The following is a 57,671-nucleotide window of genomic DNA, read 5'->3' as shown; positions in this document are numbered from 1 at the left end:
GAAGTCGCGCGTCTGGGCCTTCTTGGGAGATGGTGAAGTCGACGAGCCTGAATCGCTGGGCGCGATCACACTGGCCGCCCGCGAGAAGCTGGACAATGTGACCTGGGTCATCAACTGCAACCTGCAACGGCTCGACGGTCCCGTGCGTGGTAACGGAAAGATCATCCAAGAGCTGGAAGGTGTTTTCCGCGGTGCGGGATGGAACGTCATCAAGGTTGTCTGGGGCAGCGATTGGCAGCCCCTCTTCGACGCAGATGACACGGGTTTGCTGGTCAAAACTTTGGGCGAGGTCGTTGACGGCCAGTTCCAGAAGTACAGCGTCGAAACCGGTGAATTCATTCGCAACGACTTCTTCGGACGCGATCCCGAACTGCTGAAGCTCGTGGAAGACATGACCGACGATCAGCTCCGCAATTTGCGCCGGGGTGGCCACGATCCAATCAAGGTCTATGCAGCCTACAAAGCAGCGACCGACCACAAGGGGGCTCCGACCGTTGTCCTGGCGCACACGGTCAAGGGCTTTGGGATGGGCGAAGCGGGTGAAGGCAAGAACACCGCTCACCAGACGAAAGATATGGGCGAGCAGGCTCTGATCCAATTCCGCGATCGATTCAATCTACCGCTGACCGACGAGCAGGCGAAAGCGGCGATCTTCTATCGTCCGCCGGCTGACAGTCCAGAAATGAAGTACCTGCATGATCACCGGAAGAAACTCGGCGGATACTTGCCGGTCCGTGTTCCAACCACCGAAAAGTTGACGGTTCCTTCGGCAGCGCATTTGATCGAAGAAGCCGCCACATCTTCCAAGGCACGGTCAACAACAACGGTGCTGTCGGAAACGATCAAGGCATTGATTCGTGACAAGAACCTCGGGACACGAGTTGTTCCGATCATTCCTGACGAAGCACAAACGTTCGGCATGGAAGCGCTGTTCTCTCAATTCGGGATCTACTCGAGCAAGGGCCAGCTTTATACGCCGGTCGATGCAGGAACCGCGAAGGCATACAAGGAATCTCAAACCGGTCAGATCCTGATGGAAGGGATCAACGAAGCGGGGGCGATGTCCTCGTTCGTGGCGGCGGGGACGGCCTACGCCAACGTCGGTCTTTCGATGATTCCATTCTACATCTATTACTCGATGTTCGGTTTCCAACGCGTTGGCGATTTGATCTGGCTGGCAGGCGATTCCCGTTGCAAAGGCTTCCTGTGCGGCGGTACCTCCGGCCGAACAACGCTGAACGGCGAAGGACTGCAGCACGAAGACGGCCATAGTCAGTTGATGGCGGGGACTGTTCCAAACCTGATCGCCTACGATCCGGCGTTTGGCTACGAACTGTGTGTCATCGTCCAGGATGGCTTGCGACGGATGTTTGTCGAAGGGGAAGACGTCTTCTACTACCTTTCGATCTACAACGAAAACTACGTCATGCCGTCAATGCCTGCCGGTGCCGAAGAGGGGATCATTAAGGGGATCCATCCTCTTGATCCATCGGTTTCAGCCAGCACGCGAGCCAAGCGGCCCCAATTGCTTGGCAGCGGGCCAATTCTGCAGTGTGTCATCCAGGCCCAGAAGCTGCTTGCCGAAAAGTTCGGTGTGACGGCCGATGTTTGGAGCGTCACCAGCTACAACGAACTGAAGCGTGAAGCCCAATCGGTCGCTCGTTGGAATCGTCTGCATCCCGACAAGAAGCCGAAAACCAGCTACATCGAACAGGTCCTGGGCGGTCAGAAGGCCCCGATCATTTCGTCGAGTGACAACGTGCAACTGGTGGCCGAGCAGATTCGTCCTTATCTTTCCTGCCAATATGTGGTCTGCGGAACCGATGGATTCGGTCGCAGCGAATCTCGCGAGGCACTCCGTCGTCACTTCGAAATCGATGCTGAGTCGGTCGCCTATACCACGCTGGTCGCACTGAGCAAAGACGGCCAGTTCGACGCCAAAAAGTTGCCTCAAGCATTGAAAGACCTGGGTCTCGATCCCGAAAAGATTGACCCTGCTTTCGCATGATCTTGGATGGCTCTTGGAAACCACTTTGAAAAACAGCTTGAGAAAGACTGACGAATGACGATTGAATTCAAGGCGGATAACTTAGGCGACGGAGTCAAAAGCGGGGACGTGGCAGCCATTCTGGTCGCGGTCGGTGATACGATCGAGCCAGGACAAATTGTCATGGAGATCGAAACCGATAAGGCTGTGTTGCCTCTGCCGTGCCCGCACGGCGGAAAGATCACGCAAATTCTGGTGAAAAAGGGCCAGACGATCACTCCAGGTCAAGCCGTGCTGGCCATTGATGCCGCAGGAACCGCCGCCCCTGCGAAACCAGCGGCTGCGGCAACAACGACACCAGCCGCGCCCGCCGCAGCGACCGGAAGCCGCAATGGCGGTGGCGACAAGGCCACGATCACAAAAGCCGTATCTGCGGTTGCCACCGCGGGGCGCGACACGCCATTGCCTGCTGGTCCGGCGACGCGACGTCTGGCGCGAACTCTCGGTTTGAGTCTCGCAAGCATCCTCGGTACGGGTTCCGGCGGACGCATTACATTGGAAGACGTCACCAAAGCTGCGACCAACGGTGGCGGCGGCGGTGGACGTGGAGTCGTTGAACCACCACTTCCCGATTTCTCGCAATTTGGTCCGACGGATCGGCAGCCGTATACAAAACTGCAAAAGACCGTGGCAACCAACCTAAGCCTTGCGTGGCAGGTGATTCCACACGTCACGCAGCACGATCTGGCCGATATCACGGATACCGAAGCGGCACGTAAACACTTTGTGGATACCGCTCCCAAGGGCTCGCCGAAAGTGACCATGACGGCACTGGCCCTGAAGGCCGTCGTCGCGTGTTTGAAAGAGTTCCCGCACTTCAACGCCAGCTACGATTCGGCGAAGGCAGAACTGGTCCTCAAGCGGTACTTCCACATCGGGGTGGCCGTCGATACGCCGACGGGTCTCGTCGTGCCTGTCATTCGCAATGTTGACCAGAAGACCGTGCTGCAACTGGCCGCAGAACTGACGGAGCTGGCCGGGAAAGCACGCGATCGCAAACTGCAGCTCAGCGAAATGCAGGGCGGCACGTTTACGATCACGAATTTGGGTGGCCTGGGCGGTACGGCGTTCACGCCGATCGTCAACTATCCCGAAGTGGCGATTCTGGGAATGTCTCGTTCGCAAAAGCAGCTGCAACTGCAAAACGGTGAAGTTGTCGAACGCCTGATGCTGCCGCTGTCGCTGTCCTATGACCACCGCGTCATCAATGGTGCCGATGCTGCACGATTCGTCGTCAAACTGACGACCCTGCTGAGTAATTCGTTTCGGCTGGTTATCGAAAGCTAGGGGCACAGCCACTTTGCCCTGACAGGGTTTGAAGCATCACTCGTTCCGCGAGATGAAATGAACACGGCACGGTTCGGCGCTATGTCGAATGCGTGCCGTGTTCATTTGCGGGAGCCGCATCGCAATTGCATGCTCTCAAACAGACTCTGATAATAGTTTGCAATTTGCATTCGCAGCGAACCCATGTGAGTTGCACATTCGGGGAATTGTGATGAACAGAGTCCTTCAATTCCTCAAGTATGTCTGGGCGTTTCCCGGCACTCTTGTCGGCTTGTTGCTCATTCCATTGGCCGTGTCCAGCGGTGGCGGAATGCAAGTTGTTGACGGTGTCATCGAAGGCTACGGGGGCTGGCTGACGCGGCTCTTGCAGCAGGGGTTCTGGGCCAAGGGACCGATTGCGGCAATTACCTTTGGTCATGTCGTTCTGGGCTGTGATCGCCACACCTTGTCGCGGACGAGACGTCACGAACGCGTACACGTCCGGCAGTACGAACGCTGGGGGCCACTCTTCATTCCCGCGTACCTGCTGTCCAGCCTTTGGATTGGTTTTCGCGGCGGAAACATTTATCTCGACAATCCATTTGAAGTCGAAGCCTACGGCATTGATGACGGATGGGGCACAACGGATGTCGGCGAGGACTCGCGTGACGCGTAATTCCGCGTCCAGAGTCGCTGTCGTCAACGCGGCCGACTACAATTGGATTGACGAGCTCGCAAACGCACAGACGTTGTCATGATTCAGCCATCGGTCTCGGGTTTCACGAAACACACCATGCCTCAACTCGGACTGTTCATCCCTTGCTACGTTGATCAACTGTACCCTCAAGTTGCGATGGCAACTTTACAAGTGCTTGAGCACTATGGTTGTGACGTTGAGTTCCCTGCGGCTCAAACCTGCTGCGGTCAGCCCATGGCAAATACCGGCTGCGTGGATGACGCCCGCCCCTTGGCACAAAAGTTTGTCTCCATTTTTCAAAAGTACGAATATGTCGTCTGCCCATCGGGAAGCTGCACGGCGATGGTGCGGCAGCACTATGAAGAGCTGCTACACGACGACCCTGCCTATTTGAGTGTCAGGCCGCGAACGTTCGAACTGTGCGAGTTTCTGACCGACGTCTTGAAAATCAAAACCATTGAAGGTCGCTTTCCTCATCGCGTCGGGCTCCATAACAGTTGCCACGGTCTGCGCGAACTCCGTTTGGGATCTAGCAGCGAAATGATGGTCGACAGGTTCAACAAGGCAGGGCAACTTCTGGGCGGATTGGCTGGAATTGAGCTGGTTCCGCTGAAGCGGGTCGATGAATGTTGCGGATTCGGTGGCACGTTTGCCGTCGCTGAGGAAGCCGTTTCGTGCATGATGGGGCTCGACCGCATTCACGATCATGAGCAGGCCGGCGCAGAAGTCTTGACGGCTGGCGACATGTCTTGTCTCATGCATCTCTCGGGTTTGATCCATCGTCAAAAATCGCAGCTTCGTGTCATGCATATTGCTGAAATCTTTGCAGAGGGACTCGGTTCCCCCGTTTCGACGTCATAGCGCCGCCCGATCGACCGTTCGCGCAGATCCTTTCGCACCATTTCAGAGTTCGCTTCAGCAGATCGAGTTCCGTACTCGAGACCTGTCATATCCCGAATTTGACCAATTCCGTATAGTCCGGACGTTCATCCACATTTGAAGGAGCGAAGAACCGATGAAGGACGGGTTTCTGGGATATCATGCATCATTGATGCTCGACGCTGTTGTCGTCGCATTAGTGCTGGTCGTGCCGGTCCTGATTTTCAGCCTTTATTCGGTCAAAGTTCGCCGGCGCTACACCCTGCACCGCAATTTACAGTTGGGCCTGGCCATCACCTTGCTGGTCGCTGTGCTCGCCTTCGAAATTGATATGCACTTCGTCCAGGGGGGATGGATGCAAGTTGTCAAGAAGGGCCCGCCGATTTCGACCGAGCAACTGGCACTGATTCGGCAGGTTCTGCGAATCCATCTCTGCTTTGCCGGTAGCACTCCGTTCTTGTGGGCCACAACAATCATCCTGGCGCTGCGACGCATGCCCAATCCACCAACGCCATGTCTGCACAGCAGACTGCACAAGACACTGGGGTGGCTCTCAACGATCGATCTCGTGCTCACATCAGTTACCGGATTGATCTTCTACTACGTTGCCTTCATCAATCGATAAAGGCCCAATGGCCGAGTTCGCTATCGCCCGAGGCTTGAAGTGAGTGGCGACAATGGTACAGGCAGGTTGAGTTCCGCCAATCGCTTCTCTGCGCTGGCGGAACCACACTTGGCTGCCGACTGCCAGAACACCTTTGCAACGCCAGGCTTCCCCGCCTTTTCGGCGTTCCTGGCGAGTTGCTCGAACTTGGCCGCCTTCTCCGCCTGCAATGCCGCAGGCGTCTGGATTGCCTGCGGTCCACGGGATTTCTGGATTTCTGCGACAATCGCATTGCGACTTGAATTGTCATTCACAGCTGAACGAGAACGTAGCAACGCTTCGTCCATTGCCCGCATGTCATGAATCAACACAGTCGTCGTCATTGACGACGACTGGAATGCGGTGCCGCTTGAGGCTCCCGATCGTAGCGGGCCTCCTTGCGTCCGCCCCATTTGCCCTGATGCGGTACCTCCAAGGACCATGCTGCCGCGATCTGGGACGGAGACGCTTGTGCTGACCGCAGTCTGTCCGACGACCGGCTGCTGCACAACGACCTGCGCGAACGCGGGCTGCCCTACGCCCACAATCAGTGCGACAAGAATTGCAGATCGCATTGCGGTGCCTCCTTCGACATTTGACCTGTGAAATTTTACAGTGGATGGGCTTGTTTCGACAATCGATGATTGACCATGAGGAACCACCAATGCCAGCCTTCAAATACTGTCTGAACTCCAGCACCATCCGCCCCACGCCATTGCTAGAAAAGATTCGAGTCGCAGGTCAGGCAGGATATTCTGCCATCGAACTGTGGCACGATGATATCGAACCGTACCTTGCCGCTGGCGGAAAATTGTCTGACATTCGCAAAGCGCTCGACGACCAGCGTCTGGAACTGCCAACGACGATTTACTTGCGTGGTTGGTGCGATACGACCGGGGACGAGCACTCCAAAGGTTTAGACGAGTGTAAACGGCGGCTTGAGCATGCGGCCGCACTTGGAGCGAGCTACACGATTGCTTGCCCTGCCTTAGGAAAAGTGGACGTCGCACTGGCCGCTCGCAACTACGCAGAACTTCTGGACATTGGTTTGTCGATTGGAGTGAAGCCGGCGTTTGAGTATCTCGGATTCGTCGAGCAGATTAATTCGATTGATGCGGCACTTGAGATTATTACGCTGTCGAAGCACCCACTGGCTACGGTCATCGTCGACCCATTTCACAACTTCCGCGGCGGAGGCTCGTTCTCGTCACTAAGTCTGCTCCGCGGCGAGCAGATCGCCATCAGCCACTTCAACGACACTCCCGCATCACCACCGCGACTGGAACAGCACGACCATAGCCGCGTGCTGCCGGGGCAAGGCCATCTCGACCTCAAGCAGTGGGTCAGACTGCTGAAGGAAATCGGTTACGACCGCTGGCTATCGCTTGAGCTGTTCAATGAAGCCTTGTGGGCGCGAGATCCGCTTGAAGTCGCCAAGATCGGTCTCGATTCGATGAAGGCCATCGCAGAATCATGACGCGTCCGTCGACTTCGCCGGCGCCTCTCTCAGTCGCGGCGGCGCGACAATGAATGACGCCAGTACGAGCAGACCAAACAAGGTGTAGGCCAGTGTGAATGTCCAGCGGGGCGCATCATAGAACAAATACTCGTGAACCAGATTCGCGACAAACGCTCCTTGATACGTCTCTTGCTGGGCCAGTTCACGCAACTGAGTCTCCCAAATCGTGAGCGGGCAAGGAATATCCGCCCACGCTTCAGCCACGACAATCAGGATCATCGACAAGTGCCCGACGCGAAGCCAGACATTGCGCACCCACTTGTGATGTAACGCAATTCCGATCCAGATCGCAGGCAACCCCAGCACCACCGTCAGCGCGTACGCCATGTGCACGATGACAAGCCCGTCAGCGGCGATGCGATAGAAGAGCGGCATCAATATCGGTATCCGCAACTTGAAGTAGCCGCCCCCCCCCCTATGCATTACTCGTACGCGATTGCGTCAAATGCGAGGGAGGTTGCGATGATGTTGGCGCAAAGAGAAAAGTGACACAATCGGCGATCAGTTGATTCTCGCAATAGGCACCCTCACGACGAAGTGCCTTCCAGAGGTGCTCACCACGATTGATCGCCAGTTGAAGCTTGGCAGGAACTCGATCGAAGTTAAGCGGCCGTGCTGGTGTCCGTTGAACTTCGGCATGCAACGCGGCGGGAAGATCGGCGATACAGCTTACCGTCGTGAATTCGACCAACCCGACAAGCAGCGGATTCATACGTCCGGCAATCATCGAGCGTACATCGTCCTGATACGCAACGAGCGGTTTACCGAGCGTCCACGCGATTGCCGCTTCTGAAACGGCACCTTCATCTGGAACTCGCCCATTCAGGTTCCAGACCATGGCATCGCAGGCCACCGCCAACTGGTAGATATCGAGCGCAAAGATGGCCTCGTGCAAGAACTGGCCTGCAATCGCGGGATCCCACCCGCGTTCCATCAAGACTTCGCGGACCAGTCGAAACTCCATTCCGTCTCGATGCGGCAGGTACACCGAATGTCCTTGTTCGACGAGGCGATCGGCGATCGAGGTCATCTCGTCTCGCTCGGACTGGTTGAACAAGGGGCCGGCACAATAAACACAGAGAGATTCCATTCGAGACGATATCCTTTGATAATACGAGCCGCCGACGGTCAGCCTTGGCGGATTGACGCGGGCAGTATAATCCGATTGACGATTGATCGAAATCGAACTGGGCTGCTTACTGGCGATGGCAGCAACGCATTCCGCTGGAAAGATGAATGACGGCCGCGCGTGCTCACCTGTTCGTGACGCGGCGATTTTCAATTCGATATACAAGTTTGGCACTGAAACGACGGCACAATCATGAACCACCTCCCTCCGCAAGAACTGTTAGACGCGACGCACGCATTCCCAGGACGATTCTCGTTCAAGGCAATTGGACGAACAAATGACGACTTTGCCTTGCGCGTCGTCGCAACAGTCCGTGCCACACTTGAACAGGAATTCGATGCCCCTTACGCCTTGCGCGAAACCGCGGGGGGACGCCACATTGCCGTTACAATCGAACCTTGGGTGGAGTCTTCGCGCCAAGTCATTGATGTCTTTGCCGCAATTCGTGGTATTGAGGGCCTCGTCATGTTGATGTGAGCTGGAATGAATCTCCGGCATTGCGGCGTAGTTAGACTTTGCCGCATGTCGCGATTGATGCTGATTCGCAACAATTCTTCGGCAAACATGTTGACGTCTCGCCACCGTGACCTATGTTTGCCATACCCTCGATTTGAACTGTCTCCCAGCGTGCCGTGGATGGTGCAGGTTGCACAATCCACACCCCCCTGCCTCATCGATTCGCCCCCGCCGATTGATGGTCGACTCTGCGCACAGAGTTGTCACGTCAACGTTGCGAGATCCGGATCGTGGCGGCCCATTAATATTTACTGGCTGGTTCGAGACTCAATTCGTAAAGCACAGGCTATGACCCAAGGATCTCTCCTCGTCGTTGATGACGATCGCCCATTGTTGGAATCGATGGCGGACTATCTTCGCAGTCTCGGTCATCGAACCGAAACCGCGTCAACCTGTCAGGAAGCCATCGATCGGATGAAAGAGTTTCCTTTCGATGCCGTCGTCTGCGACGTCAACTTGCCCGACGAGGATGGATTCCATCTGCTCGAATGGGCTCGTGGGGCAGTGCCAGATACCGAAGTCATTCTGCTCACAGGGTTCGGGACGATCGAAAGCGCCGTTGATGCCATCCGACTGGGAGCATTCGACTACCTGACGAAGCCGATCATCGAAGACGAACTGAACTTCTCCATCCGACGAGCACTCGGACAGAAGCAAATCGTCACAGAAAACAAACAGTTGAAAAAGGCTTTGAATCAGCGATTCGGCATGGGGAACATCGTCGGACACGATTACCGCATGTTGAAGATGTTTGACTTGATCGAAAGCGTTGCCGACACGCGAACCACAGTTCTGGTTCTGGGTGAGTCGGGTACCGGAAAAACGATGACTGCTCGTGCCATCCACCAAATGAGCAATCGACGAGACAAACCATTCGTCGAGGTCGCATGCGGGGCTCTGCCGGATTCACTGCTCGAAAGTGAACTGTTCGGACATGTCGCCGGGGCCTTCACCGGTGCGAATCACGACAAGATGGGCAAGTTCCTGCAGGCCAATGGCGGGACGATTTTCCTGGACGAAATCGGCACCGCGTCACCCAGCCTGCAGGTGAAACTGTTGCGAGTTCTGCAGGATCGCGAGTTCGAGCCCGTCGGTGGCACGAAAACGCACAAGGTCGATATCCGGATGATTCTCGCGACGAATCTGGATTTGGAAGAAGCAGTACGCAAAGGAGAGTTCCGACAGGATCTTTACTACCGCATCAACGTTGTCACCATGATGCAGCCCCCTTTGCGAGAACGAATCAGTGACATTCCGCTGCTGGCCGAGCACTATCTGCAAGAATTCCTGAAGCAAACGACAAAGCCTGTGACCGGCTTCAGTCGTGAAGCGGTCGAACTGCTGCAGCGTTACAAATGGCCTGGTAACGTCCGCGAACTGGTGAACGTTGTCGAACGTGCGGTGGTGCTGACCAAGAACACCATCATTCAGCCAGATGATCTGCCAGAGGCGCTTCGCCGAGACGATCATTTCGCAGATCTGGGAGGCCGCTACGGTGTTGCCGGAAACAACCTTAAATCCGCTCTGGCGACCCCTGAACGTGAGATGATCCTGGAAACACTCGAATCGCACGGATGGAATCGTCAAGACACCGCGGATGCGTTGGGCATCAATCGTACGACGCTTTATAAGAAAATGAAGAAGTACGGAATCAGCTTTGAGAAGCAATTGCTGACCTGACCGCCGCGAACACGAAACGGGTTTGCGTATCGTGTTCCGCCTCGCGGACATGATCGCCGCGGAGTAAATCAGAGCATTCGCGTCACGACGAATGTCCTCGAGAGGACTGACACATCCTGTATCCTGGCAAAGCCTGCTTTCCAAAAGGAATGCAGGCTTTGCCGCTTTGTTGAGCCACTCTTTCCATTCGACCTTCCAGGCTGTATGAACATCGATAGTATCGCGAATCGCCCATTGATGAAAATGTCATTGACGGGTTTCTCGCGATTCCAGAGGTGGATTCGACGCGGCCCTGCCTCGCAAAGTCAGCGGATCGGACGCACCATTTTACGGAACGAATCAGGTTTCAAAGTCACTGGCGGATGTATATGACTGCCCAGCCGATCGCCGCGCAAACGCTGCTATTGAATCAAGTCGAGATCGTTGACACGTTCGCCGAGGCGTTTCCCATCAAGGCTGCACGCCTGATGATCACCGCCGCAACTGACCGCTGGGCACAGATCGCCGCCACTGAACTTTGTGGAAACGCGACGAGCGTTATCGCATGCGATGTTGAGGCGGCCATTGAGCGAACTGTGGCACCGAGTGACACCCCAGACGGTCGCCCTGGTGTCGCGGTGCTGGTCTTTGGTTTTTCGCTGGATGGACTTGCCAAAGCACTGCAAAGCCGCGTGGGACAATGTGTGCTGACCTGCCCTACAACCGCCTGCTACAACGGAATTGACGATTGTCCCAAAGAGAAGCGAATTCGCATCGGGGGGGCAATCCGCTATTTCGGTGATGGCTTCCAGCAATCAAAGAAATTCGACCAGCGACGGTTCTGGCGAATCCCCGTCATGGATGGAGAATTTCTCTGCGAGGATTGGTTCGGGACTGTTACCGGTGTCGCAGGGGGAAATCTCCTGATTTGTGGCGTCGACGCCACATCAACTCTGCTCGCGACCGAATCCGCGGTCGCAGCAATCCGCACGGGAACTGGAATTGCGCTCCCCTTCCCCGGAGGGATCGTGCGGTCGGGAAGCAAAGTCGGCTCCAAGTATGCAAAACTTCGAGCGAGCACCAACGACGCGTACTGTCCGACATTACGAACTTTGACGACGACGGAACTTCCCGACGACTGTCAGGCCGTCTACGAGATTGTGATTGACGGTATCGATTTTCAATCCGTGCAATCCGCCATGCGACGCGGTCTGCATGCGGCTGCCATGATGCCGAACGTGCTTCGAATTACGGCCGGAAATTACGGTGGCAAACTCGGCAAACATCACTTCCATCTGCGCGACCTGATTGAACCTCATTCGTGAACGTCGTGATGCCAGCACAGTCATGAATCGTCGTTTGTGAGATTGAAGCTGCAGTGCGCGATACGATCGCGATCAAGTCATTGCGACCTTTGTTTTGGCAGCCCAGCGGGCGCTGGGAGATTCGACCAGGACATACAGCAGATGCCCCGCAACCAGACTTGCAAAGAACGCTGCGGCCATAACCATCATCGCTTGCACTGATGTGGGATCGTTGCCATACCAATTCCACCCGGTCGCCATCAATAAATGACAAACCGGAAAGTGAATCAGGTACAGGCTGTACGAAATTTTTCCGATGTGTTGCAGCCAGGGCCAGTTCAGCCAGACGCCGAGTTTATCACGACGCCCCGCAACGAAGATCGACAGTGCGGTTGCCAGTGCGACCGTGTTCTCGTATCGCCATTCGGCATCGAAATACAATTCCACCAACGCCACGCCGACTGTGGCCGCGAAAACGGGACGGGGCAATGTCTTTTCGAGACTCCACCAAGTGGTCATTCCCAAGAAGAACATCCAAAGGAAATGCGTCACCCAAACGTCGGTGCTCTCCATTGATCGCCAATGGAATAGTGAAATCAATGCCACCGGCGCAAACACCAGCATTAACCCGGCGGCAGATGGACGCGGGTCATTTGTCGATGATCGTGGCATGATGCGTTGAGCGAATCCCAACCCCAGCACGGCGACAAAATAGAACTGCATTTCAATGCACAGCGTCCACATCCCCGCCCCCAACGGATCATGCCCGAACACGTCCTGTAAGAATGTCATGTGCGCGGAAACACGTGAGACCGTGACCTCGCCCTCGAATGGAGAGGAGAGGCCCAACGCATTGCGACAGATGGCATCAACCAGGATGACACTGGCAATCGCAACCCAGTACGTCGGCACCAATCGGATCAGTCTGCGGCCGATGAACGAGAAAACCTCGGCTGGCGTCACCCACGTTCGACGCAGGGTATAGGCAATCACGAAACCACTGATGACGAGCAGAACCTGAACACCACCACGCACGCGCAAAAATGTGGCATCAATCACCCAGTGGGCAGACTCAAGTGCAGGCTGCGGATCGGGCTCGTACCACCAGATATGGAACACGACGATTGCGAGCGCCGCGAAGCCCCGTAGCCCGTCAACGAATGCGAATCGAGCGACAGGTCGCACCGAGCCGTTCGATGAGTTCGTCCGCGCAGAATCCGACGCGACGTTGCCAGTCGTGTTAGTCGATTTCGATTCGAGTTGCAGCCCAAGTTCCATAGTCGCCAGGACGCCGCCAGACCCATCCGATTTGTTGCGAACCAGTAATATAAGGGCAAACTTGTGGAACGTGACAAGGAAAAAAAGCGAAAGCCCGGATTTTTGTCCGGGCTTTCGAAGTCAAGCGTTAAATCATGATCCGTCACGGCTTGTGACGAGAAGCATGATCAAGGCTTCAGGGTAAATGAAACCGATTTGGCACCCTTCTTATCTGGCACCAGGTAGCTGGCATTCGGCAGCAAGTACTTCGCGATCACCTCAAACGGAGGCAACTTTGACGCGTCGAGACCGCCGATTTGTTCGGGGTCGGCATTCTTCAGCATGTCATAGTACAGCTTTAGTTGGACATCAGCACGCTGGAACGACAGCATCGAAACCTTCGATGGGAACAGTTTCGCATGGCGTTTGTATTCCGTCGAGTCGACAAGAGCGGCGGCCCGGCCCGATTGGCCACGCATCATGCTTTCCAGCGTCGCTGTGTCGTTCGTAACCACAAGCTGCCCTTCGGTGACTGCGAACGAAACCGTTTGATCCGAACCAGGTTGAGCGACTTCGTACACGGTTTCGCCGTTGAACTCGCGTGTTTCGATTGGTGCGCCACTGGCTTTCGTAGCGGCCGAAAGCGTCTTCTTCATCTTCGCGGCGTCTTTCAAACCGAGCGCCAGCAGAATTTGTGGGATCGGAGCACCATCGTCAGACGGCTTTGGTGTGCCTTGCAGGAAGTGAATCTTGCCGTCGAGATGATCAATGATGTCTTTTTTGGGATGAATCATCGGCCCTTGATCGGCAAGAGTATCCAAAAACCGTGCGGTTGCTCCGCGCCCTTGGAATGTGTCCACCAGGGTTTCAATCGAAGAGTAAGCCCCAAGCACGTTCCAGTTCATCAATGCGTACGAGCCCGCGGTCGCCGGAACCCATTTTGGGGGGGCCAACTGTGTGGCTGGGAAATTGAAGATTCCCATCAAGCCTTTGGGGCTGTCGACATAGACAAAGAAGCTTCCGATTCCTTCGTATTCGCCTTCGTCAAATGTCATCGTCCCACCATAACCCTTGAGGCCATCGATCCCCAGCATGGGCAGGAAGCCGGCGACAATTCCAATTTGCTGAATGGACGACTGAGCCATCGCAATTCCGGTTTGAATCAAACCGTATGGACTAATGAAAACCTTGACCTGAGGTTCGCCGCTCTCGGGCTTACATTGCCCCAGGATGTACTTGAACTGCTCATTCTCGGCGAGCGTATCGTCGCTGTTTCCTTCCCAGCGTTCGAGCACGGCTTTCACTGCTTCCAGTTCGTTGCTGAAGACCAGATACGATTCGTCGAGGAAGTAGACCAGGCTCTTAATCGGGAAATCATCGTCGTCGTTTTTCAGGGTGTAGACGTGGACTTTGACTCCTTCGATCTCTTCGACCGAATGTTCGGCCTCTGATTTTTCGAGCGCTTCTTCCATCTTCTTGAGAAGCTTGTCGACAGTCTCTTGGTTGTCGCCGTATTCGAGCATCAGCACGAGCGCGAGTTGCCGTTCTGGCTTTTCGAGCACCGCCGCGGTGAACTCACCCTGAGGCAACGCAATCAATTCGTTGATCGTCACGCCGATCTCGTCTTCCATCGACTTCGAAATTTCATTGCACTTCTTGGTCAAGTCGTCCAGAAATGGTTTCAGTTGTGGTTCTTGGAATAACTGCCCCCCCGAAGTCTTGGCCCATTTCTGGTTCAATTCGGGAATGTCAGCGATCGAGAAGAATGCCAGCGTCTCTTTTGGCAGCAACTTCTCGGCAGCGGCATGATCATCGGCCCAGTTGGTTCGCGCGCCGGCAAATAGTTGAATGGCGCAAACGAACAACACGAAAGAACGAAGTCTCGATCGCTTCATGAATGAGTCCAATCCCTTTCAAAACCTTTTAAAGGAGGCGAAGTCACAGTTTTCACCACCCGGTGCACGTCTCGTTTCTGCTTCCGTCGCTGAGACTGTTACAAGCCGCATCTTCTCAATTTCATACAGTTCCAACAACGGCTCAAAACCATTTTTGTGATCAGAATTCACGGGGAATGATCGAAATTGAGCAAACTCGCACGGCAAGTGATCGTTTGAATCGTCGAGTTTCGGGAATTGAAGAGTCGTACACACGTCCCACGAACAAACGTCGCCAATCCAGAAAAAGGCCGTGCATCAATCTTGAAACCAGACTCTGGATTTACCTTTTGTTCCAACCGCGCGTTTCAAACATCTCTGGTTCCCCATGCGAATTCGATTCAGAGTGGCTTCTCTTCGGGTGGGGGGCCTTTCAACTTCCGGCGCGGTGGATCCAGATAGCGAAAGCCTGTATTAGGGCTATTCTGATCGAATGCGAATGCTTCATGATTGTCGAGAAAGAGTTTCACATAAGGAGATGGAATTGCGAATCCGAGACCCTCGGCAAACAACAGCTTCATGTTTGTGACACCGATCACTTCACCTCGAGCATTAAACAGTGGGCCGCCACTGTTGCCTGGGTTAATCTCGGCTGTCGTTTGGATGTAGACCTGTCCACGGAAATTCCGATTCTTCGTGCCGATGATTCCTTGCGACACGGACCGTTCCAATCCCAAAGGATTACCTATGGCAAAGACTTCTTCACCTTCCTGCAGATCTTCCTCAGCGGCAAGAAAGACCGGCTTAAACGCCAGATCCTTTTGAGCAGGGATTTGCAGAAGCGCGAGATCAAAAAAGGGATTGAGCGCTACAATTCTTACGTCCTCAATCCGACGTCGATGGAACGCGCCATCGTCTCCGCGATGGAAGATCGTCGTGGCGATCCGCGTTTCCTTCTCAATCACGTGATAGTTCGTGACACAGTATCCATTTTCGTTGACGATGAATCCGGAACCGAGTCCCCCTGGAGTTTGCACCAGTACCACGCCTTCCCCAAACTTCTCGGTCAGGTCTTTGATGCTTCTTCTAGGAAGCTGCGCGGTGCGATAAAGTTGATGCTTCTGCACTTGAGTCGGTGCACCGCCCGCATCCTTCGCGGCAGAACGCGTCTTGATCTGGCCCAAGGGGACTTTCACGACGTCAATCCCAATATCGACATACAGGATGTCGGCCTGCTGTTTCAGCACGTCCCCTTCCAGCTTATGCCCCGTCTTCAGCTCAATCAGATCTGCATCGGCCCGTATCGCCGGCCAAACGCAGGTCGCAACGAAGAGTGTGAGGACCATCCGACTTCCACAGCATCTCATAGCAATCTTTCAAATGGAAAACAGGCATTCCAGGTTTGCAGCTCAGGTTGTGACGTCAGCCAGCGCCATCGTGCGCTTCGCCCCCTTGGCACAGATCATCCATTCCCATACGCGGAATGGCAATCGGTACAGGATTTGTTCACTTTATCGATCGCGCGTTGAAAACCTTCGTACGACTCCATCGCGCTCGCCGACGAAGCCTCGGTGGCCCCTTCAATCAACGCTTTGGCGTAATTTTGATAGTCCTCGTTCTCGGTGTACTCATATCCGGGAGTGGCAATCACCGTCGCAAACGCCGCCAGGATTGCGGCTTCATGCCGGATCGGGTCTGAGAGCGATTTGAACTTCATTTCGCTATTCACATCCTGTTTCAGCCAGTCTTTGGCTCGCTCAATCCGTTTCATCAGACTCTTTCGCGACGCAACTTCTTGAAACGGACGCGTCGCGACCACGTCACCTGCATCCGCCGGGACCGAGCCGTCAAGGACAGTCGTCAGCCGCTGAAATGCCGACTTGGTTTGGTCGAATCGATCGCGCCCCAACCCGGTCGCGGCATCGCTGATCTGAGCGCCAAAATCGCGAACGTACTGAGCATTGGACTTCCAACCCAACCCTTCTTCGTGCTGTTGTACGATCACAGCCAACGCCGCAATACAGCCGCCATGCACGGCGATCGTTTTGAAATTCTGATTGTATTGGCCTGCGTTTGACAATGATTTCGTGAGATCATTGCGTATCGTCTTGATTTCGGCTTGCAGATCTTCTGCGGTGATTCGCTTTGACCAATCCATCACGGCTTCGCCACGATTCGATCCCTCACGCGTCGGTTTCGCAACGTTTGACTTCGTGGGCAACGGGACAGTCGGGCCCGGTGCTGTGGCCGCAGGCACAACGGGAGTTGCTTGTGTACTGACGACTTTCAGTGGATCGTCGAAGAATACGTCGTACGGTATCTTGTTGACGTATTTTCTCGCCTTGCCGGTGGCCTTCGATGCCGGACGAGGTCCATCGCTGGCGTCCGTTTGCGCAACCACCAACGAGGGCTTCGTCACAAAAATTGCACTGACAAGGCATGCCCATCGGGTGAGTGACTGCCAATCACAGCTGCGAGTTTTCTGATTGGAGCCGGACGGTTGCCACGAGGCGTTGCGGAAATGCCACATGCTGGTGTCTTCGTTGAAAGCCATGTCCACTCGTTCCCGAGAGTCCAAATCACATGGAATGATCGCAGCCAATTCATCTTGGCGCATTATGCTTCTCATGGAGAGCCCCTGCAATTGCACGAGGAAACTCGCTCGGCTGATGTATTCGATGATTAGCCTCATTCATTCTGTGATCCGTCATGGAACTGTCCACCGAGGTTGAATCAATGGACCGGCATTCCGTTAGACGATCCGAACCCAATTCAGGACTTGCTCAATCGCCGTTGTCTGCAGTTCGTTGATGGAATTTTGATTCCCGAATTCCATCAACGAACTGCAGACAACAGCGATGTTTTCAACAACGCAATGTGAGGATGGGGCGAATGGGCGATATCGTCGTTTGTGCTCTTCGGCAGTAAGTGCGAGCGAAGTAATGATTTGCGTTGTTATTCTGGTGAATTCACGAGGTTTGCGAATTCGTGAATGATTCGTGAGTTTGAGATGTCGGCCTCTTGCATCGTTAATCTCAACCCATTATTCCTATTCCCTAAGTCCCGTCAGGATTCTGATGGGGCAAACACTCGTTCCGTGGATCCCGGCGTCGCGTGTTGGGGACTTGAGATAAGTTTGCGGAAGAGAAAGCGAACGCAATGAGGCAATTGGTCTGGAACAAGGAGTCTGTGATGAAGAGTGCATTTTTCAGTGGTCTGGCAGTCCTGTTGACGGCAAGTTTTGTCGTCGCGGGTGAAAGTCGCATCGCGCGAACAGCCGTGCCAGCGGTGACCCCCATTTTGTTGGGGCAGGCAAGCGATATCCCGCTACCATCAGCCATTTCCCCTGTGCCGGATCCAGCCTTCTCGGGCACGACCGCTTTCCCCGTTTCGTCACAGCCGCTGGAATTGTTTCAAGACGTCCGGTACCGCTCCACACGAAACATTGCTCCTTGCGCGGTTCCCACGGTTGTCCAGGTTCCTGATCCCTGTAACCGTGATCGCTGCTGCAAAACCTGCGTGAATGTCCAGATCTGTGTTCCGCCGTGCGAACCTTGCGATATCAAGGTGACCCGCGACGGCAACCGCGTCCGCTACGACTACGGCAAGTACAATGTCGTTATCCGCACAGTTGGCAACCATGTCGTCGTTCACTACGGTGACTGAAGTCGTTCACAACCGCCGTGCCAACCCATGTCAGATTTAGGGCGTCCTATCCTGAACGTCGACTTGGTCACAAGCGGTTGTCAATGACAACGCGAAAATCGATTCGAACGAGTATGCCACGTTGCTTACAACGTGGCATACTTTCTTTTGTTAGCCTGTTTTGCGATCAGCATCCGAATTGTGTACGGTGTCGTTCCAAAGCAGCCCAGAGCGGCTTGAACGCCCCTCTGGGGACTTCTCCCTGCAAGATTTTCGCCGATTTCCATGCTCTTGAACCCTGCATTTTCCAGAGTTGACGCTCGAAACCTCAACACTTTCGGGCGTTCTGTCGTAAATGGCCGAGTGGCAAGCTCTTCTCCTCAATTGAGTCGCGATATGAACTGCTTTCGTTCAGTGATCTTGTTGACGCTGATTTCGGTCATCGGCTGCGAAGGCCGGCGAGTGGTCTCGCCGGGTGCATCAACGGCCACAAAATCCGCGGCCGGCGAAAAGAAAGTGGGGGCGACACCATCTGCTGCCACATCGGAAGAGGTTTTGACGAGCGCGATCCACCAACTTCGCCCCGAGAACTTCGGAATCAGTTCCAATCCCGAAAAGCCGGTCAGCTTGTTGAATTCCTGGCGATTCAAAGTCGCCGAAGAAAAGCCAGGCACCGACGATCCCGTCCCTCCCAAGGCCCCTACGGGTTGGATCGATGACGCAGATCAGACTCGACTTTCACAATCCAAATTCGATTTTGCCGACGCCCTGTATGTGCGAGACGCCCTCTTTTTTGACGTTATCGCAGGCTACTTGTCTGATCGCGGACGGGATGAATTACGACGAGTCAGTATCGTTGTGGACTTCGTCTGCCGCAATGTCTCGCTTTGGCGAAACGACGAAATCGAGATTCCGCTGAACCCCTTCGTTTCGATGCAGTTCGGACGTGGGTCCGCCGAAGACCGCGCCTGGATTTGTGCCGAAATCCTCACCCAGTTGCGTCTCGACGCCTTGATCCTGAGGCAGAAGGCCGACACGAAAGAAACAACCAACAAATGGCTATTGGGCGTCGTCATTGAGCAAAATGTTTATCTGTTTGATTTGTACCTGGGGCTACCTGTCGGTATCGCCGATCAGAATCCGACGTCACCACTGGTTCCGCTGAATCAATTAATAGCGCAACCGGAGCTGCTCGAGCGATTGGCTGTCAACGAACCGTACCGACTGACCGCCGATGATCTACGCGACGCCACAGTGCATGTCATCTCAAGCCCCAACTCATGGTGCGCGAGAATGAATCGTTTGGAAGAGGCGCTGCCCACAACCGATGCCTGTGTCCTCTATAGCCCTTTGATCGATCGCGAAGGAAATGGCGGAAAACTCAGTCGAATCGCAACCGCGGGAAACTGGCCCGTCGACAGTTTGAAGCTATGGCAATTCCCTCACAGGCAGACGGAGGCTTCGCGTAAGCCGGACGAATCCACCTCACAGGAATTTCAAAAGCTTTCTCTTCCCTTCACGGTGCCGATTCCATTCAAAGTCGACCAGGAGGGAAAGGTCACGACCGAGGCGCCCGAACGAAAACTGCAACGATTTCGGTCCGAGCACCTGCTGGGCAAATTCACCGAAGCAACACAAAGGTATTTGAGCATTCGGCATCTGGAAGTCGAAAAGAATCCGCCGGATCTTGAGCGACTGAACCGAATGGCTTCGGAAGATGCCTTCTACTGGACGTGCCTCTGCAAGTACGAACTCGCGGACTACCCCGGCGCCATCGATCTCCTCAGTTCCTACATCAAGAAGTATGACCGCAAAGGGAAATGGTTCTTTCCGGCTCGGGCTCTGTTGGGACAAAGCTACGCGGAGCTGGGGCAATTTTCAGAGGCCGTTTCAGCCGTCGAGCGGACATCACCCGACGATCCTTATCGGATCGGCAACATCATCCGCTCAAAGCGTTGGACTGCCGCACAAAGCAAGTAGCAGTTCTCGACAGGAATCATTGCGGGAGCTTGGTAACGAGGATCGTTTTCAAGCTCCCGCTTGGTAACGAGGATCGTTTTCAATTTTCTGTCGAGGAGGCAATGGGACGTGCGGGAATGCAATCAATGACAAACGACTTCGTCTGTTGTTTACAGCGAGCCCTTTGACGAGGGAATTCCTGTCTGCCGCGGATCGATCGTCGTCGCCTGTCGGAGCGCACGGGCTGTCGCCTTGAACAATCCTTCGGCAATGTGATGGCTGTTCGTGCCGTGGTGCAGGACCAGATGCAAGTTCATCTGCGCATTGGCCGCGACCGCCTGCCAGAATTCTTCCACTAGTTCGGTGTCGAATAGCCCGATCTTTTCCGTCGGAAACTCGACCTTGTAGATGAACTTCACTCGGCCGCTCAGATCGAGTGCGGATGTCACAAGCGTCTCTTCCATCGGAAGCGTCATCGATCCATATCGAGTCAGCCCCTTCTTGTCACCGACCGCCTGAGCCAGCGTCTTGCCCAGGCAGATTCCCACGTCTTCGGTTGTATGATGGGAATCAATGTGCAAGTCACCTTTTGCTGTCACTTCCAAATCGAACAGGCCATGCTTCGCAAACAGAGTCAACATGTGATCGAGAAATCCGACCCCCGTGTCAATTTTGGCGACTCCAGTTCCGTCCAGATTCAATGCGAGTTGAATTTCGGTCTCGGCGGTTCGTCGATCAATCTTTGCCACGCGCGACATGCTGATTTCCTTGTAACGCTCTTTTTGACCTGACCGAGAAGTCGATCACAGGACCGCATCGCTGCGATGGGCGCGGATCACACAATCTCTTGCAATGCAGACAACAACGTGTCGATTTCGGAATCGGTTCCAACGGTGATTCGCAGACCGTCCAGGCGCTGGTTTGGTGCCCACGGAACATCTGGGAACGACATGTATCGCACCAGGATTTTTCGGAGGCGGAGCGCATCGTACTGAAACTTGTGTTCGCCGGTCGGATGCGTCGCCCAGACAAAATTCGCCTGACTCGGCACAACCAAGAAACCAAGTTTTTGCAGTGACGCGGACAATCGTTCACGCGTCGCGCGGATCTTTGCCGTGTTCTCTTTCATCCAGTCCTGATCCTGGATCGCGGCTGTGGCCGCGGCAAGTGACAGCGCGTCGCAATTGTAGCTGTCCTTCATCTTTCGCAAACCCGCGATGATCGTCGGATGTGCAACGGCAAAGCCAAAACGAATGCCAGCCAGGCTGTAGCTCTTGCTGAACGATCGGGTGATGACGATCTGTCGCCCGATCGTGCTGTTGAGCAGTTCTCCACGATGCGGCACATCAGTGAAATCACCATAAGCTTCATCAAGAACCATCACACCCTTGGCGGGTGTCAGTGAAACCAGATCATCCCAGGTCCAACGATTACCCGATGGTGAATTTGGATTCGGAATAAAGACGAGCTTTGAACGTTCAACGACCGGAATTGCCTGATTGAAATCAAATGACCAATCTGGATTGAGCAGAATCCGCTCGTGGCGGGCCCCCTGCAGATCGGCCAGGGTCTCATATAGGATGTAGCTCGGATACGGAAACGCGATTTGGTCGGTCGAATTCGCAAAAGACCGTGTGAGAATCGTCAGGACTTCGTCGCTGCCGTTGCCTGGTAAGATCCAGTCGGGATCCAAATCAAACAGCGTCGCGGCGGCCTGACGAAAGCTTGTCCCAAGAGGGTCGGGGTACTTGTTCAGCGCCCCACTCGCGGCCGCGGTGATCGCGTCCACGACCCGGGGCGACGGCGGGTACGGATTCTCGTTGGTATTCAGCTTGGTCCAGCCGGTGTCGCGAGGCTGCTCGCCCGGCACATAGCCAGCAATACGATCGAGTTCAGGTCGAAAGAAGCTCATAGTGTCACGAAATTAGGGACTGACGGACATTCTGAAAAACACAAACCTGTGATGCTACTTGCATGGCACGGACCTGGCTGCACACGGCCGCCGGCCTGACTGTGACTTTCACCCTTGGGCAACAAACAGTGTTCAGGTGAACTATTCTCTCGGCGAATGCTCGGCGGAATAGTTCGGCGATTCTTCGACGATCGAGATATCGTGCGGATGACTTTCGCGGACGGAAGCAGGCGTCACCTGAATGAACCTTGCCTCTGTTCGCAGTTGTCCGATGGTTCTGACTCCGCAGTATCCCATGCCCGCCCGCAAACCACCGATCAGTTGATAGAGCACACTGGGCAATGAACCTCGGTATGCAACTCGCCCTTCGACCCCTTCCGGGACCAGTTTCGACGATGCGGGACCGCGGTTTTCGTCGCTGTTCGACTGGCGATACCGTTCACTGCTGCCCTTCACCATCGCCCCCAACGATCCCATCCCACGATAGCGTTTGAATCGTCGCCCCTGGTACAGGATTGTTTCGCCTGGGCTTTCGTCGAGCCCCGCAAGCAATCCTCCCAGCATGACGACATGAGCCCCCGCGGCAAGGGCCTTGGTGATATCGCCGCTGTAGCGAATTCCGCCATCGGCGATGATCGAGACATCAGTTCCTTCCACCGCTTTCGACGCGTTGGAAATGGCGGTCAGTTGCGGAACTCCAATGCCGGCGATGATTCGAGTCGTGCAGATCGACCCAGGGCCAATTCCGACCTTCACAGCATTAACACCTGCTCGTACCAGATCGCGTGCCCCCTCGGTCGTCGCAACGTTGCCCGCAATCACGTCGATGTTCCAACGTCGTTTCAACTCTTTGACCGTTTCGACGACGTTCCGCGAATGACCGTGAGCGCTATCGACACACAGGACGTCGACACCTTTTTCGATCAACCGTTCCGCACGCTCGAAGTCGCCAACGCCGATCGCTGCTCCGACTCGCAAGCGACCGCGCGAGTCTTTTGCCGCACGCGGATAGCGCAGATTCTTGTCGATATCCTTGATCGTAATCAAACCCTTCAGTTGCTGATTTTCATCAATCAACAACAGCTTTTCGACTTTGTTTTCCAATAGAATCCGTTGTGCGTCGGCCAGAGTCGTATCTTCTTTTGCCGTGACAAGGTTTTCCTTGGTCATCACCTCGGAAATGGGGGTGGCCTTGTCGCCAGAGGGCATGAATCGCAAATCGCGCCGAGTGAGAATTCCGAGCAGACGCCCATTTCGGGTGACGGGAACACCACCGATGTTTCGACGTTCCATCAGGTCCCAGGCTTCTTCGGCCGTTGCCTCAGGTGGAAGCGTCACTGGATCGACGATGACACCATGTTCCGCCCGCTTGACCCGTTCAACTTCCATCGCCTGATGCTCGGCTGACATGTTCTTGTGAACGATGCCAATCCCACCTTCCTGGGCCATTGCCACCGCCATCTCGCTTTCGGTGACGGTGTCCATCGGGCTGCTGACGATCGGAACATTGATCCGAATGTTGCTGGTCAACTGCGTCGTGACGTCGGCCTCATTCGGCATGACTTCGCTGTAGTGCGGCTCCAACAACACGTCATCAAAGGTGATTCCCTTATACGAAATGCGTTCGTCCATCATGACTCCTTTGAAATCGTCCCAACTCGAAATCTGCTTGTCCGCTCTATTTTCAACGTTTCGTCGCCCAAATCAGACTGGACCTTGTGCAAAGGCCCGCGTCCATTCGGCTCGATTCGTGAATTCAACCCCAAATCGCCACGGATTTCTCACGGTGCGGTCTCGTCTGGACCTGTGGAAAGTGTCTCCCCGGACAGGCAACGCTGCAACCGATTTGACAATTCGACAAGTTGTTTGACTTCTAACTCTTCGGCGCGAGTTTCCTCGTGCAAAGTCATCGCGGCAAAAATCGCGTCCACTTGTGATTTCGACAAGCGGGGCTTGAACAGGTTCGCCACGACTCCTCGCAAACGCTTTCGCCGTTGCGTAAAAATGTCGCGAATAAACGATTGGAACTCGTGTCGATTCACAATCTGAGAACTGGCCTCGAAATTCGGATCGATCTGCACGATGGCCGAATCGACTCCAGGTTTCGGCCAAAATACCGTAGGACCCAACTTTCGAATGGTTTTGATGCGGCAGTGGGCCTGCAAAAAGACCGATAGGGCGCTGTAATCCCCACTTCGCGGCTTCGCAACCATCCGTTCGGCCAGTTCCCACTGAATCGTGACCACCATCCGCTCCCAAGGCAGATCACTGGCGATCAGATTCGCAATCAACGGGGTGCTGATATGGTAGGGAAGGTTCGCGACCAGCTTCAGTTTTCGCCGTGGATCCACCGCGAGCTCGCGTCGAACCGCGTCCATGACCACTGGGGCAATCTGACTCTTGCTCTTCAGGGCGTCTGTATTCAGTAGCGTCACATTGTCACGGCCCGCGATTGCGAGACTTGCCAATGCGTACATATTGGGGTCATATTCGACTGACACAACCGCCGCAGCCGCAGATAGATACGTCGTCAGGCCACCCGTCCCTGCTCCGACTTCCAGCACGACATCGTCGGGCCCCAACTGGGCTTCCTGAACGATGAGTTCGAGCAGGTTGAGGTCGATCAGAAAGTTCTGCCCCAGATCACCGCGCGGGTGCAATCCCTGTTGTTGAAACAACGAGATGAGATGCGTGCGTGTCTGCCGTTGCGGTGCGTTCATGAAAATCCGTCGAGGTAATCCGACAGAATAATCAATTGACCGTCGTCCGACAAGAATAGCCCGACATTGAACACCAGCAATCTGCGTTTCAGATCATGACCGGCCGTTTGATGCACTGCCATCGTCCAGATGGATGTTTCGGAACCCGGAATTGCGAGATTCCAACGAGTTCATTGCCGGGCCAACCCCAGTTTGGAGCTCCATCCGCGGCCTGACTCAGTTTTCGGCCGATTGGCGAAGTTGTCTACCGATTTGCTTGCCCGCCAGCGACTCGAAATACATTTCAATCGCTTTACGGTATTGCTCAGGAGGCAGATTGGCTCGCCCTTGCCGCACGTGTTCCTCAAGCTTCGAACCCAGGGTGTCCCACTTCCGCTCGGCTTTGCCGGCCATTCCACCTTTGTCCTCCGCGTTCTTCGCCTTCATCATTTTCTTCAATGAGTCTTCAAACTGCTTGCGCAGTTTTTCTGCATCTTGACTGCTCTGCCTTGCCTGAGCCATCTGAGCGTTAGGCTGGCGGGAGCGACGTCCTGAACCGCCCTGTCCGCCACTGCCGGGACCTTGCCCAGGCTTGAACCAATCCTTCTCAATGATCAGGTTGGAAGGGCGAGGGGGAATTCCCAACGATTCCGCCGCGCGTGCTTCGTCGTCGAGCATCGCCAGCAGGGATTCCAACGATTCCGGTTCGACATCATCCGGCATTTCTGGTCTATCGTTGAATGGTATTGAGTCAAGATGCTTGATAATCCCGTCCATCAGATCGTCGAGTTGCTTCTCGGCGCTGGCAAAATGAGTCAGCGCGAGCGACTGATGATGGACGGCTTTCTGAAGTTCGTTGTCATCCAGTTTCTCCTGCGAGATTTCAAGCTCCGCCACCAGGTCGTCATTCATCGTATGCAAGAACGTACTCGCGGCCTCGCCCAGTTTGACACTGATTCCCTGACACTGGGCATTCAGGCTGGTGAGTTTGCCGGCCAGAATCACGGTATCGACAGTGATTCGATGCTGATCAATCTCCGCAGCCAGATGATGGTCGCCTCCTTCCATCGCTTTTTCTTTCACAACCCAACCCGACGTTTGCGTGATCAGCTTCTCGGTATCTTGCAAGCGATTCGCGACATGGACATGTAATTTGGGGTCATCCGTTTCATCGACCAGATCAGGCAGGCTCTCTTTCCACTTGAGCAATTGCTCGTACAGATTCTCGCCGACGTCTATTGCTTGCGCGACATCTTTGGTGCGGGCTCGTTTTGCCAGTTCGGCCGCCGTCGCAACCAGTTTCAGGCCATTGGCCTTGAACGTCGCCAGTGATCCTTTGTTGACATCCATTGATCGCGGCGTCCAGACCACGTAGCTCTCGAACATCTGGGACGTGTCCTCAGCGATTTGCGCTGCCGACTCTGCCCGCCTCAACATCCGGTTTTTCAGTGTCAACTTTCCCTTTGGATCATTCGCAGCGGGCAGACCGTCCTTCACGTCATTCGTGAGCGTCTGCTGGCGGCCGTTCAGCAGAGTCAGTTGATCACGCAACGTTGTGGCTTCCAGTCGAGTGCGCGCCATGTATCGTTCCAGCAGGCGGGGGTCCTGGGACAAGACCTTCGCGAGTTCAGCCTGGATTTCCAGCTTCTTCTTGAGCAGGGCCTGCAGTTTCGCAAGGAACTCTTCGGTGAGATCGAATTCCATGAATTCGCGATCCTTCGGATTCAGATTCGGTTTTTGCGAGTTCAGCAGTGCGAACGTTCCTTCGAGGAAGATCTGATTCATCTTCTTGATATGGGTCATTGTTTCCGCCAATTTCTGATTCAGTTTGACGGCCTCGTATTCCCAAGTCAGCTTTTCGATCAGTTCAATCGCGCGTTGAATATGTACGACAGACGAAGTCAGATCGTCGGGTTTACTGGACGAATCGAACAAAGTCACATCGCTCAGCTTTTCACGTGCCGGGTGAATGTGCAAATGAACGATGTCTTGCAGTTGCAGCCCAATAAAGGCATACGGAGTACCGTCTGTCTTTTTGGTCAGGTCCTTGACCTGCTGCTCGGACACATCCAAGAAACCATCGCCTTGCCGAACCAAATTGCTGTCAGCGGGCTGCCACTGCTTTGCGGTCTTGGCCTGATCCGCGAGCGGTTGGAGAGTGTGCCGTGCGTCGGTCAACGTTTTTTTCAATGCTTTCAGCACCGGATCGATTTCCAGTTGAAGCTTGTCGAGAACCTGAGACGCGAACGAGCCGGCCCACTCGTCAATGGTGATTCGGCGTCGTGAACAACTCGTGCATTGTCCGCCGGCCGTATCGAGTTCATGCTTGGCCATCTCGAACTCAGGTCGAGGTTTTCCCCCGACCTCCCCCTTCGGTTGATTGTCGCGGCTCTGCTTCGCGTTGGATTTCGGAATCCAAGTGTTGCCGCCGCCCGCTTGTTCCCTGGGTGGCTCGCTATCCGTTGTTTCTTGTTTTCCCTGTGGCTCGTCAGCGCGTGGTGTGTCGTCTGTGGGGCGGCTCGGTGGCTGGTCCGGCTTCGATTGTTCGGCCGCCCGTTTCGACTCTTGATTCACGGGCGGTGCTTTCGCGCCGATCAACGCCATTGAGAGATCCGCCTTCGGAGCAGGCCGCCCCTCTGGCGCGTCACCGGTGGCAGGCTGAGGCCGCGTGTCTTGTTGAGTGAGTTCGGATTGCGGTGTACCTCCGGGTTGATGAGTTGTCGCCGTATCCTTGGTGTCATACACGCGGATCGCGTAGGTCAACTGCTCGCCATGCTTCAGGTGAAATTCGGCTAGGTCAAGCTCGGCCTGGGCATGAACCGACCTTTCACCGACCTGCTCGCCAAGTGAAATCGGTATTGTTTTCCGGACTTCGATTCCTTCGTTCGAGGATTCGAAGATTACAAGTTCCGCCCGCGCGATTCCCAGATCATCCTTGGCATCGAACGCAATCGTGATCGAATCATCAGGACGCACCGCTACCTCATTCGAGGGAGTGGCAACGTCGACCGTCGGCGCTTGATCGCGGAAAACAATGATTTCGCACCGCGGAGGCTGACTGTTTGCCAAGCCTTCAACGCTGGTCATGTTCGGCCGGAACGCGAACGATTCAGTCAGTTCAATTTCACCGTGGTATTTCTTCGCTTCAGATTCCACCAGCATCTGTTCAATGCCGTTTTCTCGTTGGAGGACGAACGACATTAGTGGAATGCTCGACTCAAACTGTAACAGCAGGCGGCTGCCCTGCAGAGCCTTGACCGATTTGGGCAAGCCATCCTGATGGAAATCAAGCAACTTGGAATATGCGGGTGGGATGATCCGGAAATCGACCAGTTTTAACGCGGGACGATCGGCCATTCTGACTTCATGCCAGGCCGATTGCCCATCACCCGAACGGAAACGATAGGCAAACGATTGCTGAAGATCTTTGCGGGGATAAACAAAACGTGTCCGATCGGCATTCAACGGTTCCAACGACACGATTTCGTCGCCTGCCCCTGCCTGGCGAATCGTGACCTCGGCTTTGGATTGCGCACGCCCAGCCACAACGGCTTCGAGCTTCACATTTGAACCGCGAGGTTGAATGATGTCTCCCGATTCCGCGTGAACCTGGGTCAGGCTGATATCAGACTGGGGACAGAAAAGTCGCTGAACCAGGACGGTCGCCTGCCCGGGATCGATTAAAAGCACGGCAGCCCAGACGGCGGTCACAGCCCCCAACACGCCAAAGGCCAACGTCAGACCTTGGCCCCTCTGAATCTGTGTTGGCTCCACGACGGATTCAAGTTGCGCCGCTTCTTCTGCAACTTTGCGGATAAATGTTTCCGAGCCGCGAATCGAAGGAGCGGCGTGAGTCGTCGAGAATTCCGTAACGGACGTCCATCGCTCCTCCAACTGAGGAACCTGTTCGTCGATCTGGCGTGCCGCGTCCAAATTCGACATACGGCGAGTTGCCGCGATGCCAAGGCAACTAAGCGCGAGCACTCCCATCATGGCGAATGTCGCGAGCGTCAGCACGGTTCGCTGCGCGGGCTCGAACAGGACGGCCGCCCAATCGACACCGATGGCGATCAGCATTACCGCGAGTGCCGCAGCCAGCGCGACAACGGCGCCCCCAATCAGACGCATTCCCCGCGTGCGATTAACGACGTCGGAAATCTTGCCCGATACCACCATAGGAACCAGATGATCGGCGGCCGCATGATCTGAAGAAGGCGATGCCATCTCGGGGATCCTTTGCTGAAATGTTGCCAAACCAGCCTTCCGTACGTACCAAGTACACCAGCTTTGCCGAGCATCACGCAAGGCCAATTCGTTTCCGAATGAACCATTCCAAGCTCAAACAACCAAGGAGAGCCCACAGACACCACCAACGATCCCAGATCGGCGTCTTTTGCGACGAGATCTGAATTCGTGGTTCCAACGAAATCGCGTGTATCACTTCCGTCAGCGCCGTTGGCTCAAGCACCAGCCCCCCCGATTGCTCGGCCAGGTGTTGCAACAGGGGACGATCGGCCCGCGGATCACTCAATTCGCGATCTAGCCCCGGTTCGAATTCAATCTGGATCTGGACCGGATCGACATAGCGTTCCGCATCGAGCAGTCGCTGGATATCGCCCCCGCGAGCACGAAGGGTGAATTTGTCCGATTCGTTTGTCGTGAAGGTACCTAGATAGCGACCGGGCACCTTAGGGTCGGCGGTCAGTTCCACGTTCGCGGCGACATTCCCCGCCTGAATGACGTCAAGCTGTGGCGCCGCGTTCGTCACCGGTTGTCCTTCGAGATCCATTAGCGCGACACTCAGTTGAGCGACGTCGCCTTCGAAGTAGTTTGACTTGTCGGCCAGAAGCTTGACCGTTTTCGAACCAGTCATGGCGGATCGTGAAACGATCCAGCGCACAAGTTGCCCCCAGAACCGATGGTGAAACTTATCTCCACTCCGATTTCTCAGCTGGTACGTCGTGGGGGACGACAGGTAAGCCACGCGCCCTGCTCCGACTGTCTGCCAGCAAAGCAAAGCAGGCGATTCCGCGGTGGTCGCCACGGCCCGGTTGCTGACAGCACTGAGCAAAACCTGCGAATTCGGCTTTGCTTTGTGGTACGACGAAAGGAAGTAAATCGGCAGCGAGCTACTCGATTCTCGCCAGATTTGCTCGGTGGATGACAGATCATCCACAAGACGCATCGCATCCATCGATTTACCTTCTGCAGTCATTTCGACGCGATAGCCAAGCCGATCGGGCGAGAATGCTGAATCTGACTCCACGGGCAGCAATTGCTCGAGTGGCTCGCCGGTAAAAGCATCGGGCATGTCATTCTGTCCTGCGACGATGATCAGGCTTCCGCCGCGTTGAATGATCGAGTCACGAAGCGATTCCTGGCTTTGCCGAGTGAGCTGTCGGGCTGAGACATCTCCCAAAATGACAACGCGGTACTCGCTCCATTCCTGGACGGTCAGCGGAAATTGCCGACTTTTCTTTCTGCGACCCGTCGCGAAGACATGAGGGATGAAATGCAACTGGTCGAGCTCAACCTTGTCCTGCCGATTGAACAAGTTGACCAAGTACTGGTATTCCCATCGCGCCTGGCCATCGGCCAGCAGAATTCTTAGGACCGCATCGGTGACGTCAACAGCGACCGATCGAGAGTTATTTGCAAATGAGTGCTCCCCTTCCAGTCTCTCGACGACGAGCGTGAATTCGCGGCGTTCAACTTTGTGTGTGGGAACTTCAAAGGCAAACCGCTGGTCATCTTGCTGTGAGCGGAACTGGACTCGCCGCGTCTCGATCACTTTCTTTGCTTCGATCAGATGCACATCACAACTTTCGCCCGCACAATGATGTGCCGTGACAATCCCCTCGATCAGGATCTTGTCGGTCTGAATGACGGACGTGGGGGCGTGAAGATGATGCAGAATCAAATCTCGCTTCATCTCTCCATGTCCAATCGGTACCAGAAACAGTGGCAGTCGCACTTGCGCCGCAAGATCGCGCGGGTCATCGGGGGTTTGAACCGAGTGACGCCCATCGGTCAAAATGACTGCGGCGGCAAGGTCTTCTTTTCCAGCGTCATCCCGAATCTGCTTCAGAAGTCCTGACAAATCCGTTTCTCGAATTTCGTCTCCGTCCGGTTGGATCGATCCCAGTTCATTCAGCGACGATTGCCAGTTATCAAGTGACAGTGGAGTCACTCGTTCTGAGAACTGGGCGAGCTGAATTCGAAATCGGTCTTTGCTGTGCTTCAGCCATTCCGTCAGCCCCTGGCGAATGGCTGGCGAGATCCGCTGTAGGCGGGTTGGGCGATCTGTGGCCGGATTCGGGATAGCCGTATCAACGTTCGCTCGTACCAACGCCTCGGCAAACACACGACTACGAGCCACAAACTGATCTTGCGTTTCGGCAAGTCGCACCAGCTTTTGCTCGCGATCACCGCGATCGATTCCGGTCAGCCAGCTGGTTTCATTCATGACCGCGAGCGACTCGTGCTTGTGTGTCTGAATCAATTCTTGATAAAGCGGCTCCAGCGCCGAGGGTATCGACCGTTTCAGCGAATCCGATTCGAGCCATTCACTGCACTTGCCAGAAAGCTGCAGCCATTTTGCGATGAGTTCCTGACGCTCGTCAGTCGTGGCCTGCTGGTTCATTGAATCGGCCAATCGCTTCGTCTGTTGCCGTAGTGCCGAGGCAAACAAGACCACTCGGTCGGCGGCTGTTACCGCGTGAATCGGGTCATCGGCCGCAAGATCCCAACGCCGATCCGACTCGGGATCGGCTTGATCCTGAATCTGCATGCTAGAACTGGTATCGATATAGACTGCGAGCGTTCTCGGGTGTGTCTCGGTACGAGTCAGAACCGCCGTTGGGCCAAGAATCATCCAAAGCAGCACCGCTGCCACAGTGACGCGCAAGCAAAGAAACAACATCCAAAATCGGGACTGGGCGATTCGCCCTTCCCGTACGAGCTGCCAAATCATCCAGATTAATATTAACACCGCCGCCGTGGATAGAAATCCCATGCTCCACGGGGTGTCCCACTCGAAATGCTGACTGGTTTGCAACTGAGACGCGGGCATGATTCAGTTGTTTCCTCGCACGCTGACAACTCTCCCGACCAGGCGACTGGCAAGCAACCGATCGTGCCCCGTATCACCTCCAAACCGATTTCGCGCAATGAACCGGACAAGCCAGAGTTCTGCAAGAATCGCCAGTACGACAAGACCTAGAATGCTCGGTGACAAGGGATTGCCACGATCCTCGACCGCAGTCCCCGTCGGCATGGCCAACGGGTGGTCGGGGTCAAGTCGGAATGCCGACATCTTTCTCCATTTGGTGGAGAGCGATTCCGGCCACTGATCGAGATTGGATTCGCCGGAAACGCGTGCGACCTGATACGGCTGCACGGCATCTTCCTTTCCTTCGCTGGCCACGACCACGTCGTACGCTCCGGGTAGTTCCGTGTCACGACTGATGGCGATTGCCTGATCTCCTCGGGTTGCGACTGTCATGATTACGGGATTCTGATTTGGGCGATTCAATCGCACTTCTCGGACATGTTCATTCGTCGGCAACGAAACCTGTAGTGGATCGCCAGGTAATAGGTTGCGAGAAATGGCCGTCGGTTGGACCAGATACCACAGCCATTCATGGACCATGGGGACGTAGGCCTGCGTGAGTGGCAAATTGGACCATCGAACCCCCATGGATAGCGCCTGCACAATGACACGGCCTCGCCCCAAAAAGCCCTCGATTGCCAGGGGCTGACCGGTTCCAGATCGCAGCAAGACAGGAACATTCATCCTCGCTGGATCGGCGTCGAAGGGGAACCGCTGGAACACTTTGACACGATCGATGTCGAGCCGCTGGGTGTCGCTGAGCAGTACGGTGGCAGGGTGGTCTCGATCGGGAGGGTGAATCGTCAGATACTCTTCCCGACGGACGAGGTCACCGACGGGGCTTTCAATCGACCAGGGAGACAGTCCCCCGCCCGACCGGTAAAACGTTCGGTTGAAGTCGTGCGGCGGAGTTCGATCCCCCAACGCCAGCCAAAGCCCCCCTCCGGCACGAACAAACTCCGTCAACTTAGCGAGCGCCGCTTCATCGATATTCGTGGTGTTTGCGAAGATGACGGCACGGAAATCGGCAAGTGATTGCCCAGCGAGCTCCTCAGGAGAAATTGTTCTCGCACGAAATACGCTCGCACTCTTCGTGGTGTTGTCGCCGTCGGGGTCTTGCCCCAATGCCGCCAGGAGATATCCCTTGTCAGACGTCAATGGATCGTCACTGGTCGAATCGTCAACCAGCAACAATGGAACCTGATCGATCGTTTCGATGATCACGATTTGTTCGTTGTCGGCCTTGAGGTCATCGCGTACGTCGATTCGACATTTCAAACGACGAATCCCCGAATGTCCGGCGGACGGCTTCAGCGTGACCTGAGCTGACTGACCAGCATTCAGAGACTCGATGCTCGATCGTCCCACGGCGACATCATCCAGGCTCCAATCGACCGTGAGTTGTTGAACGGGTGTGTGGCCATGATTTCGAATCATCGCCTCGACAAGGAACGTTTCGCCCGCCCCCACAAGCTGTCGAGGTGTTGTCAGGCTATCTACGGCCAGATTGTGCGACGCGGCGGCCACACCAATGACATTGTGCATTTCCACAGCCATGGGAATCCGTGATTCCTCGACCAGTTGTTCGATCTGAGCCCATTCACCCTGGTCCTGCGGCCTCCAGCCATGTGTCTGTCCATCCGTGACAACTAGAATCAAACGGGCTTTCGCTCGTGGGGGTGGCGACACTCGGAAAGCGGTTCCAAGGCAGGCCAGCCAATCTGCCGCCCCTTGAGTCGCTCCGATCGCCCGCAGTTGATCGAGCAAATAGGACTTCTGCTCGGCCGTTGCCGAAGATGGCTCGCTTGTCAACCACCTGCCGCGACCGATGGTGACCATCCCTCGAATGGTGTCACCTGCCGCCACATGCCCCATCAAGTCCTTGGTTTTTTCCAGCAGCTTGTCGAATGAACTGCGCCCACTCTCGTCTTCTCGCTGCATGGAAAGGGAGACATCCCAGACGAAAATGACGTCTCGTCCCAATCCATTTCCGATGCCTGCACCAAGCCAAAGCGGGCGGGACAAAGCCAGCACGATTCCCAGGACAGCCAACGTTCTGAGCAGCATCAGAATAAGATCGTCCAGCCTCCAGATCTTACGTCGACGAATACTGCTGTCCATCAGGAATTGCATCGCCCCCCACCTCACCACCTCCTGGCGGCGGCGGCTCAGCAGGTGGATCGCAACTGGCACAGCCAGCAACGGCAATCCCCACAGGAACGCGGCATTCAAAAACGACATCCAGTTCGACTCCGTTTCACATGTTTTTACTGAGATGCATGTGGACGTGGTGCATCCCAGCCCGACTATTGTTTATTGCGGGCGGTTCGACGGCCAAGGTAGTAGCGCAGCGAGGTACCGAGGTCCTGATCCGTTGATAGCAACACGTAATCTGCCCCCATGCCCGTGCACTCGCCCCGAACTTTGTCGAGAAATGCATTCAGATTTCGCAGGTAGATTTCTCGCACCGATGGAGGGTCCAGATCGAGTTTTGTTCCAACGGCTTCAAGGCATTCGAATCGAGACCAACGATTGAATCGAAACGACAGTTCTTCGGGTGCCATAACATGAAACAGCAAGACTTCATGGCCGCGCAGCCTCGCCTGTTTCAAGGCGTCCGAGATTGCATCCCAGTCCCCTAATCCATCGGTGAACAGAATGAAGAAGCCTCGCCGCTTTAGTCGTCGCATCAAATCGAACAAGTTCGGACCAAGTCGCGTCTGGCCCAACGCCTTTGTTTGTTCGAGAGTGTGCAGGATCGACTGCAAATAAAGCGGATAGCCTTTTGGAGGAAGGTAGGATTCAACCTTGTTTCCGACAATCGCCAGCCCCACGGCGTCACGCTGTCGCAGCATCAGTCGAGACAAGCAGGCACAAGCGGCACGGGCATAATCGAGCTTGGAGACTGTGGAAAGTCCAAACTCCATCGAACCGCTGCAATCAACGACCATCATCCCCTGTAGATTCGTGGTTTCCTCGAATTGCCGGATGTAATACCGATCGCGGCGAGCATAGACCTTCCAGTCAATCATTCGAATTTCGTCGCCAGCCGAATACGCTCGATGATTGGCGAACTCGTAGCTGCCGCTCAGTAGGGTTGAACGATGCTTGCCCGATAGAATGCCGTCAACGACCCGCGTGGATAGCAACTCGAGATTGCCGATCTGACTGAGCACCTCGGACTTCAGGAACGATGTCTGTTCAGTTACCGCAGCCATCGAATTTCAAAACTCCTCGTTTCGGCGTGAGGGATGTCGGAATGCGCGTGAATCATCGCGCGATTGCCTTGGGGCGATGGTTCACGGCCACACCGCCCCGCAGTTTGGCTAGCAGCTTGGTAACGATTTGATCTGTCGAGACCCCCGCCGCCTCAGCATTGAACGTGCGAATGATGCGATGCCGAAGGACTGGGATGGCAACGGCGGCAACATCGTCGGTTGTCGCATGATGCCGCTTATGCAGGATCGCTCGCGCCTTGGCGGCCAGCAGCAGGAAGATTCCGGCACGCGGACCAGCGCCCCATTGAATCATCTCAGCCAGAGCATCGGGCAGCAGCTTCTCTTCCGGACGGGTCATCCGTACCAGCTTGACGGCAAACTCGTAAACATGATCGGCTACGGGAACTCTGCGAACAAGCTTTTGCATCAAGTGGACGTCATCCGCCGTCAGAACGGTTTCCGTTTCAAATCGATATTCCGTCGTGGCACGTTTGCAGATCTCGATCTCATCTTGCTGACCGGGGTATCCGACATGAATCATGAATAGAAATCGATCAAGCTGCGCTTCGGGCAGGGTGTATGTTCCCTCTTGCTCGATTGGATTTTGCGTCGCCATGACGAAGAATGGATCAGGCAAAGCGAAGGTTTCACCACCGATGGTCAACTGACGCTCCTGCATGGCTTCCAAGAGAGCGCTCTGGGTCTTCGGTGGTGTTCGATTGATTTCATCCGCCAGGATCACATTGCCAAACAGTGGCCCCGGGACAAAGCGAAAAACACGTTTACCTGTCGTGCGATCTTCTTCGAGCACGTCGGTGCCGGTGATGTCGGACGGCATTAAATCGGGCGTGAACTGAATTCGGCGGAAGGTCAGGTGCATCAACTGGGCCGTGGACGAGACGAGCAGCGTCTTTGCCAATCCTGGCATTCCCTGAAGAATACAGTGTCCTTTGCAAAGAATGGCGATCATGACCTGTTCGATCACTTCGTCCATGCCAACGAGAACTCCTGCGAGTTGCGTCAGCATTGCCTGATATTTCTTGTGTAGTGTTTCGACGGCTTGCAATTCGGCCGCATCGCCATGAGGAGTGTTTTCGATTCCATCCGATGTCGACATGTCGTTGTCTCCCAAGTGAGCGTCTTAACCGAAACGATTAGGCCATTGAGAACGCTTAACGCTGAAAAATTGGCAAAAGCTGATAGGGCGGAGTCAGGGCCAGAATCGTCATCGCCGTCATGTATTCCGGGCCGCAAGCAACGTCGGCCCCTTGTTTGAGCAACCACGACCCGTCGGCGCGCTGCGCTCTTAGCAGTGTGTCGACCAGGCGAGGATAGAATTCGGACCAGTACTCGCCCCCCATCTGAAACATGGCCTGACTGCAGTAGAAGGCCGAGTAACACGGATGCTCTTCACCTGGGATGGGGCGATCATACTGATCAAAGGGGCGTTTCAAGATGTAGCGGGCCGCGCTTTCCGCGAGTTCCGAATGATGGTCACCCGATAAGGCCAGAGATAGCGTACCGGCCCCAGCCATCGCCCGCGTGTGATTGTGCTGCGGGTCGTCGGTATGAATCTCGTAACGAAACGTTTTGACCTGCGGGTCGTAGACGCGTTTCATATACCCCAACGCGTCATCGATCAGACTGACGTCAATCGTAAAGCCGGAATTCTTTGCCGATCGAAGAAACATCACATTCCACGATGTGATCGACAGGTCACCATCGCTGCTTCGATGTCGCTTCAGATAGCGCCACGATCCTTCGTCGTCAGCATGGGCCTTCGGCTGAGAATAGCGGTGACTCGTGAACACAATCGCTTTCTCGATCGCCTGACGAAGTCTTTGCTCATCGTCCGATCTCGACATTCCATAGATTTCACCAAACACCAGCGAACAAATCCCATGGCTGTAGGGGGCGTAATACGGCTGACGAGACCTGGCAATCAACCCGTCGGGATGCTGGCTATTCAACATATAGTCCACCGAACGAGTCAAATTGATCCCGTACGGTCCCTGTCCAGGCAAATGCCCACGTGACAAGAATGCCAACACGCACAAACCAGAAATTCCAGGCTCATTGTTCGGGTTCGTATTAAACGCCCCATCGCCATTCTGGCGGCGGCTCAAGAATGCCAATCCGCGGTCGATCGCTTGTTCGACCTCTTGCCATTGCGCTTCAGTCAGAACCTCGCGAGAAACCGTTCGTGGGCCAGCGGCATTGACCTTTTTTCGCTCTTGCCCCAGTGCTGGTGCTGTTCCCTGCGTCAGCATCATGGAGACGCCGACAAGAATCAATGGAAAAGCCCGATGCGTGCGAAGGCATCGGCTGAGTGAACAACGAGCGGCCCTCAGAGTCATTGTATTTCTGGTCCCAACGAGCGGCAGAAGTTCCTGAAATGTCTAACTACAGACTAAACGTCTCGACTGGAAATAGCAATGTTCTTCGAATGAGAAGTAGGCCACACTTAAGCTTTTGAAGTTGCGCATTTCGGACCTTGCAAACCAAGCCTCGTCGATTTGAAGTTGGCAATTGGCCTGTTGGCTCGGATCGCTCGTTGAGGCGTCGCGAGTTCCGATGGTCCGAACGGTTCGCCCTTCGTCCCTCCTGAAACCGTTCGGCGGGCAGCAAGCCAAGTGAACAGGGATCAGCCTGATTCGACGAGGCGGTTTTTTGATCGAGCTGGCATCATGCAGATAGCCCACGAGGTCGACTTCGATCTCATGGGCTATCTGGTGTGGGCGTGATTGCCTGATTCACGCGAACAATTTGTGAAATTCCGGGGATGAGCTCCGATCACATGCAAGAAAACTATGACTCCATCAATCCAGCGGTGCCTTTCACCCTTGTTCTCACAAGTTGAAAAGAATCAGTCGTCCGTGGTGGTTCAAGCCTTAAATGCCGGGCTGATGGTTAGAATGAATCAGTCTCTAGCACGCAACCGTCAGCCTTAGCTCCAAGTTTGGCATAGGTCCACATGTCGATGCTTTCAGAGACGAATGCGACGCGTCCATCGCCAAAAAGGATATGGCAGCCTCCCTTGTGGGCGGATTTGAAGCCATAACTCGTATTCGCGCTGCACGAAACGTTGCAGTTTGTCTCTGATCCCGGGACGGTCACTTGATCGCAACTGTCCCAATTAATCGGAATGCCGGTCGTCCCGCTTCCGCATCCGTTGGAGGTGAAGTACCAGCCACTCCGCGCGGCATTGTTGCAGGTTGGCCGTGTTTCTCCAGCGAAAATCGTATTGGAAAGTCCATCAGAGAACTCGGCAAAACTGCTGCACCCGCCAATCGGAGCCCCTGTCAAATTGTTCCACGTCAGATTTCCGAACGCACCTGGACTCCGATTGCTTCCGGTATTGGTTCTTAGAGCCTGTGATCCACCGGGCGGAGTCGCCTCGGTGTAAATCGTTAATGCCGCGGCCAACGTTGACGCGGCCGTACCCGTCATGTCGCAACCGCAGGAACTCGCCCAGTTCCCATGATTTGACGCCATGGAATAGGGGCCAAGAGATGTCATGTAGTTCAGTCGCCCGTACCCATTCCAGATAAACTTTTCGTAAGAATCGCTGGGGCACTGATAGGTTTTGATTTTGACGTTGGCGATCGGCTGTGAATTGTCCAGAGTAAATTGCAGTGGCGACTCAATATTGGCCGCGTTGAAATCAATGGCATTATAGATCACTGCCAAATCAATATAAGGCAGCAAAAAGACCGTCACAGGTCCCTTGCGAAAGACTGGCCCTGGGCATTCGCTGCACCCCGACGCGTTCGGATAGACGCAGGCGGCGCATGGCGGAGAACCCGTGATCGATGCGGGCGGCAAAACGTTCATCACATCGTGATAGTTGTGGATTGCCAGCCCAATTTGTTTGAGATTATTTCGGCATTGAATGCGGCGGGCCGCTTCTCGGACTTGCTGTACGGCAGGCAACAGAATCGCAATCAAGAGTGCGATAATTGCGATGACTGTCAACAGCTCAATGAGCGTAAAGCCACTTGGCCTCCGACGATTGAAGTATTTGTTTTCCAGCATGATTCATGCCCCTTCGACGAATGAGAAAACCACTCGACATGCGAACGCGCTCCAATGAAAAGAGATGATTCACAAAAGTGCTAAACTTGCAGACAAGCGGCTCCCATCTCACGAATGAACCGCCCGCCATCAGAAAATTCGCCAGAACGACATGGTGTGACGAACCGTCAAGCTCAATTGCATCAGAAGTGCCGCGACAACCGACACGGTCATTGCCACTTCGAATGGCGTGCCAGATGGCGGGATTCGTAGAAACCGTCAGTTTTCTCGTGATGACAGGACAACAACCTCCTTTTCATCCACCGCCTTTGGGGGCGGCCCGACGAGTGGGTGTGGCATTCAAAGACGAACGACATCAAGCCCACTTCCGGTACAGGAACGCTTGATGTCAAATGTCGAAGATTTGAGTGTCGAGTTTCTAGCCGCCTGTTGAGATGACGGGATTGGCTTCGCTTAGATTCAAAGACGGTATGGCATCATAGAGCCCAAGGTGTCTGTTTCTCTTATTTCGACTGGCTGATCAGACGTGATTTGCGAGGTGAGCAATCGCACTATATAGAAGAATCGGCAGATGTTGTTCCCGGCCTCGATCCTCAAGCGGGTTTCTCAATCTGAATCCTCGAACTGGGCGCACAACTTCCGAGCTGGCTTGATCTCGATCATCGTGGTGTTCGGCTTTTCACCAAACACGGACCGTCAATGGAGGAATGCAGAGTCTGAGCAGAATTTCCGCCTCAAACAGCGTCAATTGCGTGGCCGCTGACGCCACCTCAACCACTTCGATCACGTGCTCGCGTGGGAACAAATTTGATGTACAGAGTGCCGCGAAATGCTGCCTCCGCGACTTCAGTCAATAACGATCTCACCAGACAGCGTCCCGTAGAAAACCACAGCAAGCCATCGTATCGACACATGGTTTTTGGGATCAGCCTGTGTCAGAGCCCCCTACCGAGCCATCTGCCCGTCAGACGACCGTGATATGCCCGTCGCATGATCTCGATGTTTCGCGTAGTGCAGACATCGAATGTCGGCACTACACCATTCGCAAGAGATGCTCTCGTCAATTCATCCGCCGCAAGACCCCACAGCGATCGAGTACATTTCGTCGGGAGATCTGTCACCAATTATATAAATAGTGCACCGCTTAGTGGTATGAGACGACATCTGTCGCAAGCTCGCCAGTTTCAATTTGACAAGCGATATGGGACGCAACACGGAAAGGGCGGCGACTCTGCTGCGCGATACCTTGAGATCAATGCAATGGTTCTGTCATTTCTCCCGTCGCAAGTCGGCCCGATTCCAATCTGACGTGGACCATGTTTCTGTGTCAGCGAGATTTCCGCTGAGTGCAAGAGCACTGCGCTCCAGACAATGTGAGCTCAGAAGTTCGTGCCTCCTTGAATCTCAAGGAGGCACGAACTTCTGAGCTCAACAATGGGGCTGCAATGGACGAATTTGAACGCAATCGAAGTTGCTTAAATCGTTGTTTTTCAAGCACTCAAGCTTCTCAGTCTCGCATGTATCTGCTATTCTTCACGTGTTGCTGACGGCCCCAACATGCCGTCACTCCTGAGCCACCTACGATAAGCGCTCGTAGGTGGTTTTTCGTTTCTTTGCGGGGATCATCGCGGGCCGCGCGAGACGCTTCCCGGTACCGCAGTAGGCCGTCCCCGATTGCGTCTGACGTGAGGCCGTTGGCGTTCACGTAGAGCGTTCTACGGCCCCTCAATCCAGAATCTCCATGCGGGCAAATGCTTCGCATGCGAACGGAGAGGCGGCACCAATCGTGCGGTGCGTGGCCAATATGAACGAAGCTCGAGCGACGAGTGAATTGCAAGCGATCGATAATATTAACGCATATTAGTGCGTCGACGCCGATCGCTGTAAGCTGACGGCGTCGACGCTTCAGATGGTACCAGAAATAAATGGTGAAAAATCTTCGCCGTGCATGTCAGTCAGAAGGCGGGCGCGACTCCACCGACAATGCTGCGATCGACCGCTTTGAATCAATTGCTTTGCAGACCAAGCATCTTCCGATCGCCACGGAACATGTTCGGCACGGAATGCCCCTGTTCCACACGGTAGACGCCTCGATACTGCGTACCGGAGTTTACTGGCTGTGGCACCGCCTGCGGCATGGCTTGTGGCGCGGTCGCTCCGGGCTCGTATGAGAACGACTGATATTGAGCGGAACCATTAGCGGCAGAGCCTTGTGTCTGAGCCGGGGCGACCGTCGACGAGGGGGACGGTTGAACATAGTAGGTTTGCGTTTGACATCGCTGCCCGCGAAACAGGCCGCGAAAGATTCCCGCACTCGCCGAGGGTGGCGTCAGCACATACGCGGTGACCACAATTCCTCCAGCAATGACGGCGCGTCGCATAATCGATCTCGTTTGCATCCGTTTCTCCCTAGCTGTTTTGATTCGACATCACGGAGACAGGGTGCCTTACCGACTTTCGTGGTAAATCTGTCATCACCAATTGCGGACTAGGCAGGTTGCATGCCAAGTCTGAATCAGACCAGTTGCCCAGGAGGAAAAGTGGTCGCAACTGATTTCATGCACATGACATGCGTCACGACTGCTGGGCGTATGGCGACCGTGATCAGTTCACGCCCTTTGCCAACGACTGGCGACACTCCAGCCGTCGTCCAGTCGAAATGCACGCGAAATAGAGACCTGTTACGGTGTGTCAACAATTGGTGACATCGACACATCAAGTAGGCGCGTTCGCCTACTGCGTACGGAATCTGGCCGGCGGCAGACCGTGCTTCTGCAGAAGTTTGTACAAGCCCTGTCGGGTCAGCCCTGCCGTGGCCGCTGCCCGACTGACATTGCCGCCGGAAACTCGTAGCAGCTCTTCAATGTAGCTTCGGTCCGCTTGCGACAGCACGCGACCTCGCGCAGAGGCGCCTTCGCCGAGTTCGAACGGGGTTCCGGCTGAATCGGCCTGAGCAAGTCCTGATGGGAGATCCGATTGTTCGATGACCCGGCCGCTTGAGAGTACGACCGCGCGTTCGACCACGTTACGCAGTTCTCGCACATTTCCAGGCCATGAATAGGTCTGCAAGGACTGGGCCGCCTCAAGTGAAAATTCAGAATAATTCGGCTGGTTTCCGAGTGAAAGTTGACGGAGAAAGTGATTTGCCAAAAGCATGACATCGCCGCCGCGATCACGAAGGGGAGGCAGCGAAATTGGCACCACTGCCAATCGATAGAACAGGTCGCGACGAAACCGCTCCCGCCGAACCTCTTCCTCCAGATCTCGATTCGTCGCGGCAATAAAGCGGACATCGATTGTCATCGGGCGAGTTTGTCCGACCGGAGTAAACGTCGAATGCTGTATGACTCTTAGTAACTTCGCTTGAAGCGACAACGGCAACTCCCCGATCTCGTCGAGGAAGATTGTTCCCCCGTCCGCTTCCTTCAGCAAGCCAGGCTGATCGTTGGTCGCCCCCGTAAAGGAACCTTTTGTGTGCCCAAACAAGACCGACTCAAACAGCGATTCCGGAATCGCCGTGCAATCGATTGTCGCAAATCGAGCCTGATGTCGTCGACTGGATCGGTGAAGTGACTGCGCGGCTAACTCTTTTCCGGTACCGCTTTCACCGGTGATTAAGACACTGACGTCTGTCATTGCCACTCGTCGAATGAGATCATGAATCTCGCGAATTTGGGGAGACTCGCCGAGAAGCAATGTTGGATTGTTCGCGAGGGCAGGATCTTTCGTCGTTCTATCGTGGGAAAGCGAGTGGCGAACGCTGGCAACGAGGTCTTCGAACTTAACTGGCTTGAGTAGGTAGTCCGAGATTCTCAGTTTCACGCTGTCAATCGCACTGTGAAGTGATGGTGCCCCTGTGACAACGATCATCGGTACATCGGGATAGTCTCGTCGGCCGATCTTCAGCAACTCCAAGTCCAAGTTTCCAGGCATGTTCAAATCGACAATCATCAGGTCGATCTGCCTCGTAGAAAGCTGCGAGAGAGCACCTTCAGCATCGACCGCAGTCAAGCATTCGAATCCTGCCCGACGGAGCAATTCCGCAGTGGTCTGCAGATAAAGTGGTTCGTCATCAGCCAAAAGGATTCGGTTTATTCGTTCGTCAGTCACCGATCGTCTCCCGATGGATTGCTAAGGGGGGCGTTAGTGCGGCCATCGCATTGCACAGCGACGGGGTCGGGACTGGCCAGGCTTCTCGGAACCGTGACCAGAAACGTCGTACGCCCAGGGATTCCCGATTCAAGATCGATTTGCCCACCCATTGCTTGAATGAGACTTTGAGAGACGGAAAGTCCCAATCCCATGCCAGGTTCGGGCGTTCCGTGCTTTGTCGTAAAGAACGGGTCAAAGATCTTCGACGCAATGTCCGCGGGAATACCTGCCCCAGAGTCCGTCACCCGCATCCGTGCATACTGCTCGTCGACACAGATGGACACATCGACCTGTGCGCCGCCGGGTGACGCCTGAACCGCGTTCAAAAGGATATTGTAGAGGACTTGCGTTAGCTCCCCCTCTGGCAGTCGCGCCAAAACAATTTCGCCATCGACGCCCGTGACAACGACATGGACGCGATGTCGCCGGGAAATCGCAGACAGAAGTTGGATCGTCTGTTTGGCGACTTTGACAAGATCGACATCTCTGTTGGCCACCGTTTGGGGGCGATGGAGTTGGTACAACTGCCGAACAATTCCTGCAATTCGATCAATCTCAGACTGCACCACATCCAATAGCGGGCGGTTCTCAAATTCGGCCGAAACACTCTCGCGAATCAACTCGACGGCGTTCCGAATTCCTGCGAGCGGGTTATTGATCTCATGGGCCACTCCGGCGGCCAGTTGTCCTAGCGCTGCAAGCCGGTCAAGCTTCGCCCGGCGATCCTCAAGTTCCAGCAGCCGAGCCGTGCGTTCTCTGACAAGTTGCTCGAGGTTTTCGGTGTAGTCCGCGATTTGCTGCTCCATTCGCTTACGCTCGGCAATGTCGCGCACGCTCGTCCTGAAGCCCATATCAACACCGTCTTCGTCCGTGATCAGTTGCCACGAGATCGCACCCCAGCATTCTCGGCCATCCCGACGGCGAAGCCGAAATTCAGCATCGTTCCCAGGAGTTCCCAGTGCCGCCAACAAGAGTATCTCGGCAATCCGTGGACGGTCCTCCTCGCAGACAATCGGCAGCGGATAGTCTGCCATTGTCAGGCATTCCTCAACAGAATAGCCCGTCATTCGAAAAACCGCAGCATTTACCCACTGGAGCCGCCCATGTTCGTCATGCCAACTCTCCCAATCATAGGTGCACGCCGATATCGCACGAAATCTCCGCTCGCTTTCGCGAAGCGCGGAAACCGTTTCTTTTCGAGGCCGCGATGCAGCCCCTTTCGTGTTGCGTTGCTCACTGTCCGCCATGAAGTCTCCCACCAGCATGTATCAGATACAGGTCGGCACCATCCTGGTCAACCATCTGCCATGCACGAACGGAGCTGATTGACACGAAATGGGGCCACTCGTATCGTCCAATCCATGTAGAAACTCGATCAGGACGAAGTCATGAACCCGTCTCCGAGAAGGATCTCCTCGACGCTTGATCGCTTGTAACACGCCGCTCGAAGCGGCCCGGGCGAGGCAAATCCCGCCGCAGAAGTGCGGCATTCGTTGAATCCAAGTTTGTTCCGGAAAACCATGTCCTCATCGAGTCCTTTGCCCTCCGCTTCACCCTCACAGTTTGCCGCCGTCCCGAAAAGTCGTCATTGACGTGAGGCTGGATGCCATTGTTCTACGCGCCCTGGAAAAAGAACCCGAGCGTCGCTACCAGCAAATTGGTGAAATCAAAACTCAAGTTGAGACAATTGCATTTTCCGAGGCGAGACCCGGTCAGTCGGCCGTTCCATGGAATGGCCGTACGTTTGTGAGCGGCCTTCGCCCCCCCCTCCTTCGGACGGATGATTGCAGGGTTCATATTGCTCTGCGGCGTGGGGTTCGCACTCTCCAGCCCCCTCCTCCAACGAATGAGATTCGATAACTCCCTAACTCTTAAAGAGTTGGCCGCTCAGCCACATCAGCTTGAACAGAAATCCACGGCGGAAGTCATTCAGGTTGCATTGGCGCAGCCCGATTTGCCTTGGGCATGGCAAAAATTGCAGCAAAGGCCTCTCACGACTCAGGAGACTGTAAGGATTCTCGATGGGTTAACCTCCTGGTTGGAAAGAGATCACCCGGATGGGATTTCCGTTCCTTTGAGTTGGGCGGAACCGCTGCTCAAAGATCTGACTGAACGTAAGCTCGTTCCAGAAGAAAACGCCATTCGACTCCTGAAAGCCTATGAGAGCAAGCCGCGAGTCGAGTCAAGATTGAGAATGCGGGAAGGCCAGAAATCACTCAACCTGTCGTTTGCCTGGGGAAGCCCTTTCAAGCTGAACTCGCTCGGGTTCAGCATTCTGAATGAGGTTCAATCCATCACAGTGAACGACCAAGTGGTGGGGTTCAAATCGTACGGCTCGCACATCAATTGGTGCATGCTCGATCTGAAACTTCCTCATCTGCCGCACGGTAAGCATCTGCTCAGACTTGACGTTCAGAGTGCCATCGTCCGAACGAGTGATATGATTGAACTCGCTCAGGATGCAAAGTCTTCTGATTGGCCAAATGCGAGATTCAGTTGGACTCGAACAGCTGAGATTGAACTGAACATATACTCACCAGGGACCGAGATCGTGCATCAAGTCACTGATCCTCGACTGGATCCCAACAACACAGGTGGAGTTGTGCTTGAGCAGGTGATCGTACGTTCCATGGGAAACCAGGCCCAGGCGGTTGTCGTACTGAACGTGAATGAAAAGTTGCAGGTCCCGATTAGTGTTGACGTCGATCTTGTCATCGGAAACGATCGTCTTCGATGTGGCCAGATCACGGCGAATAAACTCCACGACCGACGAATGTCTGGATTTGGCGAGCGAACGCTGAAAATCACCCTCCAGGTACCACCGACTCCTGAGATCAAGCAAGTCGATGCGATTCTGACCCCGAATCCCCAGTGGATTGAATCAGTCGCGAGCGTCGAGACGATCTGGGGAACGCCAATTATTTTCAGCGACGTCACCTTGAATCGTCAGGATCTGAAGCCATCTCCGTAGTAGAATCGTCCTCGCTGCACTGCGTTGCGCCAGTGCTTTCTCGGGTCAACGGAGTCCGGATACGGTATCAATCGACGGACAAAAAAGTTTTCAAAAAACGTCTTTGTCCGTCGATTCTCGTTTCCCTGAATCGACTACACCGAGAAGGCTCGTCGCGACGTATTGTAGAAAAGGGAACCCCATGCACGCTCCTCAACCTCTGCCTGAACATCAGTGGCTTCAAAAACTCGTCGGCGAATGGCGCTTCGAATCGGAGTGTAATCCAGGATCGGATCAGCCGCCGATAAAATCCTCTGGCTCCGAATCCGTTCGCTCCCTCGGCGGATTATGGACGATTGGCGAAGGCCAGAGCGAGATGCCCAGTGGCGGGAATTGCATCACGCTGATGACACTAGGGTATGATCCCCTGTCAAAACGATTTGTCGGAACATTTGTCGCGTCCGTCATGACGCACTTATGGCCCTACGAGGGATCGCTCGACGAAACGGGCCAACTACTCACACTCAACTCCGAGGGCCCCAGTTTTGCCGACGAGACGAAATATGCCAAATATCAGGACATGATTCGCTTCATTGATGACAATCATCGTATTCTCTCCTCGCAGTATTGCGGCGAAGATGGCCAGTGGCATTTGTTCATGACGGCGCACTACTATCGCGTGCAGCCGACCAACTCATAACAGCCTGTTGAAAACCCAGGGACTGGCTCCGCGGTGAGTCGAAGATCTCCTGAGATCGGGAAGGCCACCTTGCCCGTCCTTTTCTGACATGCCGTCGGGCCCCTGGCAGTCGGTTGGAGTAACGGGGACTGGCTCCGGCCAGCTTAAAAAACGCCATGACATCGTCAACGCCAAGGTGCCTGTCCCCCTTACTTCAACCGGCTGCCAGCTTGCCGGGCAGCCGAAAGGATTTGAGCCCATGAATTTCATGCTGGTGATCTATGGTGATGACGAGTCGAGGTTAAGCTATCAATCCAAAGTGACGGACTCAACGGTGCCGCGTTGTGTGCAGGTGAACGACGTCAGGTTCATCGCAAAAATCTCTCTCCTCCCACCGTCCACAGCCACCAGCGTCCGTGTTCGCGATGGACGACGTCAAGTTCTCACTGGACCGGTCCCAGAAACATCATTGCATGTGGTCTGGTGCGGCGTTGTCGACGTTCCCGCCATTGAGGATGCCATTGCCATCTCCAAGCGAATCCCTCTCATGGAAAATGAGTCCATTGAAGTGCGAGCCGTCATGGAGCTTGAGGGCAGACCTCCAGAGAAGCCCTTCTCCGAGGACAACAATGAACTAAAAATGATGCTACTGAGTTTCGACGACGAACAGGCGTGGACGGCAGCCGGGACTGAGGCATTTCGTGCTGCGGTGAATGAGGCCGTTGAACTGACTCATCGCCTTAATGCCCGCGGTCAGTACCATGCGGCATCACCGCTTGAGTCCTCGTCATCGGGTAAGCGGATTCGCGTTCGAGACGGACAACCCGTCCTAACAGACGGACCCTTTGTCGAAACACGCGAAGTCCTCGGCGGCTACTATTTGCTCTCCGTCAAAGACTTGGACGAGGCGATCGCGATCGCGGAACAACACCCCGGGGTTCGATTCGGAACTGCCGAATTGCGGCAGATTTACACCCTCGAATAATTGAGTGACGAATCGGAGACGCGTTCCCTTAAGACAGACACCCATGACCAAAATCGCACCAAGGCGGGGCAAGACGTCGATTGAACGTTTCATGACCCGAGTTCGCGGTTGGAAAGCTGCACTACGGCAATCTCGCCCAGCCAAACCGAACAGCGAGCGAAATGAGATCGCTCACGTTGGAATGATTTGGGTACGACCCTCCCAATTTCCATACTCTGCGATCGGCCGGAATCGAAGGGTCGCAAATTCAAAATGAAAATCCTTGCGCTGGCGTTCGGCCATGGCCGCCGCATGACGCGCCGGGTATGGCACCGCGCTCTGTCCACGGACCATGTCGAACATTTCCTGTTGGGAGGTCCACACCGAAAAGGTCGAGACTGTGCGTGGCAGCCGAAGGGCGGCGATCGCCAAGGTTGTACTTGGGTGATCCCTGACAAGTTCCTCGACCGGGCGGCCCCAACGAATAAAACGCGGTACTTGCGAAAGCTTCATCCGGGCGAGCGTCACTGCGACCACGGGGGCGGTGGGATCTTGTTCAACTGCGATGTCCGTCAGTCCATCAAACTCGCTGACGTAGCCCCAACGGCGCTGGAACGCCATCCGGACATGCCAGCCGGTGGCGAATGCACGGCCAAGCCGAGTATTCGCCAGAAACTCGTCGATCGCGACCTGGCTCTCCCACGCGGCGAACATCGTCAGATGACGGAGTTGCATCCGCGCCGGTGAAAGAATCGGTGCGCCGAGCGTCATCTTGGTCATACACTCGGCGCGAACTAGGCCACGAACTTTTTCCCCAATCGGAGGGCGAAGAAGCGCCTGGATCGCTGTGCCAATCGTCGTCTTTGCAAGATGGAAGGTAAAAACCGTCATAAGTTTTTATGCTGCCCGAACGACCGAGTTTATGGGCTGCCGGAAGAATGAACGGTAACGCGGTCACAACATCTTTAACGAGAGTCTGATGCAGCATTGCCATATCTGAAATTGATCGTATCTCTGCAACACTCCCCTCCGCAATCAGAACGCCATTCAGTCTAACAGACTGTTGAAGTAACGGGGACTGGCTCCGACCAGATGAAAAAACGCCTTGACATCGTGAACGCCAAGGTGCCTGTCCCCCTTACTTCAACAGGCTACTAAGCAAGCGACAACAACGACCAAGCTCGCCCGCGGCGGCCGCTGGTGAGACGAAATGTCCGAGATACAGCAATGTAGCTCGTGTCGAAACAGCGATCTGTTCGCCCCGGCCTTCACTCCTTGAAGACAATCGTCCAGATGGCTTCGAGAAGTACCCGGCAATCGTCTTCCGACTCGACCCAAATCACGCATGCACCAACTTCACAATCGTCTGTATTGAGACGATTCGCTAGTGCCGGATCGCTCTTTCGGATGACCTCCTGAATGTACTCGCCCCAACCGTAGCCATCCGGTTCAAGATCCGCGTCTTCCAACTTGGCGTTGGCCGCTTCGAACTCGTCCTCCGAGGGATCGAACTCGACTTGCCATGCGACCGGAATCTCGCGCCCGTCGTACTCAGTTCCTGACATTGCGGTCAAGGTGATGGGAGACCACCGTTCGTCTTCCCAGAAACCTCCGCTATCTTCGAGCGTTTTGGCGATATTCTTGGGCGGCTTCCATGATGGCATCGCAACCATATCGAGCTCCATGTCTGAGGCGCGAACTTATGATTTCATTTTTCCGATAGTGTTAACAATAATTGGTCCAATTCAAGCAACCTGCTTGAAAAAGCTCAAATCCCGCCAACAGTCGCTTTTGCAACGATAAGCCACCGTCAACAGGCCGGCATGCGTTTTGACCGGCTCCGCCACTCCTGCTGCACTAGGATTGAAACCCCACTTGCCTGGGTCGGATCAAGCGGGCCAGACAGTCGGATTACTTTCGAGGGCATTCCATCGCTCTCCAGGGGTTTCAATTGCAACCGTCCGGGTCGACGGCCCCCGTTGCATGGAATTGCGAGAAGCCAAATTCGAACGGGATGCAGCCTCCGGGCCTTTCAATGCCTGCCCCAGTTTGATTGAATCCCAAAGTCGCGTAAAAGCCCACCGCGTTGCTGGATGAGTGCAACTGAATCTTGCCTCGCGGACTCTTGTCACGGCAAGCAGTAAGTGCCGCTTGCATCAGGCCTCGTCCGATTCCGTGACCTTGGTGGGACGGCAAAACGAATAGATGCGATAGGTTCCAATATTCCTTCACCACGACGAACCCAACAATCGCTTCATCGACAGAATACTTGGCGTGGAACCCTCGGGAGCATGACGCCTGCCAGGTCTTCAGGGAACGAACGATGTCCTCAATCAGAAACTTGGCATCTTCTTTGTTGTTCGCGACGGACCCGTGAACCGTCACATCGACTAAGTTCGACAATTGATCGAGATCGCCTTCGTCGATTGGACTGATCATGAGTGGCTTCTAGCGAGAGGGACCAGCGGACATTCTACTTTTCTGCGAGACGTCTCGTCGTCGAAGCAACTGCAATTGAACCACTGTGCGAACGAGCTGCGTCTGTGAGTGCTTGTGTGGCACACTCGCGGAAATCGACTTCGATCATTGCAAGCTACTTTCTCGCGGCCTGCAATTGGATCTGCACCGAAAAACGTGAGGTTCCCCGCTGAATCACGACCGTGACCGCTTCTCCAGGCCTCTTTCCTTCGAGTGCTTTCTGGACATCCCCGGCGGAATGAATCGGACGGCCTGCGAGTTCCACGATGAGATCACCTAAGTGAATGACGTCATGTTCGTCGAGAAACGTTGGCCGTAACACAGCCGCGTCGGCTCCGCCATAGTCATACACGCGATCAATCAGGGCCCCTGATGTAACGCCCAGCCTTCGGGCAATCGAATCGTCAAAAAGCTTGACCGGCAGCGAACCCCGCTCCGATTGATGACTTCGGATGATGTCCGGCACCACTTGATTCACGATATCGACCGGCACTGCAAACCCCACCCCCGAGAATGCACCAGACGGGCTGACGATCATCGTGTTAACACCAATTAAACGTCCAGCACTGTCGAGCAATGGTCCACCCGAGTTTCCGGGATTGATCGCCGCATCCGTCTGAATCACGCCTTCAATCGGGCGCCCTCCCACGGATTCGATCTCGCGCCCCAAGCCGCTGATGATGCCGGTCGTCAAAGTCTGATCCAGCCCAAACGGACTACCGATGGCAAACACCTTCTGCCCAACCTGCAGATCCGATGACGTCCCAATGGCCACCTTCGTGAGTCGCCCAGCAGGAACGGAAATCTTGAGCACGGCAATATCCTTGTCAGGATCGTACCCAACAAGAACCGCAGACCACGAACTATTATCGGCGAGCATGACACGTGCCGCCTGCGCCGCACGAATCACGTGATAGTTCGTGACGATGTGCCCCGCATCGTCGTAGATAAAACCAGTCCCAGTTCCCTCTGGAATCTTGGGCAAGTTGAAGCTGAGATGGTCTCGTTGGCGAGTCAAGGTCGTAATATGAACGACACTAGGTGAAGCTTCCCGAAAGAGCTGGATCGTCGATTTCTCGTCATCGGCCAGATCACCGCGCGGCGTCACCGGACGCGATTCTTTGGCGGCGCGACCTCCGAACCCGGGCAAATAACCCGCGTTTTGCAGCATCACTCCCGAAACCGCGAGTAGCAAAATCGACACGAGCCAGGCGGGTACAACCGCCATTGGACCTGATAGTCCATCATGGGAATCGTCAGTCATTACGCAGCCCCTTCCTGTAACGGCATGGCGCTATCATCGACATCCGTCAATCAACAGGCAAGCCGAGGAGCCACGAACTTCGTTCATCTTACGGAGTTGTCAATCACAGGCTTCTTCGCCAGCCCCCGCCTGGCCACACACTCTCGTCGCCTCCGAGAAACGGACGAAGCGCAGCCCGCTGAACTGGATGACAGTCGCGCGACTTGTACACGGGCCCACGTAGGTCATCAAGTGATCCTACCAGTTCTCGATTGGCCCCGAGGGAACCGGGATCGCGAGTTCTGGTAGAACGCCCGTTCGGGAACCCCGGGACGGACCGCGCACGGCGATTTCCTCGACGGCCGCGACAAATTCCTCGCGCGTTCGGGCACTCTGCATTTGGTTTCGCAGATGAGCGTTCACGCACATCGCTTTCAAGTACCAGTGCGCCATCTTTCGGAACGAAACAATCGCGCGTTCCGTTCCGCGTTGTTGCTCGAGATAACTGAACTGCTTGAGCAACAGTCCCAGCCGGTCTTCGAAATGACCGGGCACGTTCGCCTGCCCCGTCGTCTCCCACTCCACAAACTGCCGGAAAATCCAGGGGTTTGCGAGTGCCCCGCGTCCCATGGAAATCCCGTGACAACCTGTTTCGGCAAACATTCGCACGCCATCTGCGACCGTCCGGATATCGCCATTACCAATGACGGGGATCTTTTCGACGGCCTCGACCACCTGGCGAATCCCGTCGCGATCGACGACGCCACTGAATCCCTGTTCGCGGGTGCGTCCATGAATCGCCACCGCAGCTACTCCGACTTGCTCGAACTCACGAGCGAACTTGGGGGCCGTCAATTGAGTCTGATCCCAGCCCAGCCGCATCTTGACGGTCACAGGAATCTTCACCGACTCCACGATCAGGCGGACAAGTTCGACCGTACTGTCGACCTGACACATCATGCTCGCGCCGGCCCCCCCCTTGGTGATTCGGTGGACGGGGCATCCCATATTGATATCGATCGAATCGATCCCACGCGCTTCGAGAAACTGCGCCGCATCCCGCATGATCGCGGGATTGCTGCCGAACAGTTGCACGGCAAACGGACGGTCTTCCGGACAGGTTTCAATCAACTGGAGCGACTTTGCACTACCGTCCATTAATCCGCGCGCATTGACCAGATCCGTCGTCGCCAGCCCGACCCCACCCACCTCTCGCACAATTCGGCGAAACGGCAGATTCGTGTACCCGGCCAAGGGACTCAGCAAATAGCGTGAGCCAAGCGTTAGCGTCCCATACGACAACTGCGGCATTTTGGCCAGGCGCGCACGGACCGACTGGGACAGTTCCGCAAGCTTTGATTCAGACAACTCAACATCAGCCATTCAAGTCTCTTCAAACAGTTCTGCGGCCGACCAGCCCCTTGATGGAACGAGGACTGGCTCCGATCAGATAACAAAAACACCATGACGTCCCGACGACCAGCGTGCCTGCCGCCTGACTTCAACAGGCTGCCACGGCAAGCCGCGTCTTCGCCCTTCATCTCGCCGCAATGTCAGGCCATCACCCACAATGCCCAAACAAAACGTCGCCAACCCCTCAAGGCTTTCACAGCTAACGAGATCTCGCCGCCAGAAACCAAGTCATGCCCCAATTCATAGCACCGAATTCGCGACAAACGCCAGTCACAGACGTTGGAAATCAGTCAAACAGAACGAGGTAACCCCTGCTCCTATCAAGGAAAAATGCCCCTTCCCCGATCTCTTGGCGAGCCCGAAACGTCAGAGTATACTCAAGCCACATCAGCGGGATGTAGCTCAGCTTGGCTAGAGCGCTACGTTCGGGACGTAGAGGTCGCAGGTTCAAATCCTGTCATCCCGAATTCTCAAAAGGGGACTGGCTCCGTCCGCGGTGCCTGTCCCCTTTTGAGAATTCTCTTGTGTCCCCTTGTTCGTCTTGTAGTTCCGTCTTGATCTTCCTGTATTCCACTCCCCCATTTTCCTGACCTGATTTCCGTTACGAGCCCGTCTCGTCGTCGTCCTGCAATCGGGGCCGACCCCGCGGCCGCAAAGACGCCTCAATCCCAAGCTGATTCGCAGTCTCCTGTTGCCAATCCGAATCGCCAAACGGAGTCCCGCGTGCAACGCATTGCCGAAGAGCCTTCAGTTCCGTCTCAGTTTCCACGCCGTTAACAAACCGAGTCCACTGCGAGGGCTTTGCAATGGGACCTTCTGAAAGAAGTCCAACCGGTCCACTTCGCTCAGTCGGCTTGAGGCTTGACCATTCCCAATCCTGGCTTCGCTCAACCAGATTGGCACGCAGCGGGTTGCGTTCAACGTAGCGCATGACGGTCAAGTAATGCTCATCATCCTGAATCGGAAACGCCTTGAAGCGTCCTTGCCAAACATGACCGCTTCCCTTGTTGTGCCGATGATACCGACGTACATGCGCGGTCATCAGCCACTGCATCCAGCGACTCAGGTCTCCATCTCCATGTGGCCACAGCATCAAATGAAAATGATTGGCCATCAGGCAATAGCCGACCAATCGCATGGGAACCTTTTCGTGAGCCTCCTGCATCAGTCTGACAAAGGCAGCGAAGTCTTCCTCCTTATGAAACACATCTGCCCGACCGTTGCCCCGGTTGAGCACGTGATACAGAAATCCACCTTGCGAAGCTCGAGCTGTTCTTCCCATGCGTACAGTTAACAGCGAACTAATCACACAGTAAAGTAGAATGTCCCCTTTGTTTTTCTTTGATGAAAATGCGTTTTGATTTGAGAAACCCAATCCCGGATTCTGCTACAGTAGCTGTCCATTCATTGAAATATCGCTCGATTCAATTACAAATCACCAATTGACTTTTGAGGATCCCATGATTACTGAGCAGATTGCAGGTGTGGACGTACGATCGCTGGCTGAGCAGTTTGGAACCCCAGCCTATGTTTATGACCGGCGCAAGATCGAGGAACGAATCAGCGACCTGAATGCTTTTCCTGTGATTCGATACGCGCAAAAAGCCAATTCGAATCTCGCCATACTCGATGTCGTCCGTCAACGCGGGGTATTGTTGGATGCCGTCTCGGCAGGTGAAATTCACCGGGCACTTAAAGCCGGTTACAAGCCATCTGAGATTGTCTACACATCTGATATCTTCGATCACGAAACACTCAAAACGGTCAGCCAATTGGGAATCCACGTGAATTGTGGTTCTCCTGATATGATCAGCCAATACGGCGCTGTGTGCCCCAATCGATCCATTACTCTGCGTATCAATCCTGGATTTGGGCATGGCCACAGCCAGAAAACAAACACAGGCGGGGAGCAATCCAAGCACGGGATTTGGTATGAGCAATTGCCGGAGTGCCTCTCACGCGCAAAATCCGCGAGCCTAACGATCACAGGAATGCACATGCACATTGGATCTGGAACCGATTTCCAGCACTTGTCGCAAGTCTGCAGCGCACTCGAACAAGCGGCGCTGCAAGTTGGCCCGACATTGACCACAATTAGTGCTGGTGGCGGCTTACCAACCCCTTACGCACCTGACGACAAACCTATTGACATCGGCGCATACTCAGACTTGTGGTTAAACACGCGTCGGTCTCTGGAGCGGAAGCTCGGAAAGAAACTTTCTTTGGAGGTCGAGCCAGGGCGATATCTTGTCGCAGAAGCAGGTTTTTTGATATCTGAAATTCGAGCTGTGAAACAAATGGGAACCAACGTTTTCTACTTGCTCAATGCCGGTTTCAATAATCTCGCGAGACCGATCTTGTACGGAGCATATCACTCCATGTCGATCTGCTACTCCAAAGGCGCTAATTCTGGCCACCAGCCCGTTGTCGTCGGCGGTCCACTTTGCGAATCGGGAGATATTTTCACTCAGTCTGATGGTGGCTTTGTTCAGCATCGAGAGCTGCCCATAGCTCAGGTGGGTGACTTTGTCGTAGTTCACTGCGCCGGCGCTTACTCGTTCAGCATGAGCTCCAACTATAACTCGATGCCGTTGGCGTGCGAGATACTAATCGATGCTGGAAAACCCCATTTGATTCGCCGTCGGCAGACCCTCGACGACCTAACAGGCCCTGAGATCATTCCATGTTATGAATCAGTCTGAGGCAATCGATTTGGGAAGCATCAAGCGTCGCCCGCGTTACTAACGGCCGTCCGTGACAGACGCCAAGGTGGCGAGTTCTTTGCTGTGAACTCATTCCCGACCCAGGGTCTTCCGAGCGATCATCGACGAGCGGAAGCGATGGCCGCTGTTTTCTTTTGAAAATTCCGAAATTCTCGGGAATCCTTGAAACATTTGGCTGTTCCCGGGGCGTAATAGAGGGCATGAACATTGATTGCTTCTCTCTGAAGTGGACCCCGTTTTTCGGACCACCGGGAGCCAATTCTTAGATGGTCTTCACCGGGGTCTGGAGCGAGGGATTTGATAGGCTTGCCGGGGAGTGCGGTTGGCCAAACCCTGGTGAGGTCGCTCGTGGCGATAGTACTGGAAGTACGCCTTCAATCCTTCATGACAATCGGCTCCTGTCACGTATTCCTTGAGGTAGATGTTCTCGTATTTCACGGTTCGCCAAAGTCGTTCGATCATCACGTTGTCAATCGCTCGCCCTTTCCCATCCATGCTGATGGCGATCGACTCCTGTTCGAGTCGCTTGGTAAATTCGTGACTCGTAAATTGCGATCCTTGGTCCGTGTTGAAGATCTCGGGACGACCATACTTCAACGCTTCGTCGAGAGCTTCCATACAGAACTCCACATCCATGCTGTTGGACAATTGCCAAGCCAGCACGTACCGGCTGTACCAGTCCATCACCGCCGTCAAATACAGGTACCCTCGACGCATCGGGACGAACGTGATGTCACACGCCCGTAAAAGTTTAGTTGACCGATTGTGATCCCGTGACGTTTACACGGGATCATTTCGCTAATCATCGATCGGGCGGTCAATAGCGGCGGGCTTTGACAGAGTCGATGTCAGCCGGATGGGTTGCCGGATACTTGTTCCAAGTTGTGCAGTGCGCAGCAGTGAATAGACTCGGAGCATTCGACGCCGAGTGAACGATTTGTCGAGGCGATCTTGAGGGGGCGATGATCAAGCACCGCCCCCTGTTCTGAGAGGTTTCCCGCATCGTTTGAGGAGGCTCACACCGTGGCGTAGAGCTGCCGCAGCACCTTGTTGGGCGGGTGAGTCATGAGTGCCAAGAAGATCTGGCTCGCGCGGTGGCCGTGGCGACGAGCGGTCTCAGCGACCGTCATGAGAGTGGCCATGCGCTCGCCGCCCGCGCGACTGCGATGGCCGAACGTGATCTTGCGAAGGACCACCAGCGGCCTCAAGGACTGCTCGGCCAGATTGTTCGTCGGTGGGACTCGCGCGTCGTCGACAAACACGAGCCATTCGCGGTGATAATTGACGATCCGTGCTTGCAATGTCCGGGCTTTCCCGTGGGTGACGACCCCTGTTTCCAGACGCAACAGTTCTTCGCGGAGCCACGCCTTCGCAGCGACGATTTGCGTTGTGTCGAGCGTTCCCTTGCTGCGAAGACGATGAAACTCGCAGCCCTGCTTGACGAACTCCCTGACGGCCTGGAAGAACAGAAAGTCCAGCGATCCGTCTTCGGTGAGCTTCTGCCAATCACGAGCGGTGCGTGCCAAATGAACCAGACACTTCTGTTTTGCGCCGGCCGAGTGTGCAATGTAGCCTGAGTAGCAATCGGTCACGAGGGTGCCCGTGAAGTCGTCTCCCAACACGTTGCGGGAGACTTGTCCACTGCGCGTCGTGCCGAACGTAAAGTGGATGTACCGGGTGGTCCCATGCACCCAGAAATA

43 protein-coding genes, 1 tRNA gene and 1 pseudogene (1 of these 45 cut by a window edge) are annotated in these 57,671 nt (G+C 55.0%); 16 read left to right on the top strand and 29 right to left on the bottom strand.

Going from position 1 to position 57,671, the window contains the following annotated elements:
- The 5 genes from aceE to OSO_RS0118905 form a co-directional block, all read left to right on the top strand.
- On the top strand, positions 1 to 2,008 hold the 3' portion of the coding sequence (gene aceE, locus OSO_RS0118925) for a pyruvate dehydrogenase (acetyl-transferring), homodimeric type (RefSeq protein WP_083843024.1). 746 nt of this gene lie to the left of the window's left edge; only the last 2,008 of its 2,754 coding nucleotides appear in the window; the start codon falls outside the window, past its left edge; it ends in the stop codon at positions 2,006 to 2,008.
- A 54-nt stretch (positions 2,009 to 2,062) separates the two neighbouring features.
- Positions 2,063 to 3,334: a 2-oxo acid dehydrogenase subunit E2 gene (locus OSO_RS0118920; RefSeq protein ID WP_010584758.1), complete on the top strand. Its 1,272-nt coding sequence runs from the start codon at positions 2,063 to 2,065 to the stop codon at positions 3,332 to 3,334.
- Positions 3,335 to 3,545: 211 nt separating this feature from the next.
- On the top strand, positions 3,546 to 3,989 hold the full coding sequence (locus OSO_RS0118915) for a hypothetical protein (protein WP_010584757.1): 444 nt from the start codon (positions 3,546 to 3,548) through the stop codon (positions 3,987 to 3,989).
- A gap of 117 nt (positions 3,990 to 4,106) precedes the next feature.
- The gene (locus OSO_RS0118910; protein ID WP_029247203.1) at positions 4,107 to 4,871 is read left to right on the top strand and encodes a (Fe-S)-binding protein; all 765 of its coding nucleotides are present in this window, start codon (positions 4,107 to 4,109) and stop codon (positions 4,869 to 4,871) included.
- A 154-nt stretch (positions 4,872 to 5,025) separates the two neighbouring features.
- Positions 5,026 to 5,514 carry a DUF420 domain-containing protein gene (locus OSO_RS0118905; protein ID WP_010584755.1) on the top strand — a complete coding sequence of 163 codons (489 nt, stop codon included), beginning with the start codon at positions 5,026 to 5,028 and terminating at the stop codon, positions 5,512 to 5,514.
- 20 nt (positions 5,515 to 5,534) lie between these two features.
- Here OSO_RS0118905 and OSO_RS0118900 read toward each other — a convergent pair whose 3' ends face one another.
- Positions 5,535 to 6,107 carry a hypothetical protein gene (locus tag OSO_RS0118900; RefSeq protein ID WP_010584754.1) on the bottom strand — a complete coding sequence of 191 codons (573 nt, stop codon included), beginning with the start codon at positions 6,105 to 6,107 and terminating at the stop codon, positions 5,535 to 5,537.
- An 89-nt stretch (positions 6,108 to 6,196) separates the two neighbouring features.
- Here OSO_RS0118900 and OSO_RS0118895 point away from each other — a divergent pair, with 89 nt between their 5' ends.
- Complete coding sequence (locus tag OSO_RS0118895) at positions 6,197 to 7,009, top strand: sugar phosphate isomerase/epimerase family protein (RefSeq protein ID WP_029247202.1); 813 nt, start codon at positions 6,197 to 6,199, stop codon at positions 7,007 to 7,009.
- Here OSO_RS0118895 and OSO_RS0118890 read toward each other — a convergent pair.
- Both OSO_RS0118890 and OSO_RS44170 read right to left on the bottom strand, forming a co-directional pair.
- Positions 7,004 to 7,426 (bottom strand): DUF2784 domain-containing protein, encoded by a 423-nt coding sequence (locus OSO_RS0118890; protein WP_010584752.1) that lies wholly within the window; start codon positions 7,424 to 7,426, stop codon positions 7,004 to 7,006. The genes OSO_RS0118895 and OSO_RS0118890 overlap by 6 nt on opposite strands.
- A 40-nt stretch (positions 7,427 to 7,466) precedes the next feature.
- A complete protein-coding gene (locus OSO_RS44170; protein ID WP_040592838.1) occupies positions 7,467 to 8,141 on the bottom strand; it encodes a nucleoside 2-deoxyribosyltransferase in 675 nt (224 codons plus the stop codon).
- Positions 8,142 to 8,372: 231 nt separating this feature from the next.
- On the opposite strand from OSO_RS44170, the gene OSO_RS0118880 reads away from it, so the two are divergent.
- The 3 genes from OSO_RS0118880 (at position 8,373) to fhcD (ending at position 11,680) form a co-directional block, all read left to right on the top strand.
- On the top strand, positions 8,373 to 8,657 hold the full coding sequence (locus tag OSO_RS0118880) for a YbeD family protein (protein ID WP_010584750.1): 285 nt from the start codon (positions 8,373 to 8,375) through the stop codon (positions 8,655 to 8,657).
- 327 nt (positions 8,658 to 8,984) lie between these two features.
- Entirely contained in the window at positions 8,985 to 10,376 is a 1,392-nt protein-coding gene (locus OSO_RS0118875) for a sigma-54-dependent transcriptional regulator (protein ID WP_029247201.1), read from the top strand.
- Between the two features lie 368 nt (positions 10,377 to 10,744).
- Positions 10,745 to 11,680 (top strand): formylmethanofuran--tetrahydromethanopterin N-formyltransferase, encoded by a 936-nt coding sequence (fhcD, locus tag OSO_RS0118865; RefSeq protein ID WP_010584748.1) that lies wholly within the window; start codon positions 10,745 to 10,747, stop codon positions 11,678 to 11,680.
- Positions 11,681 to 11,752: 72 nt separating this feature from the next.
- On the opposite strand, the gene OSO_RS0118860 is transcribed toward fhcD, so the two are convergent.
- The 4 genes from OSO_RS0118860 to OSO_RS0118840 all read right to left on the bottom strand — a co-directional run bounded on the left by OSO_RS0118860 (position 11,753) and on the right by OSO_RS0118840 (position 17,344).
- The gene (locus OSO_RS0118860) at positions 11,753 to 12,844 is read right to left on the bottom strand and encodes an acyltransferase family protein (protein ID WP_157605340.1); all 1,092 of its coding nucleotides are present in this window, start codon (positions 12,842 to 12,844) and stop codon (positions 11,753 to 11,755) included.
- A gap of 260 nt (positions 12,845 to 13,104) precedes the next feature.
- Positions 13,105 to 14,811 (bottom strand): DUF3352 domain-containing protein, encoded by a 1,707-nt coding sequence (locus OSO_RS0118855; RefSeq protein WP_010584746.1) that lies wholly within the window; start codon positions 14,809 to 14,811, stop codon positions 13,105 to 13,107.
- 380 nt (positions 14,812 to 15,191) lie between these two features.
- Positions 15,192 to 16,136: a S1C family serine protease gene (locus tag OSO_RS0118845; RefSeq protein ID WP_010584745.1), complete on the bottom strand. Its 945-nt coding sequence runs from the start codon at positions 16,134 to 16,136 to the stop codon at positions 15,192 to 15,194.
- Positions 16,137 to 16,252: 116 nt separating this feature from the next.
- Positions 16,253 to 17,344, bottom strand: coding sequence for a cytochrome c (locus OSO_RS0118840; RefSeq protein WP_157605339.1), 1,092 nt, complete (start codon positions 17,342 to 17,344; stop codon positions 16,253 to 16,255).
- A gap of 638 nt (positions 17,345 to 17,982) precedes the next feature.
- Here OSO_RS0118840 and OSO_RS0118830 point away from each other — a divergent pair.
- Both OSO_RS0118830 and OSO_RS0118820 read left to right on the top strand, forming a co-directional pair.
- The gene (locus OSO_RS0118830; RefSeq protein ID WP_010584743.1) at positions 17,983 to 18,456 is read left to right on the top strand and encodes a hypothetical protein; all 474 of its coding nucleotides are present in this window, start codon (positions 17,983 to 17,985) and stop codon (positions 18,454 to 18,456) included.
- A 375-nt stretch (positions 18,457 to 18,831) separates the two neighbouring features.
- Positions 18,832 to 20,415: a tetratricopeptide repeat protein gene (locus tag OSO_RS0118820; RefSeq protein ID WP_010584742.1), complete on the top strand. Its 1,584-nt coding sequence runs from the start codon at positions 18,832 to 18,834 to the stop codon at positions 20,413 to 20,415.
- Between the two features lie 149 nt (positions 20,416 to 20,564).
- Here the strand turns inward: OSO_RS0118820 and hisB are convergent, their stop codons facing one another.
- The 14 genes from hisB to OSO_RS44160 all read right to left on the bottom strand — a co-directional run bounded on the left by hisB (position 20,565) and on the right by OSO_RS44160 (position 44,768).
- Positions 20,565 to 21,152, bottom strand: coding sequence for an imidazoleglycerol-phosphate dehydratase HisB (gene hisB, locus OSO_RS0118815; protein ID WP_010584741.1), 588 nt, complete (start codon positions 21,150 to 21,152; stop codon positions 20,565 to 20,567).
- Between the two features lie 77 nt (positions 21,153 to 21,229).
- Positions 21,230 to 22,306, bottom strand: coding sequence for a histidinol-phosphate transaminase (gene hisC, locus OSO_RS0118810; protein ID WP_010584740.1), 1,077 nt, complete (start codon positions 22,304 to 22,306; stop codon positions 21,230 to 21,232).
- 141 nt (positions 22,307 to 22,447) lie between these two features.
- On the bottom strand, positions 22,448 to 23,938 hold the full coding sequence (gene guaB, locus OSO_RS0118805) for an IMP dehydrogenase (RefSeq protein ID WP_029247198.1): 1,491 nt from the start codon (positions 23,936 to 23,938) through the stop codon (positions 22,448 to 22,450).
- Between the two features lie 149 nt (positions 23,939 to 24,087).
- Complete coding sequence (gene rsmA, locus OSO_RS0118800; RefSeq protein WP_010584738.1) at positions 24,088 to 25,026, bottom strand: 16S rRNA (adenine(1518)-N(6)/adenine(1519)-N(6))-dimethyltransferase RsmA; 939 nt, start codon at positions 25,024 to 25,026, stop codon at positions 24,088 to 24,090.
- 216 nt (positions 25,027 to 25,242) lie between these two features.
- Positions 25,243 to 29,229, bottom strand: coding sequence for a hypothetical protein (locus OSO_RS0118790; protein WP_010584737.1), 3,987 nt, complete (start codon positions 29,227 to 29,229; stop codon positions 25,243 to 25,245).
- A gap of 73 nt (positions 29,230 to 29,302) precedes the next feature.
- On the bottom strand, positions 29,303 to 32,077 hold the full coding sequence (locus OSO_RS0118785; protein WP_010584736.1) for a vWA domain-containing protein: 2,775 nt from the start codon (positions 32,075 to 32,077) through the stop codon (positions 29,303 to 29,305).
- A 3-nt stretch (positions 32,078 to 32,080) separates the two neighbouring features.
- Positions 32,081 to 34,357: an N-terminal double-transmembrane domain-containing protein gene (locus tag OSO_RS0118780; protein ID WP_010584735.1), complete on the bottom strand. Its 2,277-nt coding sequence runs from the start codon at positions 34,355 to 34,357 to the stop codon at positions 32,081 to 32,083.
- Positions 34,358 to 34,422: 65 nt separating this feature from the next.
- Positions 34,423 to 35,334, bottom strand: a complete 912-nt coding sequence (locus tag OSO_RS0118775) for a DUF58 domain-containing protein (protein WP_010584734.1) — start codon at positions 35,332 to 35,334, stop codon at positions 34,423 to 34,425.
- A gap of 52 nt (positions 35,335 to 35,386) precedes the next feature.
- Complete coding sequence (locus OSO_RS0118770; protein ID WP_010584733.1) at positions 35,387 to 36,451, bottom strand: AAA family ATPase; 1,065 nt, start codon at positions 36,449 to 36,451, stop codon at positions 35,387 to 35,389.
- A gap of 55 nt (positions 36,452 to 36,506) precedes the next feature.
- The gene (locus OSO_RS44165) at positions 36,507 to 37,607 is read right to left on the bottom strand and encodes a prenyltransferase/squalene oxidase repeat-containing protein (protein WP_010584732.1); all 1,101 of its coding nucleotides are present in this window, start codon (positions 37,605 to 37,607) and stop codon (positions 36,507 to 36,509) included.
- Between the two features lie 637 nt (positions 37,608 to 38,244).
- On the bottom strand, positions 38,245 to 39,369 hold the full coding sequence (locus OSO_RS0118760; RefSeq protein ID WP_010584731.1) for a DUF1559 domain-containing protein: 1,125 nt from the start codon (positions 39,367 to 39,369) through the stop codon (positions 38,245 to 38,247).
- Between the two features lie 2,006 nt (positions 39,370 to 41,375).
- Entirely contained in the window at positions 41,376 to 41,750 is a 375-nt protein-coding gene (locus OSO_RS0118735; RefSeq protein WP_010584729.1) for a hypothetical protein, read from the bottom strand.
- Positions 41,751 to 42,102: 352 nt separating this feature from the next.
- Positions 42,103 to 43,479, bottom strand: coding sequence for a sigma-54-dependent transcriptional regulator (locus tag OSO_RS0118725; protein ID WP_010584728.1), 1,377 nt, complete (start codon positions 43,477 to 43,479; stop codon positions 42,103 to 42,105).
- Positions 43,476 to 44,768 (bottom strand): two-component system sensor histidine kinase NtrB, encoded by a 1,293-nt coding sequence (locus OSO_RS44160; RefSeq protein WP_083843023.1) that lies wholly within the window; start codon positions 44,766 to 44,768, stop codon positions 43,476 to 43,478. Before OSO_RS44160 ends, OSO_RS0118725 begins: the two co-directional genes overlap by 4 nt.
- A gap of 827 nt (positions 44,769 to 45,595) precedes the next feature.
- Between OSO_RS44160 and OSO_RS0118710 the strand changes: the two genes are divergently transcribed.
- From OSO_RS0118710 to OSO_RS49945, 3 genes are all read left to right on the top strand, one after another.
- The gene (locus OSO_RS0118710; protein ID WP_157605338.1) at positions 45,596 to 46,492 is read left to right on the top strand and encodes a hypothetical protein; all 897 of its coding nucleotides are present in this window, start codon (positions 45,596 to 45,598) and stop codon (positions 46,490 to 46,492) included.
- 181 nt (positions 46,493 to 46,673) lie between these two features.
- Entirely contained in the window at positions 46,674 to 47,171 is a 498-nt protein-coding gene (locus tag OSO_RS0118705; RefSeq protein WP_010584725.1) for a DUF1579 domain-containing protein, read from the top strand.
- Positions 47,172 to 47,409: 238 nt separating this feature from the next.
- Positions 47,410 to 48,135, top strand: coding sequence for a YciI family protein (locus tag OSO_RS49945; RefSeq protein ID WP_010584724.1), 726 nt, complete (start codon positions 47,410 to 47,412; stop codon positions 48,133 to 48,135).
- A gap of 171 nt (positions 48,136 to 48,306) precedes the next feature.
- Here the strand turns inward: OSO_RS49945 and OSO_RS0118695 are convergent, their stop codons facing one another.
- The 5 genes from OSO_RS0118695 to dusB form a co-directional block, all read right to left on the bottom strand.
- A complete protein-coding gene (locus OSO_RS0118695) occupies positions 48,307 to 49,005 on the bottom strand; it encodes a hypothetical protein (RefSeq protein ID WP_010584723.1) in 699 nt (232 codons plus the stop codon).
- 377 nt (positions 49,006 to 49,382) lie between these two features.
- The gene (locus OSO_RS0118690; RefSeq protein ID WP_010584722.1) at positions 49,383 to 49,787 is read right to left on the bottom strand and encodes a hypothetical protein; all 405 of its coding nucleotides are present in this window, start codon (positions 49,785 to 49,787) and stop codon (positions 49,383 to 49,385) included.
- A gap of 274 nt (positions 49,788 to 50,061) precedes the next feature.
- Positions 50,062 to 50,553: a GNAT family N-acetyltransferase gene (locus OSO_RS48235; RefSeq protein WP_010584721.1), complete on the bottom strand. Its 492-nt coding sequence runs from the start codon at positions 50,551 to 50,553 to the stop codon at positions 50,062 to 50,064.
- Positions 50,554 to 50,707: 154 nt separating this feature from the next.
- Positions 50,708 to 51,856, bottom strand: a complete 1,149-nt coding sequence (locus OSO_RS0118675) for a S1C family serine protease (protein ID WP_010584720.1) — start codon at positions 51,854 to 51,856, stop codon at positions 50,708 to 50,710.
- Positions 51,857 to 52,093: 237 nt separating this feature from the next.
- Positions 52,094 to 53,218 carry a tRNA dihydrouridine synthase DusB gene (gene dusB, locus OSO_RS0118670; RefSeq protein WP_010584719.1) on the bottom strand — a complete coding sequence of 375 codons (1,125 nt, stop codon included), beginning with the start codon at positions 53,216 to 53,218 and terminating at the stop codon, positions 52,094 to 52,096.
- Between the two features lie 421 nt (positions 53,219 to 53,639).
- Here dusB and OSO_RS0118665 point away from each other — a divergent pair.
- A tRNA-Pro gene (locus tag OSO_RS0118665) sits at positions 53,640 to 53,714 on the top strand.
- Positions 53,715 to 53,849: 135 nt separating this feature from the next.
- Here OSO_RS0118665 and OSO_RS0118660 read toward each other — a convergent pair.
- The gene (locus tag OSO_RS0118660; protein ID WP_029247193.1) at positions 53,850 to 54,530 is read right to left on the bottom strand and encodes an REP-associated tyrosine transposase; all 681 of its coding nucleotides are present in this window, start codon (positions 54,528 to 54,530) and stop codon (positions 53,850 to 53,852) included.
- Positions 54,531 to 54,708: 178 nt separating this feature from the next.
- Between OSO_RS0118660 and lysA the strand changes: the two genes are divergently transcribed.
- Positions 54,709 to 55,950: a diaminopimelate decarboxylase gene (gene lysA, locus OSO_RS0118655; RefSeq protein WP_010584717.1), complete on the top strand. Its 1,242-nt coding sequence runs from the start codon at positions 54,709 to 54,711 to the stop codon at positions 55,948 to 55,950.
- 294 nt (positions 55,951 to 56,244) lie between these two features.
- On the opposite strand, the pseudogene OSO_RS44145 reads toward lysA, so the two are convergent.
- Positions 56,245 to 56,706: pseudogene (locus OSO_RS44145) on the bottom strand (IS3 family transposase); the annotation flags it as partial.
- 281 nt (positions 56,707 to 56,987) lie between these two features.
- A partial coding sequence (locus OSO_RS0118645) for an IS66 family transposase (RefSeq protein WP_010584715.1) occupies positions 56,988 to 57,671 on the bottom strand: 684 nt, incomplete at its 5' end.

Source organism: Schlesneria paludicola DSM 18645 (assembly GCF_000255655.1).
Classification (GTDB): domain Bacteria; phylum Planctomycetota; class Planctomycetia; order Planctomycetales; family Planctomycetaceae; genus Schlesneria; species Schlesneria paludicola.
This window is presented reverse-complemented; position numbering and strand designations above follow the sequence as displayed.

Bases quoted from the DNA above. Each gene is read 5' to 3' on its own strand.
- OSO_RS0118920 (WP_010584758.1), top strand. From the start codon at position 2,063: ATGACGATTGAATTCAAGGCGGATAACTTAGGCGACGGAGTCAAAAGC.
- OSO_RS0118915 (WP_010584757.1), top strand. From the start codon at position 3,546: ATGAACAGAGTCCTTCAATTCCTCAAGTATGTCTGGGCGTTTCCCGGC.
- OSO_RS0118910 (WP_029247203.1), top strand. From the start codon at position 4,107: ATGCCTCAACTCGGACTGTTCATCCCTTGCTACGTTGATCAACTGTAC.
- OSO_RS0118905 (WP_010584755.1), top strand. From the start codon at position 5,026: ATGAAGGACGGGTTTCTGGGATATCATGCATCATTGATGCTCGACGCT.
- OSO_RS0118900 (WP_010584754.1), bottom strand. From the start codon at position 6,107: ATGCGATCTGCAATTCTTGTCGCACTGATTGTGGGCGTAGGGCAGCCC.
- OSO_RS0118895 (WP_029247202.1), top strand. From the start codon at position 6,197: ATGCCAGCCTTCAAATACTGTCTGAACTCCAGCACCATCCGCCCCACG.
- OSO_RS0118890 (WP_010584752.1), bottom strand. From the start codon at position 7,426: ATGCCGCTCTTCTATCGCATCGCCGCTGACGGGCTTGTCATCGTGCAC.
- OSO_RS44170 (WP_040592838.1), bottom strand. From the start codon at position 8,141: ATGGAATCTCTCTGTGTTTATTGTGCCGGCCCCTTGTTCAACCAGTCC.
- OSO_RS0118880 (WP_010584750.1), top strand. From the start codon at position 8,373: ATGAACCACCTCCCTCCGCAAGAACTGTTAGACGCGACGCACGCATTC.
- OSO_RS0118875 (WP_029247201.1), top strand. From the start codon at position 8,985: ATGACCCAAGGATCTCTCCTCGTCGTTGATGACGATCGCCCATTGTTG.
- fhcD (WP_010584748.1), top strand. From the start codon at position 10,745: ATGACTGCCCAGCCGATCGCCGCGCAAACGCTGCTATTGAATCAAGTC.
- OSO_RS0118855 (WP_010584746.1), bottom strand. From the start codon at position 14,811: ATGAAGCGATCGAGACTTCGTTCTTTCGTGTTGTTCGTTTGCGCCATT.
- OSO_RS0118845 (WP_010584745.1), bottom strand. From the start codon at position 16,136: ATGGTCCTCACACTCTTCGTTGCGACCTGCGTTTGGCCGGCGATACGG.
- OSO_RS0118840 (WP_157605339.1), bottom strand. From the start codon at position 17,344: ATGGCTTTCAACGAAGACACCAGCATGTGGCATTTCCGCAACGCCTCG.
- OSO_RS0118830 (WP_010584743.1), top strand. From the start codon at position 17,983: ATGAAGAGTGCATTTTTCAGTGGTCTGGCAGTCCTGTTGACGGCAAGT.
- OSO_RS0118820 (WP_010584742.1), top strand. From the start codon at position 18,832: ATGAACTGCTTTCGTTCAGTGATCTTGTTGACGCTGATTTCGGTCATC.
- hisB (WP_010584741.1), bottom strand. From the start codon at position 21,152: ATGTCGCGCGTGGCAAAGATTGATCGACGAACCGCCGAGACCGAAATT.
- hisC (WP_010584740.1), bottom strand. From the start codon at position 22,306: ATGAGCTTCTTTCGACCTGAACTCGATCGTATTGCTGGCTATGTGCCG.
- guaB (WP_029247198.1), bottom strand. From the start codon at position 23,938: ATGGACGAACGCATTTCGTATAAGGGAATCACCTTTGATGACGTGTTG.
- rsmA (WP_010584738.1), bottom strand. From the start codon at position 25,026: ATGAACGCACCGCAACGGCAGACACGCACGCATCTCATCTCGTTGTTT.
- OSO_RS0118790 (WP_010584737.1), bottom strand. From the start codon at position 29,229: ATGGCATCGCCTTCTTCAGATCATGCGGCCGCCGATCATCTGGTTCCT.
- OSO_RS0118785 (WP_010584736.1), bottom strand. From the start codon at position 32,077: ATGCCCGCGTCTCAGTTGCAAACCAGTCAGCATTTCGAGTGGGACACC.
- OSO_RS0118780 (WP_010584735.1), bottom strand. From the start codon at position 34,357: ATGTCGTTTTTGAATGCCGCGTTCCTGTGGGGATTGCCGTTGCTGGCT.
- OSO_RS0118775 (WP_010584734.1), bottom strand. From the start codon at position 35,334: ATGGCTGCGGTAACTGAACAGACATCGTTCCTGAAGTCCGAGGTGCTC.
- OSO_RS0118770 (WP_010584733.1), bottom strand. From the start codon at position 36,451: ATGTCGACATCGGATGGAATCGAAAACACTCCTCATGGCGATGCGGCC.
- OSO_RS44165 (WP_010584732.1), bottom strand. From the start codon at position 37,607: ATGATGCTGACGCAGGGAACAGCACCAGCACTGGGGCAAGAGCGAAAA.
- OSO_RS0118760 (WP_010584731.1), bottom strand. From the start codon at position 39,369: ATGCTGGAAAACAAATACTTCAATCGTCGGAGGCCAAGTGGCTTTACG.
- OSO_RS0118735 (WP_010584729.1), bottom strand. From the start codon at position 41,750: ATGCGACGCGCCGTCATTGCTGGAGGAATTGTGGTCACCGCGTATGTG.
- OSO_RS44160 (WP_083843023.1), bottom strand. From the start codon at position 44,768: ATGGCGGACAGTGAGCAACGCAACACGAAAGGGGCTGCATCGCGGCCT.
- OSO_RS0118705 (WP_010584725.1), top strand. From the start codon at position 46,674: ATGCACGCTCCTCAACCTCTGCCTGAACATCAGTGGCTTCAAAAACTC.
- OSO_RS49945 (WP_010584724.1), top strand. From the start codon at position 47,410: ATGAATTTCATGCTGGTGATCTATGGTGATGACGAGTCGAGGTTAAGC.
- OSO_RS0118695 (WP_010584723.1), bottom strand. From the start codon at position 49,005: ATGACGGTTTTTACCTTCCATCTTGCAAAGACGACGATTGGCACAGCG.
- OSO_RS0118690 (WP_010584722.1), bottom strand. From the start codon at position 49,787: ATGGTTGCGATGCCATCATGGAAGCCGCCCAAGAATATCGCCAAAACG.
- OSO_RS48235 (WP_010584721.1), bottom strand. From the start codon at position 50,553: ATGATCAGTCCAATCGACGAAGGCGATCTCGATCAATTGTCGAACTTA.
- OSO_RS0118675 (WP_010584720.1), bottom strand. From the start codon at position 51,856: ATGACTGACGATTCCCATGATGGACTATCAGGTCCAATGGCGGTTGTA.
- dusB (WP_010584719.1), bottom strand. From the start codon at position 53,218: ATGGCTGATGTTGAGTTGTCTGAATCAAAGCTTGCGGAACTGTCCCAG.
- OSO_RS0118660 (WP_029247193.1), bottom strand. From the start codon at position 54,530: ATGGGAAGAACAGCTCGAGCTTCGCAAGGTGGATTTCTGTATCACGTG.
- lysA (WP_010584717.1), top strand. From the start codon at position 54,709: ATGATTACTGAGCAGATTGCAGGTGTGGACGTACGATCGCTGGCTGAG.